Origin of the sequence: Kribbella sp. NPDC048915 (assembly GCF_040649595.1) — a bacterium.
Taxonomy (GTDB): Bacteria; Actinomycetota; Actinomycetes; order Propionibacteriales; family Kribbellaceae; genus Kribbella.
The window spans coordinates 1-54,686 of sequence record NZ_JBEZFT010000011.1 but is presented as its reverse complement, the minus strand read 5'-3'; the positions used below and the strand labels follow the sequence as shown (position 1 = coordinate 54,686).

Annotated in this window: 59 protein-coding genes, 1 tRNA gene and 1 pseudogene (1 of these 61 running past the window's edge); 23 read left to right on the top strand and 38 right to left on the bottom strand. The window is 68.9% G+C overall.

From position 1 onward, the window contains the following. From AB0B82_RS08940 to AB0B82_RS08925, 4 genes are all read right to left on the bottom strand, one after another. On the bottom strand, positions 1–149 hold the 5' portion of the coding sequence (locus tag AB0B82_RS08940) for an ABC transporter substrate-binding protein (protein ID WP_360164264.1). The gene continues 820 nt to the left of window position 1, outside the view; only the first 149 of its 969 coding nucleotides appear in the window; its start codon is at positions 147–149; its stop codon lies off the left edge, out of view. Between the two features lie 32 nt (positions 150–181). Beyond that, positions 182–934, bottom strand: a complete 753-nt coding sequence (locus AB0B82_RS08935) for an amino acid ABC transporter ATP-binding protein (protein WP_360164262.1) — start codon at positions 932–934, stop codon at positions 182–184. Beyond that, positions 931–1,824, bottom strand: coding sequence for an amino acid ABC transporter permease (locus tag AB0B82_RS08930; protein WP_360164260.1), 894 nt, complete (start codon positions 1,822–1,824; stop codon positions 931–933). The genes AB0B82_RS08935 and AB0B82_RS08930 overlap by 4 nt, the downstream gene beginning before the upstream one ends. A gap of 160 nt (positions 1,825–1,984) precedes the next feature. Further along, entirely contained in the window at positions 1,985–2,059 is a 75-nt protein-coding gene (locus AB0B82_RS08925) for a putative leader peptide (protein ID WP_360164380.1), read from the bottom strand. Between the two features lie 408 nt (positions 2,060–2,467). Here AB0B82_RS08925 and AB0B82_RS08920 point away from each other — a divergent pair, with 408 nt between their 5' ends. After that, positions 2,468–3,352, top strand: a complete 885-nt coding sequence (locus tag AB0B82_RS08920) for a M23 family metallopeptidase (protein WP_360164258.1) — start codon at positions 2,468–2,470, stop codon at positions 3,350–3,352. Positions 3,353–3,451: 99 nt separating this feature from the next. Here AB0B82_RS08920 and AB0B82_RS08915 read toward each other — a convergent pair whose 3' ends face one another. Together AB0B82_RS08915 and AB0B82_RS08910 are read right to left on the bottom strand one after the other, a co-directional pair. Beyond that, positions 3,452–3,961 carry a GNAT family N-acetyltransferase gene (locus AB0B82_RS08915; RefSeq protein WP_360164256.1) on the bottom strand — a complete coding sequence of 170 codons (510 nt, stop codon included), beginning with the start codon at positions 3,959–3,961 and terminating at the stop codon, positions 3,452–3,454. A gap of 55 nt (positions 3,962–4,016) precedes the next feature. Beyond that, positions 4,017–4,538, bottom strand: a complete 522-nt coding sequence (locus AB0B82_RS08910) for an N-acetyltransferase family protein (protein ID WP_360164254.1) — start codon at positions 4,536–4,538, stop codon at positions 4,017–4,019. A 39-nt stretch (positions 4,539–4,577) separates the two neighbouring features. Between AB0B82_RS08910 and AB0B82_RS08905 the strand changes: the two genes are divergently transcribed. After that, the gene (locus tag AB0B82_RS08905) at positions 4,578–5,141 is read left to right on the top strand and encodes an XRE family transcriptional regulator (protein WP_360164252.1); all 564 of its coding nucleotides are present in this window, start codon (positions 4,578–4,580) and stop codon (positions 5,139–5,141) included. Here the strand turns inward: AB0B82_RS08905 and AB0B82_RS08900 are convergent. Together AB0B82_RS08900 and AB0B82_RS08895 are read right to left on the bottom strand one after the other, a co-directional pair. Beyond that, on the bottom strand, positions 5,108–6,691 hold the full coding sequence (locus AB0B82_RS08900; RefSeq protein WP_360164250.1) for an FAD-dependent monooxygenase: 1,584 nt from the start codon (positions 6,689–6,691) through the stop codon (positions 5,108–5,110). The genes AB0B82_RS08905 and AB0B82_RS08900 overlap by 34 nt on opposite strands. Before the next feature lie 151 nt (positions 6,692–6,842). Then, positions 6,843–7,466, bottom strand: a complete 624-nt coding sequence (locus tag AB0B82_RS08895) for a TetR/AcrR family transcriptional regulator (RefSeq protein WP_360164249.1) — start codon at positions 7,464–7,466, stop codon at positions 6,843–6,845. A 102-nt stretch (positions 7,467–7,568) separates the two neighbouring features. Between AB0B82_RS08895 and AB0B82_RS08890 the strand changes: the two genes are divergently transcribed. Beyond that, positions 7,569–8,777 carry a TerC family protein gene (locus AB0B82_RS08890; RefSeq protein ID WP_360164247.1) on the top strand — a complete coding sequence of 403 codons (1,209 nt, stop codon included), beginning with the start codon at positions 7,569–7,571 and terminating at the stop codon, positions 8,775–8,777. Between the two features lie 5 nt (positions 8,778–8,782). Here the strand turns inward: AB0B82_RS08890 and AB0B82_RS08885 are convergent, their stop codons facing one another. From AB0B82_RS08885 to AB0B82_RS08870, 4 genes are read right to left on the bottom strand one after another with little or no spacing between them, the layout of a single operon-like run. Further along, complete coding sequence (locus AB0B82_RS08885; RefSeq protein ID WP_360164245.1) at positions 8,783–9,613, bottom strand: carbohydrate ABC transporter permease; 831 nt, start codon at positions 9,611–9,613, stop codon at positions 8,783–8,785. Between the two features lie 2 nt (positions 9,614–9,615). Next, positions 9,616–10,566 (bottom strand): sugar ABC transporter permease, encoded by a 951-nt coding sequence (locus AB0B82_RS08880; protein ID WP_360164243.1) that lies wholly within the window; start codon positions 10,564–10,566, stop codon positions 9,616–9,618. Further along, positions 10,563–11,834 carry an extracellular solute-binding protein gene (locus AB0B82_RS08875; RefSeq protein ID WP_360164241.1) on the bottom strand — a complete coding sequence of 424 codons (1,272 nt, stop codon included), beginning with the start codon at positions 11,832–11,834 and terminating at the stop codon, positions 10,563–10,565. The genes AB0B82_RS08880 and AB0B82_RS08875 overlap by 4 nt, the downstream gene beginning before the upstream one ends. Positions 11,835–11,886: 52 nt before the next feature. Beyond that, a complete protein-coding gene (locus AB0B82_RS08870; RefSeq protein ID WP_360164239.1) occupies positions 11,887–13,743 on the bottom strand; it encodes a beta-L-arabinofuranosidase domain-containing protein in 1,857 nt (618 codons plus the stop codon). A 158-nt stretch (positions 13,744–13,901) separates the two neighbouring features. Here AB0B82_RS08870 and AB0B82_RS08865 point away from each other — a divergent pair, with 158 nt between their 5' ends. Then, entirely contained in the window at positions 13,902–14,900 is a 999-nt protein-coding gene (locus AB0B82_RS08865) for a LacI family DNA-binding transcriptional regulator (protein WP_360164237.1), read from the top strand. Positions 14,901–15,161: 261 nt separating this feature from the next. Then, complete coding sequence (locus tag AB0B82_RS08860; protein ID WP_360164235.1) at positions 15,162–15,824, top strand: TrmH family RNA methyltransferase; 663 nt, start codon at positions 15,162–15,164, stop codon at positions 15,822–15,824. Between the two features lie 24 nt (positions 15,825–15,848). Here AB0B82_RS08860 and AB0B82_RS08855 read toward each other — a convergent pair whose 3' ends face one another. Continuing rightward, positions 15,849–16,643: a methyltransferase domain-containing protein gene (locus AB0B82_RS08855; RefSeq protein ID WP_360164233.1), complete on the bottom strand. Its 795-nt coding sequence runs from the start codon at positions 16,641–16,643 to the stop codon at positions 15,849–15,851. A 168-nt stretch (positions 16,644–16,811) separates the two neighbouring features. Between AB0B82_RS08855 and AB0B82_RS08850 the strand changes: the two genes are divergently transcribed. The 3 genes from AB0B82_RS08850 to AB0B82_RS08840 are packed head-to-tail and all read left to right on the top strand — an operon-like array spanning position 16,812 to position 18,853. Continuing rightward, positions 16,812–17,348, top strand: a complete 537-nt coding sequence (locus AB0B82_RS08850) for an AAA family ATPase (RefSeq protein ID WP_360164232.1) — start codon at positions 16,812–16,814, stop codon at positions 17,346–17,348. 21 nt (positions 17,349–17,369) lie between these two features. After that, positions 17,370–18,053 (top strand): RraA family protein, encoded by a 684-nt coding sequence (locus AB0B82_RS08845; protein WP_360164230.1) that lies wholly within the window; start codon positions 17,370–17,372, stop codon positions 18,051–18,053. Then, positions 18,050–18,853, top strand: coding sequence for an aldo/keto reductase (locus AB0B82_RS08840; RefSeq protein WP_360164228.1), 804 nt, complete (start codon positions 18,050–18,052; stop codon positions 18,851–18,853). The genes AB0B82_RS08845 and AB0B82_RS08840 overlap by 4 nt, the downstream gene beginning before the upstream one ends. Here the strand turns inward: AB0B82_RS08840 and AB0B82_RS08835 are convergent. Next, complete coding sequence (locus AB0B82_RS08835) at positions 18,846–19,730, bottom strand: LLM class flavin-dependent oxidoreductase (RefSeq protein WP_360164226.1); 885 nt, start codon at positions 19,728–19,730, stop codon at positions 18,846–18,848. The genes AB0B82_RS08840 and AB0B82_RS08835 overlap by 8 nt on opposite strands. A gap of 92 nt (positions 19,731–19,822) precedes the next feature. Here AB0B82_RS08835 and AB0B82_RS08830 point away from each other — a divergent pair, with 92 nt between their 5' ends. Continuing rightward, a complete protein-coding gene (locus tag AB0B82_RS08830) occupies positions 19,823–20,248 on the top strand; it encodes a MarR family transcriptional regulator (RefSeq protein ID WP_360164224.1) in 426 nt (141 codons plus the stop codon). Continuing rightward, entirely contained in the window at positions 20,245–20,922 is a 678-nt protein-coding gene (locus AB0B82_RS08825; RefSeq protein WP_360164222.1) for a hypothetical protein, read from the top strand. The genes AB0B82_RS08830 and AB0B82_RS08825 overlap by 4 nt, the downstream gene beginning before the upstream one ends. Before the next feature lie 79 nt (positions 20,923–21,001). Here AB0B82_RS08825 and AB0B82_RS08820 read toward each other — a convergent pair whose 3' ends face one another. The 5 genes from AB0B82_RS08820 to AB0B82_RS08800 all read right to left on the bottom strand — a co-directional run bounded on the left by AB0B82_RS08820 (position 21,002) and on the right by AB0B82_RS08800 (position 25,605). Next, a complete protein-coding gene (locus AB0B82_RS08820) occupies positions 21,002–21,520 on the bottom strand; it encodes a YciI family protein (RefSeq protein ID WP_360164220.1) in 519 nt (172 codons plus the stop codon). A gap of 98 nt (positions 21,521–21,618) precedes the next feature. Beyond that, positions 21,619–22,710: a hypothetical protein gene (locus AB0B82_RS08815; protein WP_360164218.1), complete on the bottom strand. Its 1,092-nt coding sequence runs from the start codon at positions 22,708–22,710 to the stop codon at positions 21,619–21,621. A 74-nt stretch (positions 22,711–22,784) separates the two neighbouring features. Then, entirely contained in the window at positions 22,785–24,986 is a 2,202-nt protein-coding gene (locus AB0B82_RS08810) for a PQQ-binding-like beta-propeller repeat protein (protein ID WP_360164216.1), read from the bottom strand. A gap of 87 nt (positions 24,987–25,073) precedes the next feature. Next, positions 25,074–25,367: a DUF1330 domain-containing protein gene (locus AB0B82_RS08805; RefSeq protein WP_360164214.1), complete on the bottom strand. Its 294-nt coding sequence runs from the start codon at positions 25,365–25,367 to the stop codon at positions 25,074–25,076. 155 nt (positions 25,368–25,522) lie between these two features. Then, a tRNA-Tyr gene (locus AB0B82_RS08800) sits at positions 25,523–25,605 on the bottom strand. 82 nt (positions 25,606–25,687) lie between these two features. Between AB0B82_RS08800 and AB0B82_RS08795 the strand changes: the two genes are divergently transcribed. Then, the gene (locus AB0B82_RS08795; protein WP_360164212.1) at positions 25,688–26,179 is read left to right on the top strand and encodes a YajQ family cyclic di-GMP-binding protein; all 492 of its coding nucleotides are present in this window, start codon (positions 25,688–25,690) and stop codon (positions 26,177–26,179) included. Positions 26,180–26,332: 153 nt separating this feature from the next. Then, positions 26,333–27,256: an aminoglycoside phosphotransferase family protein gene (locus AB0B82_RS08790; RefSeq protein WP_360164210.1), complete on the top strand. Its 924-nt coding sequence runs from the start codon at positions 26,333–26,335 to the stop codon at positions 27,254–27,256. A gap of 62 nt (positions 27,257–27,318) precedes the next feature. Here AB0B82_RS08790 and AB0B82_RS08785 read toward each other — a convergent pair whose 3' ends face one another. Together AB0B82_RS08785 and AB0B82_RS08780 are read right to left on the bottom strand one after the other, a co-directional pair. Then, positions 27,319–28,062: a GNAT family N-acetyltransferase gene (locus tag AB0B82_RS08785; protein ID WP_360164208.1), complete on the bottom strand. Its 744-nt coding sequence runs from the start codon at positions 28,060–28,062 to the stop codon at positions 27,319–27,321. A 121-nt stretch (positions 28,063–28,183) separates the two neighbouring features. After that, positions 28,184–28,945, bottom strand: coding sequence for a helix-turn-helix domain-containing protein (locus tag AB0B82_RS08780; protein WP_360164206.1), 762 nt, complete (start codon positions 28,943–28,945; stop codon positions 28,184–28,186). Between the two features lie 102 nt (positions 28,946–29,047). Here AB0B82_RS08780 and AB0B82_RS08775 point away from each other — a divergent pair, with 102 nt between their 5' ends. Further along, on the top strand, positions 29,048–29,923 hold the full coding sequence (locus AB0B82_RS08775; RefSeq protein ID WP_360164204.1) for a phytanoyl-CoA dioxygenase family protein: 876 nt from the start codon (positions 29,048–29,050) through the stop codon (positions 29,921–29,923). Next, positions 29,920–30,234 (top strand): hypothetical protein, encoded by a 315-nt coding sequence (locus AB0B82_RS08770; RefSeq protein ID WP_360164202.1) that lies wholly within the window; start codon positions 29,920–29,922, stop codon positions 30,232–30,234. The genes AB0B82_RS08775 and AB0B82_RS08770 overlap by 4 nt, the downstream gene beginning before the upstream one ends. A gap of 1 nt (position 30,235) precedes the next feature. Here AB0B82_RS08770 and AB0B82_RS08765 read toward each other — a convergent pair whose 3' ends face one another. Then, positions 30,236–31,732 carry an HD domain-containing phosphohydrolase gene (locus AB0B82_RS08765; RefSeq protein ID WP_360164200.1) on the bottom strand — a complete coding sequence of 499 codons (1,497 nt, stop codon included), beginning with the start codon at positions 31,730–31,732 and terminating at the stop codon, positions 30,236–30,238. Between the two features lie 69 nt (positions 31,733–31,801). Here AB0B82_RS08765 and AB0B82_RS08760 point away from each other — a divergent pair, with 69 nt between their 5' ends. Then, a complete protein-coding gene (locus AB0B82_RS08760) occupies positions 31,802–32,998 on the top strand; it encodes an MFS transporter (RefSeq protein WP_360164198.1) in 1,197 nt (398 codons plus the stop codon). Positions 32,999–33,054: 56 nt separating this feature from the next. Here the strand turns inward: AB0B82_RS08760 and AB0B82_RS08755 are convergent, their stop codons facing one another. Then, positions 33,055–34,071, bottom strand: a complete 1,017-nt coding sequence (locus AB0B82_RS08755; protein ID WP_360164196.1) for a lactonase family protein — start codon at positions 34,069–34,071, stop codon at positions 33,055–33,057. A 139-nt stretch (positions 34,072–34,210) separates the two neighbouring features. Between AB0B82_RS08755 and AB0B82_RS08750 the strand changes: the two genes are divergently transcribed. Further along, positions 34,211–35,065 carry an arylamine N-acetyltransferase gene (locus AB0B82_RS08750; RefSeq protein WP_360164194.1) on the top strand — a complete coding sequence of 285 codons (855 nt, stop codon included), beginning with the start codon at positions 34,211–34,213 and terminating at the stop codon, positions 35,063–35,065. On the opposite strand, the gene AB0B82_RS08745 is transcribed toward AB0B82_RS08750, so the two are convergent. The 10 genes and pseudogenes from AB0B82_RS08745 to AB0B82_RS08700 form a co-directional block, all read right to left on the bottom strand. Beyond that, positions 35,049–35,462, bottom strand: a complete 414-nt coding sequence (locus tag AB0B82_RS08745; RefSeq protein WP_360164192.1) for a hypothetical protein — start codon at positions 35,460–35,462, stop codon at positions 35,049–35,051. The two genes, AB0B82_RS08750 and AB0B82_RS08745, sit on opposite strands and share 17 nt — an antisense overlap. A 54-nt stretch (positions 35,463–35,516) precedes the next feature. Further along, on the bottom strand, positions 35,517–36,968 hold the full coding sequence (locus AB0B82_RS08740) for an NADH-quinone oxidoreductase subunit N (RefSeq protein ID WP_360164190.1): 1,452 nt from the start codon (positions 36,966–36,968) through the stop codon (positions 35,517–35,519). Beyond that, positions 36,965–38,494, bottom strand: coding sequence for an NADH-quinone oxidoreductase subunit M (locus AB0B82_RS08735; RefSeq protein WP_360164188.1), 1,530 nt, complete (start codon positions 38,492–38,494; stop codon positions 36,965–36,967). Before AB0B82_RS08735 ends, AB0B82_RS08740 begins: the two co-directional genes overlap by 4 nt. Then, positions 38,491–40,269: an NADH-quinone oxidoreductase subunit L gene (locus AB0B82_RS08730; protein ID WP_360164186.1), complete on the bottom strand. Its 1,779-nt coding sequence runs from the start codon at positions 40,267–40,269 to the stop codon at positions 38,491–38,493. Before AB0B82_RS08730 ends, AB0B82_RS08735 begins: the two co-directional genes overlap by 4 nt. Next, positions 40,266–40,574, bottom strand: coding sequence for an NADH-quinone oxidoreductase subunit NuoK (gene nuoK, locus AB0B82_RS08725; RefSeq protein WP_360164184.1), 309 nt, complete (start codon positions 40,572–40,574; stop codon positions 40,266–40,268). The genes AB0B82_RS08730 and nuoK overlap by 4 nt, the downstream gene beginning before the upstream one ends. A gap of 1 nt (position 40,575) precedes the next feature. Continuing rightward, positions 40,576–41,106 carry an NADH-quinone oxidoreductase subunit J gene (locus AB0B82_RS08720; protein WP_360164182.1) on the bottom strand — a complete coding sequence of 177 codons (531 nt, stop codon included), beginning with the start codon at positions 41,104–41,106 and terminating at the stop codon, positions 40,576–40,578. A gap of 158 nt (positions 41,107–41,264) precedes the next feature. Then, positions 41,265–41,486: pseudogene (locus tag AB0B82_RS08715) on the bottom strand (4Fe-4S binding protein); the annotation flags it as partial. 208 nt (positions 41,487–41,694) lie between these two features. Then, on the bottom strand, positions 41,695–42,891 hold the full coding sequence (locus AB0B82_RS08710) for an RNA polymerase sigma factor (RefSeq protein WP_360164180.1): 1,197 nt from the start codon (positions 42,889–42,891) through the stop codon (positions 41,695–41,697). Next, positions 42,888–43,232: a YciI family protein gene (locus tag AB0B82_RS08705; RefSeq protein WP_360164178.1), complete on the bottom strand. Its 345-nt coding sequence runs from the start codon at positions 43,230–43,232 to the stop codon at positions 42,888–42,890. The genes AB0B82_RS08710 and AB0B82_RS08705 overlap by 4 nt, the downstream gene beginning before the upstream one ends. 53 nt (positions 43,233–43,285) lie before the next feature. Beyond that, complete coding sequence (locus AB0B82_RS08700; RefSeq protein WP_360164176.1) at positions 43,286–44,233, bottom strand: complex I subunit 1 family protein; 948 nt, start codon at positions 44,231–44,233, stop codon at positions 43,286–43,288. Positions 44,234–44,296: 63 nt separating this feature from the next. On the opposite strand from AB0B82_RS08700, the gene AB0B82_RS08695 reads away from it, so the two are divergent. Next, entirely contained in the window at positions 44,297–45,130 is an 834-nt protein-coding gene (locus AB0B82_RS08695; protein WP_360164174.1) for an NAD(P)H-binding protein, read from the top strand. Here the strand turns inward: AB0B82_RS08695 and AB0B82_RS08690 are convergent. Genes AB0B82_RS08690 through AB0B82_RS08670 form a run of 5 tightly spaced genes read right to left on the bottom strand, consistent with a single transcriptional unit; the run spans position 45,115 to position 47,874 of the window. Beyond that, positions 45,115–45,402 (bottom strand): GNAT family N-acetyltransferase, encoded by a 288-nt coding sequence (locus tag AB0B82_RS08690; protein WP_360164172.1) that lies wholly within the window; start codon positions 45,400–45,402, stop codon positions 45,115–45,117. The two genes, AB0B82_RS08695 and AB0B82_RS08690, sit on opposite strands and share 16 nt — an antisense overlap. 21 nt (positions 45,403–45,423) lie before the next feature. Further along, positions 45,424–45,651 (bottom strand): hypothetical protein, encoded by a 228-nt coding sequence (locus AB0B82_RS08685; protein ID WP_360164170.1) that lies wholly within the window; start codon positions 45,649–45,651, stop codon positions 45,424–45,426. Continuing rightward, positions 45,648–46,448, bottom strand: a complete 801-nt coding sequence (locus AB0B82_RS08680) for an NADH-quinone oxidoreductase subunit C (RefSeq protein WP_360164168.1) — start codon at positions 46,446–46,448, stop codon at positions 45,648–45,650. The genes AB0B82_RS08685 and AB0B82_RS08680 overlap by 4 nt, the downstream gene beginning before the upstream one ends. After that, positions 46,445–47,002, bottom strand: coding sequence for an NADH-quinone oxidoreductase subunit B family protein (locus tag AB0B82_RS08675; RefSeq protein ID WP_360164166.1), 558 nt, complete (start codon positions 47,000–47,002; stop codon positions 46,445–46,447). Before AB0B82_RS08675 ends, AB0B82_RS08680 begins: the two co-directional genes overlap by 4 nt. 29 nt (positions 47,003–47,031) lie before the next feature. Further along, positions 47,032–47,874, bottom strand: coding sequence for an alpha/beta hydrolase (locus tag AB0B82_RS08670; protein ID WP_360164164.1), 843 nt, complete (start codon positions 47,872–47,874; stop codon positions 47,032–47,034). An 87-nt stretch (positions 47,875–47,961) separates the two neighbouring features. On the opposite strand from AB0B82_RS08670, the gene AB0B82_RS08665 reads away from it, so the two are divergent. The 6 genes from AB0B82_RS08665 (at position 47,962) to AB0B82_RS08640 (ending at position 54,560) form a co-directional block, all read left to right on the top strand. After that, entirely contained in the window at positions 47,962–49,416 is a 1,455-nt protein-coding gene (locus AB0B82_RS08665; RefSeq protein ID WP_360164162.1) for a cytosine permease, read from the top strand. After that, positions 49,416–49,949 (top strand): cysteine hydrolase, encoded by a 534-nt coding sequence (locus AB0B82_RS08660; RefSeq protein WP_360164160.1) that lies wholly within the window; start codon positions 49,416–49,418, stop codon positions 49,947–49,949. Before AB0B82_RS08665 ends, AB0B82_RS08660 begins: the two co-directional genes overlap by 1 nt. Before the next feature lie 8 nt (positions 49,950–49,957). Then, positions 49,958–50,665: a GntR family transcriptional regulator gene (locus AB0B82_RS08655; protein WP_360164158.1), complete on the top strand. Its 708-nt coding sequence runs from the start codon at positions 49,958–49,960 to the stop codon at positions 50,663–50,665. A gap of 194 nt (positions 50,666–50,859) precedes the next feature. Continuing rightward, positions 50,860–51,015, top strand: coding sequence for a hypothetical protein (locus tag AB0B82_RS08650; protein ID WP_360164156.1), 156 nt, complete (start codon positions 50,860–50,862; stop codon positions 51,013–51,015). A 217-nt stretch (positions 51,016–51,232) separates the two neighbouring features. Then, positions 51,233–51,361, top strand: coding sequence for a hypothetical protein (locus AB0B82_RS08645; protein ID WP_360164154.1), 129 nt, complete (start codon positions 51,233–51,235; stop codon positions 51,359–51,361). Positions 51,362–51,650: 289 nt separating this feature from the next. Further along, positions 51,651–54,560, top strand: a complete 2,910-nt coding sequence (locus AB0B82_RS08640) for an AAA family ATPase (protein ID WP_360164152.1) — start codon at positions 51,651–51,653, stop codon at positions 54,558–54,560. Positions 54,561–54,686 lie beyond the last annotated feature (126 nt).

Sequence of the window (54,686 nt, the reverse complement as noted above, 5' to 3'; positions counted from 1 at the left end):
CGCTTCTGATCGGCCGAGGTGTCGAACGCGACCACCGAGGCGGCACCGCCGTCCGGCCCCGATCCACCGGCCGGTTCGGTGGCCGGGTCCGCGCAGCCGGCCGCGGCCAGCAGGACCACCCCGAACAATGCCGTCACACGTTTTCTCATCAGTTGTCCTCCGAACTGAACCAGGGGTCGCATCACAGAACCCTGGAGACAAAGGCGCGAGTGCGCTCGTGAGCGGGGTTGTCGAGCACCTCACGCGGTGGACCCGACTCGAGAATCCGGCCGCCGTCCATGAAGACCACCGTGTCGGCGACCTCCCGCGCGAATCCGATCTCGTGGGTGACGACGACCATCGTGGCGCCGTCACGGGCGAGTTCCTTGATCACGTCGAGGACCTCGCCGACGAGCTCCGGATCCAGCGCGCTGGTCGGCTCGTCGAACAACAGAACCTTCGGCCGCAGCGCCAGCGCCCGGGCGATCGCCACCCGTTGCTGCTGACCACCGGACAACTGCCGCGGGTACGCGTCGGCCTTGTCGCCGACGCCGACCCGATCCAGCAGGTCCCGCGCGAACGGCTCCACCTCGCGGCGTTTGCGCCGCTGCGCGGACACCGGCGCCTCGACGACGTTCTCCAGCACGGTCAGGTGCCCGAACAGGTTGAAGTTCTGGAACACGAACCCCACCTGCGACCGCTGCCGCAGTACGTCGCGCTCCCGCAGTTCGTGCAGTTTGTTGCCGCGCCGGTGATAGCCGATCAGCTCACCGTCGATCCGGATCAACCCGCGGTCCACCTTCTCCAGGTGGTTGATCGAGCGCAGCAGCGTCGACTTCCCCGATCCCGAGGGTCCGAGGATCACCGTGACGGTACCGGCCGCCACCTCCAGGTCGATTCCCTTCAGTACTTCGAGATCTCCGAAGCTCTTGTGCACACCCTTGACGTCGATCATCGCGTCGTACCTCGGGCGAACCGGCGTTCCACGTAGTACTGCACGATCGACAGCAGCGTGGTCAGCACGATGTACCAGACCGTCGCGACCATCAGCAGCGGGACGACCCGGCTGTTGCGGCCGTAGATCACCTGGACCTGGTAGAAGAGCTCCGGGATCGCCATCACCGAGACGATCGACGTGCCTTTGAACAGGCTGATCACCTCGTTCGCGCCGTTCGGCAGGATCGAGCGCATCGCCTGCGGCAGCACGATCCGGAAGAACTGCCGCAGCTTCGGGATGCCGAGCGCGGCGGCCGCCTCGAGCTGGCCGGCGTCCACGGAAATGATGCCGCCACGGATGATTTCCGCGGCGTACGCGGCCTGGTGCAGCGCGAGCCCGAGCACCGCGGCGCCGAGCGGGCCGAACAGGTTGTTCGTACTGAAGTGCACGAACTCCGGACCGAACGGGATCCCGAGGCTCAGCTCCTGGTACAGGTACGCGATGTTGAACCAGAACAGCAGCTGCACAATCAACGGGATCGAACGGAACGCCCAGATGTAGCCCCAGGCAACGACTTGCAGGAACGGACTGCTGGACAGCCGCATGGTGGCGAGGACGGCACCGAGCGCGAACCCGAGCACCGTGCCGTAGATCGTCAACTGCACGGTCACCCAGAGCGCCGAGAACACTGTCCGGGTGGCGAAGTACCGGAAGAACGTCGGCCAGTCCCACCCCGGGTTCGTGACCAGGCCGTGCACGAACATCGCGAGCAGGACGAGCACGACCGCGACACCGACCCAGCGCCACGGATGACGGCGGGGTACGACGGTCAACTCGGCTTCGAGCGGTACGGCGGTCGCCGGCGGACCGGTGGCACCGGACGCGGACGTGACTGAAGTGGTGGACACGATGACACTCCCTGGCGGTGGGCAGGCTTCGCGGCACCCTGCGACGGCGGAGGGCGGCAGCGGGCAGCAGGCACCCGGGCGGGCGCCTTGACGTGAAGTGAGGCCGGGTCAGCTCACCGTGCACAGGCCCGTTCGACGACGGGGCCGGCGTGAGCTCGGGTCAGCGCCGACAGAGTGCGCTGGAGACCCGGAGGAGGTCGATGTGGAGGCGGTAGTACGGCGGCTTGCGCGTCATGTCCGTCTCCTCTCGTCGGTCGTGTCATCTCAGTATGAGGCGGCCGCGAAAGATAAGTAAGTCAGTCGACAAAACTCTCAATATATGGACGCTCTATACCGCCCCGGAGGGCCTGTTCCTCGCCAATTTGCGCGTGATCCGCGTCACGGCATTGCGAGGGCTTCGACCCGGGTGGTTCACGCGGGGACGTGCACCAGGCGGCAGGAGACCCTCACCGACGGTGTTCGAAATCGTTGAACTTCTCGCAATCCGTGTTTGGGCGCACCGTGACCCGCTCGTTATCGTCGCTGGAGCCGCCGTTCCCCTCACGGCGGTTTCCCCTCCCCTGGAAGGTTTTCCGTGCCCACTCACCACGACGCGCCGCAAACAGATCGGCAGGCGTCCAGCCGTGCGACTGATTCGCGTTCGATGGCGAAGCACCGCTTTTCCCGCCGAAGCGCGAACCGCCGTACCCAACTCATCGGCCTGACCGCCGCCCTCGCGGCCGCGGCCGGCACCACGACCGTCGGACTGGCCTCGTCCAGCAGCGGTCCCGCCAACGCGTCCGGGAGCACCGGCCTGAACCCCTCACAGGCCGAAGCCCTCACCGCCGCGCGGATCGACCGCCGCGAGCTCGGATCCCGGGACGCGTCCCGGATCGACCTGTCGCTCGCGTCGACCCGGAAGGCGGCGGCCGACGCCGCCGCGAAGCAGCGGGCCGCCAAGCTCGCCGCCAACGCGTCACTCGCCCAGCGCCGCGCACTGGCCCTGGCTGCCGCCAAGGCCGCCGCCGCCCGCAAGGCCGCGGCACAGGCCAAGGCGCTCGCCGAGGCCAAGGCCGAAGCCAAGGCGAAGGCCGAGGCGATTCGCCGGGCCAACGCCGCGAAGGCCGCCAAGGAGAAGGCGGAGGCCGCCCCGAGGGTCGTCCTCCCGACCACCGGGTACCACCTGACCGCGCGGTTCGGCCAGGGCGGCAGCCGCTGGGCCCGCGACCACACCGGTTTGGACTTCGCGGCCCCGCAGGGTACGCCGGTCCGCTCGGTGATGGCCGGCAAGGTCATCCAGGCCGCGTTCGCCGGCGCCTACGGCCGCCAGGTCAAGGTCCGCCACACCGACGGCACCGTCACGTCGTACAGCCACATGTCCGAGTTCGACGTCTCCGTCGGCGACACGGTCAAGGCCGGCACGATGGTCGGCCGCATCGGCATGACCGGCAACACCACCGGCCCGCACGTGCACTTCGAGGTCCTCCCCGGCGGCGGCTCGCCGATCAACCCCGCCCCCTGGCTCCGCGAACACGGCGTCACCCCCTGAGCAACGCCAGGATTCACTGTTGAAGCTCTAAAAGCTCTTGCCGGCCGCCGCCCTCACGGCGGCCGGTTTGCTTCACTCGGCTGTTCTGCTGATCCTGCGCTACAGCATGAGGGCCATGTCGAAGGCGGCGATGTAGTCGCCCTCGATAAGGAACTCGTTGGGGTGGATGCCTTCGACGACGTAGCCGTGGCGTTCGTAGAGGCGGCGGGCAGCCTCGTTGGTGCTGTGAACGTGCAGGCTGATCTTGCGGGCGCCGCGCCGGCGCCCTTCGGCGGCCGCGGCCTCGAGCAAGGCTGACCCGACGCCGAGGCGGCGCGCCGATTCGGTGACCGCGAGACCGTTGATCGTGAGCACGCCCGCGCCCTCAGGAAACTGGTACTTGTCCTGCAGGCGCAGGTACCCAACGATGGCCCCGTCGTGCTCCGCGACCAGATGCGCCTCCGGTCCACTCCTGCCGAAGAACGTTTCCCCGAGCGTTTCCTGGTACGACGGAAATCCCGACGACGCGTCCCAGGCACTCCGCTCGATCGCGAGCAGCGCGGCGTCGTCCGCTTCGACGGCACGGCGTACGATCACCTGATGTTCGACGGGTCGGCGGTCCTCACTCACCGCACCATCCTCACCCGCCGACCGGGCCAACGGCTCGTCGAGGCTCCACGCAGGTTCAGTGCGGTTCCTGCGGCGGATCGGGGAGTACGGCGAGCGCGCGCTGGGACCAGGCGACGTCGTGCCAGGAATCGAGTTTCCAGCCGATGTTCCGGTAGCGGCCGATCGGCTCGAAACCCAGTGACTTGTGCAGCGCCTCGCTGGCGGGATTCGGCAGCGTGATGCCGGCGACGGCAGTCCGGAAACCGCGTTCGGAAAGTCGCTCGAACAACGCGCTGTAGAGTTTCCGCCCCGCGCCGGTGCCGTGATGGCCGGGCGCCACGTACACGCTGACCTCGCACGACCAGCGGTACGCCGGACGCGGCTTCATCGGGCCGCCGTACGCGTAGCCGACGACAGCACCCTCGTCCTCCAGCACCAGCCACGCGTGGGTCGCTTGAGCGTTGGCAATCCGCTCGGCCATCTCTTCGACCGTCGGCGGCTCGAGTTCGAACGTGATCGCGGTCCCCTGGACGTACGGCGCGTAAATGGCCGCGCAGGCGGCGGCATCGGCGGCCGTCGCTTCCCTCACCTGAGCCATGTCACGATAGTAGCCACATCTGCCGCTATAGTGGCAAGCGTGATCGACGATCTGTCTCGCTCTTTGGCCACGACCGTGCAGCAGGCGCGCATCGCCCAGGACCTGTCGGTGAACGCGCTGGCCGAGCGCTCCGGAGTGTCGCGCGCGATGATCGGCAAGATCGAGCGGGGCGAGGCGCAGCCCACCGCCGTACTGCTCGGAAAGCTCTCGGGCGCGCTCGGCATGACGCTGTCCGAACTGGTCGCCCGCGCGGAGAACACCGGCGACCTGCTCCGGAAAGCGCAGGATCAACCGGTTTGGACCGACCCGGTCACCGGGTACCGCCGCCGTGCGCTGTCCCCGGTGACGGACGGCCCGCTGGAGCTGGTGGAGGTCGAACTGCCACCTGGCGCCTCGGTGTCATATCCGGCGGACGCCTACATCTTCAAGAACCAGCAGCTGTGGATCCTCGATGGGAAACTCCGTTTCCACGAAGGTTCCCAGGTGCGCGAGCTCGAGCGTGGCGACTGCCTGCAACTCGGCCCACCGTCGCCGACCACGTTCCACAACCCCGGTACGGCGGTGTGCCGCTACCTGGTCGCACTGGTCAAAGGCCGCGGCTGAAACCACCGCGCAACAGCCTCCCGCAACTCCTCCCGTTCCGTGGCACTGTTCTGCGACGTGGCACTGTTCTGCGACGTGGCACTGTTCTGCGAAGTGGCCCCTTGTTGCTCCGTGGCGCCGAACTGCCCGGCAGCCCAGGCGACGTAGCCGTCAGGCCTGATCAGTAAGGCGATGGGGGTCTCGTGGCATCCGGTGACGACCTGCACCGACTCGGGTACGAGGTCGGTGAACGAGGCGCCCGGAGTGAGGTCGATCAGCAGCGGGCGCGCGGACCGCGTCAACTCCGCGAGACGCCGTTCGCCGACCGTAAGATCCGGCGCCCACCGACCGACGAGCGGATGCGTACCCTTGGCGTACTGGATGTCGGCGCCGGACATCAGGTCGGCCACCCGCTGAACGTTGCGCGGATCGGTCAGGAACTCGGCGAACAGTTCCCGCAGCGCCGTCACCTCTGAGCCCGGCGCGATCAGCGCGGACTGCGCCTGCGTCTGCATCACGACGCGCTCCCCCACGGGCCGGCGCTCGGCCGCGTAGGTGTCGAGCAGTCCCGGAGGGGCCCAGCCCTGGACCTCGGCCGCCAGCTTCCAGCCGAGGTTGACCGCATCCTGCAGGCCGAGGTTCAGTCCAGGGCCGCCGATCGCTGAGTGCACATGGGCGGCATCGCCGACCAGCAGGACCCGGCCGGTGCGGAAACTCGAGGCCAACCGACTGTTTCCGCCGACCACCCGGCGCAACTGCCGCACCCCGTCACCTGTTGGCGGCGCCAACGGCAGATGAACTCCAAGCACCCGGTCCGCACTCTCCTGCAGCTCCTCGAACGTCATCTCACCGTCCGGCGGCGGGTCCCATTCACCGGTACTGATCGCAGGCAGCCGTCCCGGAAACGGCACCCAGACGAACATTCCGCGTTCCGTCCGCTGGTGCACGAACGGGGGCACCACGCCGTACCCCGGGATCTTCAGTACGCCGTCCTCGACATACTCGGCCGGCGCCTCGGCACTCCCGGTCCGCGACACCATGGTGTCGTTGGTGACGCCCGGAAAGTCGATTCCGGCGAGTTTCCGCGTCCGGCTGTGGCCACCGTCGGCCCCGACCAGGTAGCCGGTGCGCAGCACGTACTCGCCGTCCGGGCCGGAGACCGACACTGCGACACCGTCTTCGTCCTGCGTGAATCCGAGCAGCTCGTGTCCGCGCCGGAGGTCCGTGCCGAGCTCCAGAGCCCGCTCCTCGAGCACCTCCTCGATGCGTACCTGCGGAACCTGCAAGGCATAGACCGGATTGTCCCCGAGCTCGGCGAGGTGCAACGGCAGCGCGCCGAACACGAAACCGGGCACCGGCCGTGGCGGACCCGGCGTACCGCTCAGGCGTTCGTACAGACCTCGACGGTCGAGCATCCGCACCACCTGGCCGACGAGCCCATTGGCCCGCGGAATCGTGCTGCGTTCCGAGAGTTTCTCCAGCACAATCGGCCGGACTCCGACCAGCCCGAGTTCGGCGGCGAGCATCAGACCGTTCGGCCCACCTCCGGCAATGACGACGTCGGCATCCATGATTCCTCCACACAGGCATGACTGACCACCCCGGCAACCAGCCGAGGCCGAGCAGTGCAACGGTTTCTTGACCGGCGGGGTGTTCGGGCGCCGGGTTGTTCCGGGGGTCGGCCGGGGACGGGTTATTCGGGGACTGGTTACTCGGGAAGGGTCACTCGCGGACGGGCTGGTCGGGGACGGGCAGGCCGGCTTCGACCTGGTCAAGGGCGGACGACAGCAACTCGGCGATCGAGCGTGGTGGGTCACCCCGCAGCCACTCCGCGATCACCACAGCACGGGTCGCGCCGATGACCTCCGCGACCAACCGCGGATACAACCCCGAGGTCCCGGTCCGGTCGGCGATCGCCGCCGCCAGATCCTCCGCGGCCTTGGCGTGCGCTTTCAGCACCGCGCCTTGCAGGGCCGGTTCACTCATCATCAGGCGGATTCCGGCGAGCCACTTCTCGTCCGGAGCGGTACGACCGCCATGCCCTTCCTCGCCGAGCGCGAAGTGCTTCTCGATCGCAACCCGGATCGCCGTCCACAACGGCTCGCCGGCAGGCCGGGCCCGAAGTTCCTCGGCGATCCGCAGCGTTCGATCCACCTCGCGCGCAGCGATCGCGTCCGCCTTGCTGTCGAAGTAGTTGCGGAACGTCCGCAGTGAGACCCCGGCCTCGGCGGCGATGTCCTCGATCCGCACGTTGCCGTACCCGCGCTCGACGGCCAGTCGGACCGCGGCCCAGCTCAGCGCGATCCGGGTTTCCTGCTTCTTCCGCTCCCGCAACCCTTCGGCCATGGTCACGACCGTAGCAGAATTTGCCTAACAGGCAAAGATGCCTTTCAGGCAAAATTATCGAATCGCGGCCGTCAACCTGTCCGCGCGTGGTTGGGTGAACTCATGACCGTGTCCCCTCTGGTCTGGGTGCTGACCCTGGCGGCGATCGTCGCCCTCCTGCTGTTCGACTACTTCTTCCACGTGCGGTCGGCGCACGTCCCGACGATCCGCGAGGCCGCGGTCTGGTCCGCGCTGTACGTCGGGATCGCCGTCCTGTTCGGTCTCGGCACACTCGTCCTCGGCGGCGTCGCCATGGGGTCGGAGTACTTCGCCGGGTACATCACCGAGAAAGCGCTGTCGCTCGACAACCTGTTCGTGTTCCTGATCATCATGACCGGCTTCCGGGTGCCCCGGGAGAACCAGCAGAAGGTGCTGCTGGTCGGCATCGTGGTCAGCCTGATCGCCCGGGCCGGCTTCATCTTCATCGGCTCCGCATTGCTGAACACGTTTTCCTGGGTGTTCTACCTGTTCGGGATCGCCCTGCTGCTGACCGCCGGAAACATGCTCAAGCCGGAGACGGAGGAGTCGCACCAGGCGCAGAACCTGGTCGTCCGGCTCAGCCGCCGGCTGTTCCGGACCTCGGAGGACTACGACGGCGACCGGCTGACCACTGTGGTCGACGGGCGCCGGATGCTGACGCCGATGCTGCTGGTGATGGTCGCGATCGGCGCCACCGATCTGATGTTCGCGCTGGACTCGATCCCGGCGATCTTCGGCCTCACCCAGAACGTGTTCGTCGTGTTCACCGCGACCGCCTTCAGCCTGCTCGGCCTGCGGCAACTGTTCTTCCTGCTCGATGGCCTGCTGGACCGGCTGATCTACCTGTCCTTCGGACTGGCCGCGATCCTCGCGTTCATCGGCGGGAAGCTGATCCTGCACGCGCTGCACGAGAACAACCTGCCGTTCGTGAACGGCGGCGAGCACGTCGAGGTGGTGGAGGTCGGCACCGAGTTGTCGCTGGTGGTGATTCTGGCGGTGCTGCTGATCACGATCTTCGCGTCGCTGTTCAGCACCCGAGGGCGGACGCAGACCGCGATGGCCCACATCCGCCGCGACGCGACGGCGTACCTCGACCCGGACTACACCGACGATCCGGCGGAGCGGGAACGCGTGTTCCAGCGGTTGCTGCGGGCCCGCGACCACATCACCGAACTCGGGCCCAAGGCCAAGCAGCAGGTCCGGAACGAGGAGGACCTGATGGAGCTGTGCCGCCAGGTCAGCGCGGCGCACGCCGTCGCCCACGCCGACCACGACATCCGGCCCAGCCTCTGAGCCGGTTACCCCTTGACCGCACCGGACGCGAGACCGCTCACGTAGAACCGTTGCAGCCCCACGTAAAGCACCACGCACGGAATCATCGCGATCACCGATCCCGCCACCAGCGACCCGAAGTTGACCTCGCCGTACGCGCCCGCCTGGACGTTCACCAGAGCGACGGGCAGCGTGTACAGCTCGTCCTTGGTCAGGAACGTCAACGCCCCGAGGAACTCGGTCCAGGCCGCGAGGAACGCGTACAGCGCGACCGTCGCGGCGCCCGGCGTGATGAGCGGACGCAGTACGGAACTGATCATCCGGAACGTTCCGCAGCCGTCGACATGGGCCGAGTCCTCCAGCGCGGCCGGCACCGAGGCGAACGAGTTCCGCATCACGAACACCCCGAACGGCAGGTTCACCGTGGTGTAGAACAGCACCAGCCCGAGCAGGCTGTCGGTCAGCCGCAGTACGTTCAGCTCGAGGTACAGCGGGGTGAGGATCGCCTGGAACGGGATCATCATCGACACCACCACGAGCGCGAACAGCACCGGCCCGCTCCGGAACCGGAACCGCGCGAACCCGTACCCGGCGAGGGTGGCGAGCAGCGCGGTCAGGACGGCCGTGCTGAGCGCGACGATCAGGCTGTTCGCGACCGAGCGGACCAGGTTGCCCGGCCCCTCGATCAGCGTCCGGAAATTGTCCCAGGTCAGCTGGAAGAACGTTTTCCCATCCGGCGCCGCGACGATCACGTCGTTCGGCTGGACCGACCGGAACAGGGCCCACAGCAACGGTACGGCGAAGACCAGCAGCGCGCCGCCCCCGCCGATCACGTACAACGTGTTCTTGAGTCGCATGGTCAGTCCTTCTCCCGGAGCAGGCGGAACTGGGCCGCGGTGACCAGGCCGACCACGACCACCAGCACGATCGACAACGCGGTCGCGGCACCGAGCTGCAGCTGGACGAACGCCCGGTTGTAGATGTACTGGACGACCGTCGTGGTGTCGGTGCCCGGACCGCCGCGGGTGAGGATGTAGAACTGCGTGAACGCCAGCAGCGAGCCGATCACCGAGATGATCACCGCCATCGCGATCGTCCGGCGCAGGATCGGGATCGTGATCTCGCGTTCCTGCTTCCACCAGCCGGCGCCGTCCAGCTCGGCGGATTCGTAGTACTCCCGCGGGATCGCCTGCATCCCGGCCATCAGCAGCATCATGGTCAGCCCGCTGACCGCCCACACCACCAGCACGCAGATCAGTCCGGTCGCGAGCGGCCCGCTCACCAGCCAGGCCGTCGTACCGTCGGTGATGCCGAGTTCGCGCAGCACGATGTTGATCGCACCGCTGTCCGGCTGCGCCTCCAGGACGGTCACGAAGCTGAGCGTCGACAGTCCGACCACGAAGGGCAGGAAGAAGACGGTCCGCAACAGCGTGGATCCGCGGCGTTTCCGCCGGACCAGCACCGCGAGCGCGTAGCCGAGCACCAGGATCGGCCCGGTCACGATGACCGTGTAGAGCAAGGTGTAGAGCACCGACTTGGCGAACGCCGCGTCGGACACGATCGCGGTGTAGTTCTTCAGTCCGGCGAACTTCACCGTGCCGATCAACGGCCAGTTGGTCAGCGAGATCACCAGGGCGAACGCGAGCGGGACCAGCACGAAGACGGCCACGAACACGACCGCCGGTGTGACCAGCAGCAGCCCGGTCCGGGACGGATGGGTGAGCGAGCCCTGGCCGACGCGCCGGCCGGCCGAGGCCGCCTTGCGGGCGCCGGAATCGAGCCGGCGGGCACCTCTGACGGCGGTACTCATGCTTGCCCCTGGCGCAGGATGCGGTCCCAGTTCTGCTGGGCTTCGGACATGGCGGCCTCCAGTTCGCCGTCGAACACGGCGCGGCGGAACATCTGCAGCCACGGCCCGTCCGGCTGGTTGTAGAGGAGGTTGTAGGACAGCGTGGTCGGCGCGTAGCCCTCTTCGATGCGTTCCAGCGGCAACGTCGCGAGCGGGTACTTCTGCGCGAACTCGGCGGTCCGCGCATCCGACCGCACCGGCGTGTACCCGCCGGCCGGCAGATCGATCTGCTGCGGCAGGTCCAGTGCGAAACGCACGAACTCCCAGGCTCCGGACGCGTTCTTGGCGCCGCGCGGGATGCACATGTTGTCGCCGCCGTCGAAGAACGCCGCACCACCGTGCGGACCGGACAGCAGCCGCGGCGTGACCTTCTGATGAAAGGCGTCGTCCGATGCCGACACGACCACGCTGTAGTTCGACGGGAAGATGCCGATCTTGCCGGCCCGGAAATCGCTCCCCCACCGGGACGCGTCGTCGGAGAAGTTCGCCCGCGGCACCAGGCCATCGACCCACAGCTGACGGTGCAGCTCGAGCATTTGGCGGATCGCGTCGTTGCCGACGATGTTTCCGGACTGGTCGGGGATCGTGCCGCGGATGAAATCGGTGTCCGCGGCCCACACCATCGGCTGGACCACGAACCCGAGGGCGCCCGGGCTGTTGGCCGGGAAACTCCACGCATAAATGTCCTCGCCGAGTTTCCGGAATTTCCGTGCCGCATCGAGCAGATTGTCGAACGAGCGGATCGCCTCGTCCGGGTCGACGCCGGCCCGGTCGGACAGCTCGGTGTTGAACCAGAACATCGAGTTGTCGGCCAGGTACGGGACGCCGTACACGCGCTCGTCCTTGGTCGCCAGCCGCAGATGGCCGGGGCTGAGCGTGTCCCGGAAGTCCAGCGCGGCGAGCGGCTCGGTCAGGTCGGTGAACGCGTCGCGGTAGATGAACAGCATCGAGTTGATGTCGTCGATGTCGACCAGGTCCGGCACACTGCGGCCGCGGATCGCGGTAGCCAGCTTGGTGACGTACTGGGCGTCGAGGACCGGCGTGAGCTCGACGGTGAGCCGGTCCTGCGACGCGTTGAACTTCTTCACCAGGTCGGTCAGGCCGCTCTGCGTCGCCGCCCGGCACCAGACCTGAACGGTGCCGGTGGCGTCCTGCCCGAAGCCCGCCGCCGTGGTGTCGGGTTCGGGCAGGACCGAGCTGCAGCTCGACGTCAGACCTGCCCCCGTCATGCCGGCCGCCGCAGCGGCCGACAGTCCGAGGAATCTCCGCCGGGTGACCATGTCAGGCCCTGGGCAGCCAGACGCGCATGGCACCGATTTCGCGGTTCGCCCACGCGTAGTACGGAATCGCGGTCACGTCGACCTCGTCACCGGTCGAGTCGGCCGCGTCGCCGGTGAAGGGCCAGCCGTCGCGATGACCGGTCCCCGCCCGGCCGCGGGCAGTCAGGACGGTCACCCCGCCCAACAGGTCGGAGGCCTGCTCGACAGGTGCCTCCGGCAACAGATGCAGGTCGTCGACGTCGGCTCGGTTGTCGGCCTGTTCGACGGCGTAGACCAGCGGGCCACGCTCGATCGCGACGCAGCCGCGGACGGCGTCGATCCGCGGGTCCGCCCCGACCACGCGTGGCGTGAGCGGCAACTGCAGGTCGATCTCGGCGGCCTCGACCCGGACGTAGCCGCCGGTGTCCACGCGCTCGCCGTTCACCGTCGCGCCGTCCGCCCAGCCCGGGATCCGCAGCTCGACCGCCGTCGGCGTCGTACTGCTGATCCGGACCGCGCCGTCCCACGGGTAGTTCGTCTCGACGGTCAGCTCGACGTCGCCGGCCTTGATCACGCCCGCGGCGTACTGATGGATCTGGACCGCGCCGTCGCCGGTCGTTGCGAGGTAGCCGTCGAGGCTCGACAGCGTGCGCATGATGTTCGGCGGGCAGCACGCGCAGTCGAACCAGCCGCGCCGGCCGTGCGCGGGGCTCCGGCCGGTGTCGGGGTACGCCGCGCCGCGCAGCTGCAACGGGTTGACGTAGAAGTACTCCGTCCCGGACAACGACACGCCGGCGAGGAAACCGTTGTACAGCATCCGCTCGATCGCGTCGGCGTACTTCGCCTCGCCGGTCGCGAGCAGCATCCGCCAGGCCCACTGGATTCCGCCGATCGCGGCACACGTTTCCGCGTAGGCGCGGTCGGGCGGCAGTTCGTACTCGTCGCCGAACGCCTCGCCCTCCCAGCGCGCGCCCAGGCCGCCGGTGATGTAGGTCTTGGTGGACCACATGTGGTCGAACTGCCGCTTCAGCGCATCGAGCAGGTCGGTGTCGCCGGTCTCGAGCGCGACGTCGGCGGCGCCGGCGGCCAGGTAGACCGCGCGGACCGAGTGCCCCTCGACCGAGGTGGCCTCGCGCACCGGAACACGGTCGGAGAAATACGCCGGCGAGTGCCCGTGCCGCTCGATGATTCCGTGGCCGCGCGCGTCGACGAACCACTGGGCGAGCTCCAGGTACGCCGTCGTACCGGTCTCTCGATACAACTCGACGAGCGCCATCTCGATGACCGGGTGGCCGTCGACGTCCACGGTCTTGCCGTCGCCGAACGTCGCGACGAGGTGATCGGCGAGCTTGATCGCCACGTCGAGGAGGGCTCGGTCGCCGGTGCAGCGGACCTGGGCCACGGCGGCCTGGATCAAGTGGCCGGCGCAGTAGTGCTCGTGGCTCCAGACCAGCTGCTGGTAGCGGCCCTCGTCGCCGTACCGGAGCTGGACAACCGAGTCGAGGTAGCCGTCCTCGCGCTGTGCCGCGGCGACCACCTCGGTCAGCTCGCGGATTCGGCGGAGCAGGTCCTCGTCGGGATTGCGGCCGTACTCCCAGGCCGCGGCCTCGAGCCACTTGTAGACGTCGGAGTCGGCGAAGACCGGGCCGATCGCCTCGCCCTCGCCGATCCCGGCCGCGAGCCGGAGGTTCTGCAGATTGCCGGCCTTCTCGAGCTGGTCCTGGCCGCTCGGGATCGCGTCCGCACCGTTGCGGGTCTGCCGCGGCGCCCAGAAGCCGCCGGTGATCGCGACCTGGCCGAGTCCGAGGGGATGCCGGCGGCCCTTCGCGGTGGCCGCTGGGCTGCGGGAGCTGATGACAGTTTCCGGGGAAGCGCTCATCGGGCGTTGACTCCTGAGTTAGGAAAATCCGGAACACGTTTTCCTGGACGAAGGTAGAGAGCTGGCCGCGCCAGGTCAACCCCTACCTGTGGATAACTTCCGGCCGCTCGGCGATTCGTGCGGTACTGTGCCGGAAACCTCAGGAAAGGAGTTGCCGGATGCCGTCAGGGACCACTCGCCGGCCCGGGATCAAGGACGTGGCCGCGCTGGCCGGCGTCTCGGCGAGCACCGCGTCGAAGGCGCTGAACGACACCGGGCACCTCCGCGCGGAAACCCGCGAACGGGTGCGCAGGGCCGCGGAGCAGCTCGGGTTCACACCGGACAGCCGGGGCCGTGCGCTCGCGTCCGGGCGCAGTTTCACGGTCGGCCTGATCACCACGGACAGTTCCGGGCGGTTCAGCATCCCGATCATGCTCGGCGCCGAGGACGCGCTCAGCGCCGGCGAGATGGCGCTCGTCCTCTGTGACACCCGCGACGACCCGCTCCGCGAGCAGCACTACCTGAAGTCACTGGTCTCCCGCCGCGTCGACGGCATCATCGTGACCGGCCGCCGGACCGAAGCCCGCGAGCCGATCGACGTCCCGATCCCGGTGGTCTACGCGTTCAGCCCGTCGACCAATCCCGAAGACACCTCGGTCATCGTCGACGACCACAGCGGCGCCGCCTCCGCAGTACGGCACCTGCAGTCGCTGGGGCGCGAGCGAATCGCGCACGTCACCGGGCCCGAGTCCCATCTGAGTGCGCAGATCCGCGCGGCGTCGACGATGGGCGCGGCGCGGTCCGGGTTCGTCGGGCAGCCGCTGTACGGCGAGTGGAGCGAACGCTGGGGTCGCCACGCGGTCGACGTCCTGCTCCGCACCGACCCGGAGGTGGAAGCGATCACCTGCGGCAGCGACCAGATCGCCCGCGGCGTCTGCGACCGCCTCCGCGAACTCGGCCGCTCGGTCCCCGACGACATCGCGGTCACCGGCTTCGACAACTGGTCGGTCATGGCCCTCGCCAGCCGCCCACCCCTCACCACCGTCGACATGGAGCTCGAAGAACTGGGCCGCCGCACCGCCAACCTCCTCCTCGACGCCATCGCCGGCTCCCCCCACCCCGGCGAACTGATCCTCCCCACCCGCCTGGTCCCCCGAGAATCCACCCTCGGCACGTAACTCCTCGTCCTCCAACCCCGGCACCCCACCAGCACCCCGAGGACGCCAGCTGCCGCACCACGCTGTGAGGTCGGTGGGACGTTCGGCCGGGGCTGAGGTTGAGGTCGTAGAGTGAGGCGGATGCAGAGGATTTCGTCGCGGAATGCCCGGTTTCAGGTGTGGCAGGCTTCGTTGACGAACCGGACCAAACGTCAACGGTCCGGGGAGTTCCTGGTCCAGGGCGTTCGTCCGATTTCGGTTGCCGTGGACAACGGTTGGCCGGTGCGTACGGTCATTACCGACGCATCCCGCCCGCTGTCGAAGTGGGCCTCGGATCTGCTGCACCGGCTCCCGGACGCCGAGCGCGTCGCAATGTCCCCCGAGCTGATCGCGGAACTCGGCGAGAAGGACGACCCAGAACTCATCGCCGTCCTCGAACTGCCTGCCGATGACCTCGACCGTATTCCGATCAGCCCGAGTTTCCTCGGCGTCGTGTTCGACCGCCCGACCGGTCCGGGCAACATCGGTTCCATCGTCCGGTCCGCCGACGCGTTCGGTGCGGACGGTGTAATCGTGACCGGTCATGCGGCCGACGTCTACGACCCGAAGGCGGTCCGCGCGACGACGGGTTCGCTGTTCGCGGTTCCCGCCGTCCGGGTGCCTTCGCATCGCGAGGTCCTCGAGTGGGTACGGCGGTCCGCGCAACCGGTCGTCGTGGTCGGTACCGATGAGCACGGGTCGACCGACGTGTACGACTTCGACTTCACTCAGCCGGTTCTACTGCTGATCGGCAACGAAACCGCCGGCTTGAGCGCGGCCTGGAAGGAAGCGGCCGATCACCTGGTCCGCATCCCGATCACCGGCTCGGCCAGCTCCCTCAACGCTGCCAACGCCGCAACCGCTGTCCTGTACGAGATCTCGCGCCAGCGCGCCCGCCGTACCTGACTGCGCCGCGCGATCGGAGCAGGTTCACGCTGTGCAGAGCAGTTCGCCGGAAAGTATGGAAATGCACGCGTCCGGAGTTTCCGTCCACCGGCGCCAGGCTTCGGAAATCGCGGCCAGCCGCTCCTCGGGCACGCCGGCGGCACGGGCCTGATCCGCGAGCGCTGACTTGAGGATGCGGTCGGCCCACATGCCGCCCCAGAACTCGCGGTCCGCCGGATTGGCGTACGCCCAGGTCGACGTGGTCGCCTCGACGTTCTCGAACCCGGCCTCGAGCGCCCAGGAGAGAAGGCGTCGACCGGCGTCCGGTTCGCCGCCGTTCGCGCGGGCCAGTCGCTGGTAGAGCGCCATCCACTCGTCGAGTTCGGGAAATTCCGGATACCAGACGAAACCGTGGTAGTCGGAATCGCGCACCGCCACGATTCCGCCCGGCTTGCACACGCGGCGCATTTCCCGCAGCGCCTGCACGGGGTCAGCCACATGTTGCAGGACCTGGTGCGCGTGGACGACGTCGTAGGTGTCGTCCGGCAGGTCCAGCGCGTGCACATCGCCGACCACGAACTCCACGTCCAGCTCGAGTTTCGCGAAGGTCGCCTTGGTGATGTCGAGCGCGGCCGGGGTCGCCTCGAGCGCCGTCGTCCGCCCGGGCTGGACCAACCGCGCGAGATCCGCGGTGATCGTGCCCGGCCCGGCGCCGACGTCGAGCAAGGACATGCCCGGTCGCAGCTGCGGAATCAGATAAGCAGCCGAGTTTTCCGCGGTACGCCAACTGTGCGACCGCAATACCGACTCGTGATGCCCATGCGTGTACACGTTGCTCATCGCAGGCTCCTTGCCTCCATCGATGAATCCAAGCTAACGCAAGATCTTGCTGACTGAGACACATCATCTCGAAAAGTGGACAGCGGGATGGTGATGGATCCGCGCCCGGCGCGGTTTCTGACACGCGCTTTACACCCGGTGACGGCCGGGGCGGCTAAGGTACGGCGGGTGCAGTCGAAACCGATGCTGGTCGTGGTCAGTGGTCCGCCTGGGACGGGGAAGACGACGCTGGCGCACCGGATCGCGGGTGCGCTCGGCTGTCCGGCGATCTGCCGCGACGAGATCAAGGAAGGCATGGTCCACGCCACGCCGGGGTTCGTGCCGGGGCCGGGCGATCCGCTGACGATGCGCACACTGTCGACGTTCTTCGACGTGATCGGGCTGCTGATCGGCCGCGGTACGACGGTGGTCGCCGAAGCCGCGTTCCAGGACCGGCTGTGGACACCCGGCCTCAGCCCGCTGCTCAGCCGCGCCGACCTCCGGATCGTGCACTGCACGGTGCCGGCCGAGGTCGCGCTGGAACGGATCACCACCCGCACCGCGAGCGACCCTCGCCGAGCCGCACACGAGGACGCACAGATCAGCGCGGACGCGCGCCTGCGGACCCACAATGCCTTTCAGCCCGTCGATCTGCCGGTACCACAACTGACGGTCGACACCACTACCGAACCGCCGTTGGGCAACATTCTCAAGTTCTTGTCCTAGGCCGCAGAAGAAGAGGTTGGGATGCTGGAACGATTCGACGGGTTGACGACGGCACACCTGGCGGACGCGTGCGTACGCGCCGGCGTGCCGGTGCGCACGGTGTCGCTGACGGCCGTTTCCGGACACCGAGTCGCGGGCCGGGTACTCCCGGCGCAGCACGTCGGAAGTGTCGACGTTTTCCTGGAGGCATTCGAGTCCGCCACGGCGGGCGACGTACTGGTCGTCGACAACGGCGGCCGCCGCGACGAGGCGTGCGTCGGCGACCTGGCCGCGCTCGAGGCCGCGGCCGCCGGCGTCGCGGGCATCGTGATCTGGGGGCTGCATCGAGACACCGCCGACATCAAGGCGATCGGGCTGCCGGTGTTCAGCCTCGGCGCGTTGCCGACCGGTCCACTGCGGCTCGACCCGCAGCCCGACGATGCGTTGTCCACGGCAACGATCGGCGAGTGGACGGTGACCCGTGACGACGTCGTACTCGCGGACGAGGACGGCGTGGTCTTCGTACCGGCGGATCGGCTGGACGAACTGCTCGGCCTCGCGCAGTCCATCCGCGACACCGAACGACGGCAGGCCGACGAGATCCGTGCGGGGCGGACACTGCGTGAGCAAGTGAGTTTCGCGCTGTACCTCGAACGGCGCGCCGCCGACCCGACACTGACCTTCCGGCAGCACCTGCGCGCCATGCGGGCAGCGATCGAGGAATGAGTGCCTGGAAACTGGGCGAGGTCACCGTCGATCGGCTCGGCTTCGGCGCGATGCGGATCACCGCGAACCCGGATCGCTCCGTCGCCCACGCAGTACTGCGGCGCGCGGTCGAGCTCGGTGTGAACCATATCGACACCGCGGCGTTCTACGGATCCGGAAAACGTTTCGCCAACGACCTGATCCGCGCGGCGCTGGCGCCGTACCCCGACGAGTTGGTCATCGCGACGAAGGTCGGTCCGGGGACCGACCCGGAGCGCGGCTTCTACAACGCGACCACCGCCGCCGAACTACGCGAGCAGGTCGAGACCAATCTGCGTCAGCTCGACGTCGATTGCCTGGACGTCGTCAACCTGCGGATCCCCGGTGCCGGATCAGTCACCGAGCGGTTCGAGTGGCTTGTCGCACTCCGGGACGAAGGGTTGATCAAGCAGCTCGGCGTCTCGAACGTGCGCATCGAGCAGCTCCGTGAGGCGCTGGCGATCGCGCCGGTCGTCTGCGTCCAGAACAGCTACGCCATCGACCGTCGCGGCTCCGAGGACGAGATCATCAGGTACTGCGCGGAACGCGGAATCGCCTATGTTCCGTTCGGCTCCATTGCCGACGGCACCGAATCGGCCGCGGTCGAAGCGATCGCCGCGGCGCACGACGCCACCCCGCAGCAGGTCCGGATCGCATGGACGCTGCACCGCTCGCCCAACATCCTCGCGATCCCGGGCACCGGCAGCGTTCGTCACCTCGAGGAAAACGTCGCAGCCGGAGCGCTTTCGCTGTCCGCCGACGAACTCGCCACACTCAACTGATCGCGGCGCGAACCGCCGGTACGACCTCCTGCGACCAGCGCGAAAGCTGCACCTCGAAGGCGTCGTTTCCGCGCGGAAACAGCGTGAAGCCGGCGGCGCCGTGGTTCAGTACGGCGTCGGTCAGCTCCTCGACCCACTGCTCCGGCGATCCGCCGATCCAGCGATCGTCCTCGTCCCGCGTGCGACGCACCGGGGTCGCCGTGATCGCGCCGGGGAAGTTGTAGATCGTCGCGACGTCCGACGCTTTCCGGCCGACGGCGAGCGCCGCCTCGTCGATGATCGGGCGCGACCAGCGGTACCGGTCGCTGAGCCAGTCGGCGGCGTGCCCGGGGATCCAGCCGTCCGCGTTTCGTCCGGTGACGGAAAGCGATTTCGGTCCGTTCGACCCGGTCCAGATCGGCGGCGCGGGCACGGTGGCCGGACGCAACGTTCCGATCGGGTAGTGCTTGGTCGACTGCGGGGTACCACCGTCGGCCATCGCATGGACGAGCTGCATCGCCTCTTCAAACGCTTCAACCGCCTCGGCCGGGCGCAACCGCGGCACGCCCATCGTCGCGATCCGGTCCCAGGCACCGCCGGCGCCGAGCCCGAGGATGAACCGACCGCCGGACAGCGCCGACAGCGAGGTCGCGGTCCGGGCGAGCACCGGGGCGGGCCGCAGCGGCAGGTTGGTCACGTTCACGAACGCGGACAACCGCTCGGTGCTACCGAGGATGTACGAGATCGCGGCGTACCCGTCGAGCATGTCCGCGACGTACGGGTGGTCGGCGAGGCTGACGTGGTCGAGTCCGTCCCGGTCGGCGCGCTGCGCGAGGCGCACGATCGCCGGGGCCTCGCGCACCGCGTCCGGCGACCCGTACCCGAAGCGGACGTTCATGACGACTCCCTGAGATAGTTTGCTGTTCTAACTAGTTGTAGCACAAATACTTAGAACAGCAAACTATTAGAGTCGCGGACTATCATCGAGGTATGGCGACGACGACGGCGGCCCGCGACACCGATCTGGCGAGCGTGCTGGTGCAGACGATGCACCGGCTCCAGGACGTGCACGCGGAAACGAGCCGTCCGCTCGGCCTCACCCCGCAGCAGGCGCATCTGCTCTGCGTCCTGCTCGGCGGCCCGCTCGGGATGACCGAGCTCAGCCGCATCCTGAGCATCGAGCGGTCGAGCCTGACCAGCATGGTCGACCGCCTCGAGCGCCGTACCTTGGTCGCCCGCGTCCCGAACCCGACCGACCGCCGCGCCTGCCAGATCGAGCTGACCCCGGACGGACTGGCCCTCGCTCACGAAGCGCACGACGCCGTGGTGAAGCGCATCAATGCGATGACCGCCGACCTTCCTGTCGCCACCCGCCGAGCCATCGCGACCGCCCTGCAGTCCGTCCTCGCCGGATGACCTACCGGTCAGTCGAACTCGCCGGCGCCCGCATCGCCTACCGCGTGGGCGGCGCCGGACCCGCGCTTGTCCTGATGAGGAACAACCGCCGCCCGCTCGACTGCCCGGTGGCTGACGAACTCGGTCGACGGTTCCAGGTCTTTCAGATCCATGCGGTGGGGTTCGGCGCCAGCGAGCGGCCGGACGAGTACGACTTCGGCAGTATCGGGGATCAGGTCGTCGCGGTGCTCGATCAGGAGGGCGCCAACCGGTTCGCGGTCTGGGGATTCTCACAGACTGCCTGCATGGCCGCGATCGTTGCCCGGTCGACCGATCGCGCCGCCGCGCTCGTGATCGGCGGGGTCACTCCGATCGGCTTCCCCACGGACGCGACGATGCGCCGGTTCGAACGCGAGCCTCGATTGCCCCGTCCGGCACTGGAGTTCTGGCGCGCCTACCGCTCGTACGACTGGCACCGCGAGTTCAGGTCGTACGGCGGGCTCAAGGTGGCCTACCTGGGGACGGCCGACCCCGCGATCCGGCGCTTCCGCCGCCAGCGGCCGGTGCTGGAAGGGGTCGGGTTCGAGTGTCTCGAGTTCGAAGGCCTGAACCACCGCTCCGGGGGCCTCGACGACGACACGTTCGACGGGCGCCGAGTCGCCCAGACGATCGCGGGCCGCCTGCCGACAAGCTGACCCTGCTGCAGACCACCTACCGCCGCACGCACGCGGCAGACCTAACGGCCGCCCGACGACCCGTACACCCACCGCCTCCCTAGCGGCGGCCGCCGAACTCCCACGGGTGCACTTCGGCGTGGTCGGCTTCGATCAGTGCCGCAGCGTCGGTCGGCGACGGCGCCTCCACCAGCGCCGCCCGCCCGATCTGAACCTCACCGTCGAGCAGATCGCCGTACATGATCAGGTGCGGCGACGTGAGCCGGCGTGACTCGTCCCTGGTGAGGACGAGGTAGCGACTGCGATCAGGCGCGCTGCCGGTGAAGTCCCACATCGTGCGACCCGGGAAGCGATTGTTGAAGCGCTTGATTTCGACGGTTTCGAAGGCGCCGGCGCGGTAGTACGGCTCGTCGTACGCGAAAGACCGCACCGCGTCCTCGTCCGGCAGGTCGACGATGTGCAGGCTGCCCGTGGTCCGTTCGCGATCCTCGGTCAGCGTCGGGCCACGGGCGATCAACTGGTCGGCGTAGCCGTCCATGAACGTCCAGTGCTCCTCGTTCAACGCCACCTTGAGCTCGAACCCACGCGCCGCGTCCCGCCCGTACACGAAGTACTCCATGACTGTGGACCTTAACCTTAAGCGCTTCAAACGGGCCGCCGAGCGAGCACCGGCGCAGGGAGTGCGTACGACGTGCCGTACGCACTCCCTGCGTGGTGTCAGGCGGTGGCTGCGAGGTGCAGGCGGAGGATCGTGTCGTAGTCGATGACCTCGACACCGGCGGCCGGAACGACCGTTTCCTGGCTCGAGACGATCACGACGCGGCGCGGGTCGGCGAGGTCGACGTCGTACTTCGACTTCACCTCGGAGCGGTGCTCCGCGTCCGCCAGGTACTCCGCGTACTTCGCGAGCTCGGCGGCGCTCTCCTCGACCGGCGTACGGAAACCGCGGCGACGCTTCTTTCCGTTGATCGTGTCGACGACCGGCAGCTCGAGCCGGCCGACGACGTGGCTGCCGTCCGCGCGCTCGAGGACGAAGTCCGGCTGCAGGTCGCCGAGCGCCGGCCGCCGGATCAGCTTGGTCGCGTCGAACACCGACAGCAGGATGCTCTCGTGCGCGTCGAGGAACTCGTCGACGGTCGCGTTCTGCACCCCGTGCGCGAGGTAGGTGCTCTCGAAGGCGTCGGCCTTCAGTACGTCCGGATCGAGCGGCAGGCTGAGCGTGCCGACCGGGTCCAGGTGCGGGCGCGAGTTGATGTAGTTGTTCAGGAATTCGAGGTACTTGTCGGCCGGTTCGGACCGGTGGATCGCCAGCGCGAAGAACACCCAGTGCGCCCGCAGCGAGTCGCCGGAGGTCTGCACGAGCAGGGTCCGGTCGAACGTCGAGTAGTTGCCGGGCGCGAACCGCAGCAGCTCGTCCGCCGGGCCGACGACCTCCTCGCCGAGCATGTTGGCCGCGTTCGGAAACTGCTCGACCAGCGTTTTCCGGCCGGCTTCGGTCGCCAGCGTCGCGTCCTTGAACCAGTTCTGGCCCTGGAGGTTCGCGACCACGGTGCGGCCGTCGCCGAGTCCGAAGTACTCCTCGATGCTGCCGACCTTCTGACGCCGCACCTCGGGGGTCCGGTACTCGCGGCTCAGCCCGACGAGCTCGAGAATGTTCCAGTCCGGCGTCTCGGTCAGCACCATCATCCGCGGGAACAGCATCGGCCCCGGCAACTCGCTCCGGTGACTCACGGGCAGATGCCCGGCCACCCCCTTGAGGTGCTCCCCCCAGAACTGCCCGTTGACCTTCACGAACTCGGTCGGTTTCATCGCTCTCCTTGATCGAACACCCAGCCACTCCGGCTTCAGGCTTCAACTCCCGCCCGATCAGACCCTATTCCCGGCTACCGCAGCGCGACGAGGCCGTCCCTGCCGGTGGCCAGGATCAATTCACCGGCCGCAAAGATCTGCCGACAGGAAACCGATCGGTGCAGCGGCTGCTCGACAGCGCCGCCACCCTCGGTCACCTGCACGAGCCGGCAGCCACTTTTGCCGGGCCCGACGAGAAACACCCGGCCGCTCGGCGTCACGGCGTACCGCTGCCCGGCGGCCACGTTCGTTCGAGTCGTCGAGACCACCCGGCCGTCGGCGACGTCGACGAAGCGGACGATCGTTTTCCGCGAGCCGTCCGCGTCGCGCACGCAACTGAGCAGTACGACGCGGTTCGCAGCGGGCACCATCCGGAGCGAACAGGTCAACTCGCGTGGAACGTCGGAGTGCCAGCGCACCGCACCGGAGCCCGGATCGATCGCCGTGAGCCGCTGCTGCGCCTGGCCCTTGTCCTCTTCGCCGCCCTCGATACCGACCACGACGTCGCCCGCCGCGGTCAGGTTGCGGACCCCGGTATCGCGTCCCCAACGTTTCTTGCCGGTCTCCAGGTCGAGGCCGACCAACTGGTCGGGCTGCCCTCCACAGCTGTGTCCGAGGTCGGCGACCACCATGCCGCCGGCCGCCTGAGCGGAGATGCTCGTGCAGCGGCCCGGTTCGTAGGTCCAGCGGTTGGAGCCGTCGAGGTTTGTTCCGTACAGCTTGTCGGATCCCTTGCTCACCGACTTTCCCGTGACCAACGGATCGCTGCCCTCGACGGTGTAGTCCCGGGTTCGCTCAGGCCAAGCCGTCACACGTTTTCCGGTGTCGGCGTCGAGCACGAAGAAGCCCAGGTCGGGGTACTCCACGAGCAGTTTCCGGCCACCGTCGAGGACCTCCAGGTTCGGGTCGTCGTCGGTGTCCGCGCGGATGTAGCGCCACCGCGAGTTCCCAGACGCGGGGTCGAGCATCTCGACGGTGCCGCGGCCGCGGGAAACGGCGATTCCGTGCGCGGTCGCCACCGTGTCGAGGGAGGACGAACCACCTCTGCTGGTCCAGCGCAGTTCCTGGCCCGTCTCGGTCGAGACTGCCTCGCGACCCACCGGCCGCCGGTCGCCGTCGACATGTTCGTTCACACTCAGCAGGTAGCTGCGCTGCAGCGGGACGAGGACGAAGATCACCATCAGGATCACCACGGCGCACGCGGTGAGACCGGCCAGGGTCCGACCGCGGTTCGAGCCGCTCCCGGCGGTGAATCGGGTCGCCGCGAACGCGGCAAGTCCGGCCAGGACGAGCAGCGCGGACGTGATCAGGAGGAGCGGCACGCGTGCACCCACGCCCGAGGCGCCGGTCGCCTGCGGGACGTTGAGCACGACGATCACCAGGCAGCCGAGGCCGCCCGCGGCCGTTGCCGCGGTCATCATCCGGGCTCGGCGGTCGGCGCCCTTCCCGGCCGACCACAGCGCCGGGACCGTCGCCGCCGCGATCACGGCCATCACGATCGCTTGCCACTTCGGTTCGTCCCGGAACTCCGGCAGCCGCCACGGTTGCCCGATCGCTAGCAGCGCCGCGAGGGTTGCCGCGATCGCGCTCGTCACCGCGAGGACGGAAAGCCCTGCCCGCTGCCAACCGCGCCACGGCGAGGGGTCCAACTGGTCGAGGAGCTCGAGCTCGACCTCCAGGTTGGCCCGCGCCGCCGCGTCGTACCGCTCGTGCGCGAGCTGGATCCGGAAAATCCTCTCGGACGCAAGCATTTCCTGGATTTCCTGGCGGCGTTCCTTCAGGTCGAAGTGGGCGTCCCGGCGCAGATCGGACGCGTGGTTCGAGTACTGCGGATCCGCCAGCACGGAGTCCACCGCGTCGAGCAGTACGACACCGTTCGGCCCCGGGTCGTCCGCCGCGCCACCCGTGAGCCGTACCAACCGAGCAACCTCGGCCACGCGCACAGCACTCACGCCGTACGCCGGCAATTTCTCCTCAGCCAGCCGCGCCGACGCCTCGGCGTCCGCACGCGCCGAGTTCCCCCGGACGTGCTCCGCCCGATGGAACCACGCCGCCAACCGCACAGCCACCGGATCCGTACACAACTGTTCGAGCGACCCCAGCGCCGTGAGCACCCGCCGCAGGTACCGCTCCCGGTAAGCCCCACGCCGCCGCCCGGTGTACCGCCCCTCCAACTCCCCGGCAAGCTCCCCCGCACCAGGCACCCCGTCGCCCCAAAGCTCGCGAAGCCCGCTCATCCCCCGATCCTGCCACCCACCAGGTCCCGTCCCGGTCATTTCCCCTGGGCCATCCGCCGGAATGGGGTCAGCGGGCGGGCTGGGAGGTCAGTCGGCGCCTTCGACGATGCGGAAGTCGCGCTCGACGCCGTCTGCGAGGACGCCCAGCGCTACCTGGTAGGCCTCGCTCTCACGTGCTGCGACGGCTTGTTCGAAGCTGTCGAACTCGACCAGCACGGTGCGTTCGGCGATTCCGGCGTCGCGGGCGACGACCCGATCACCGCGGGACAGGAGCCGCCCACCAAAGGCCCGCACGGCCGGACCGGCCAGCTTGTCGTAGGCAGCCAGCTTCTCCCGGTCGGAGATGCTGTTGTAGACGCTGACCCAGTACCCCTTGGGCATGGAACCTCCTGTGACGAACAGGCCGGACGCACCACTCGGACCGATCATGCCCGACGCCGGCTCGCCGTACTGCGACGGACGCAGAAGACACAACCCCAGCTACGAAAGTGGCCCGCACTCTGCGTTTCCGCAGATTACGGGCCGTACTCTCACGGTGGCGGGTGCAGGGTTCGAACCTGCGTAGGCATACGCCGACAGATTTACAGTCTGCTCCCTTTGGCCGCTCGGGCAACCCGCCAGGGTGCTGCCGGTTCGTGAACCGGCGTGGGAGACGATACAACAGGTAGTGGCCCTCACAGCAAATCGGAAAGGAAGTGCCCATGGCTTCGGAGTCCTCCTTCGACATCGTGAACAAGGTGGACCGTCAGGAGGTGGACAATGCCGTGAACCAGGCGGCGAAGGAGATCAGCCAGCGGTTCGACTTCAAGAACGTGGATGCCGCGATCAAGTGGTCCGGCGAGTCGATCGACATGCAGGCGAACACCGAGGAGCGGGTGAACGCGGTCCTGGACGTGTTCAAGGACAAGCTGGTGAAGCGGCAGATCTCGCTGAAGGGGCTGCAGGCGGACGACCCCAAGCTGTCCGGGAAGGTCTACAAGATCAACGCCACGATCGACGCCGGCATCACGCAGGAGAACGCGAAGAAGATCTCCAAGCTGATCCGCGACGAGGGGCCGAAGGGTGTCAAGGCGCAGATCCAGGGCGACGAACTGCGGGTGTCGAGCAAGAGCCGCGACGATCTGCAGGCTGTTCAGAAGCTGGTCCGCGAGCAGGACTACGACTTCGCCGTCCAGTTCGTGAACTACCGCTGACGTACGACGCTGACGTACGGCGCTGACGTACGGCGGGCTGACGTACGGCGGGCTGGCGTACGGCGGGCTGGCGTACGACGGGCTGCATAGCCGACTGAGACGTGCCCGGTAATCGGCTCGCTGGGGCGGCCGGTTGCCGGGCATGCTGGTGCCGTGGGCGAGACGTTGATGCGGAAGTGGCTGCTGGCGGACTTCGGGCTCGACGTGGTGGAGCTCACAGCGGTGCATCACGGTGCGGACGTCGCGGCGCAGGTGTGGAAGGCGTCGACAGCGACCAACACGTACGCGGTGAAGTGGAGCGGGGCGGGGACGAAGACGGGCCATCAGGTCGCGGCGTACCTGGCCGATTGTGGAATCGCCGGGGTGCCGGAGATGGTGCGGACCATTGAAGGTGGTTTGTGGAGCGTCCACGCGAAGAAGCGGTTGACGGTGACGCCGTGGATCGACGGACAACGGGCGGCGGAGACCGGGCTGACCGACGAGCAGTGGTCGGAGTACGGCGTACTGCTCCGCCGCGTGCACGACGCCGAGCCGCCGATGAGGTTGCGGGATGCTCTGCCGCGGCACAGTCATATCGATGCGCGGATGTCGGCGCTCGCGGAGGAAGTTCGCGCGGGGTTGAAGACGCCTGAAGGCGCGGATTTGGCGGCGGTGTGGGAGCAGTACGAGGACGTCATCGCGGACCTGTTCGGCAACAGGCCGGAAAAGCCGACCGGGCCGCGGGTGGTGTGTCATGGCGATCCGCATCTCGGCAACGTGCTGGTCGGTGACGGGTTGCGGCTGATCGACTGGGACGACGTGATCTACGCGCCGCGGGAACAGGATCTGATGTTCATGCTCGGTGGGATGGGCGAGTTCGGGCCCGTCACGGAAAATCAGCGAAACGCTTTCCTGGACGGGTACGGCGCGCATGCGATCGACGAGGACGCGGTCCGGTACTACCGGCACGTCAGGGCGTACGAGGACGTTGTCGGCTGGTCCCACCAGGCCCTCGAAGGCCCGGAGAACGCTTTCGCCCTCGGAGTCCTGAAGGGCGTCCTCAGCGAAGGCCTCGCCGCCCTCGCCACGCCAAACTGACCCCGCGCCGCCCAGCGTGAACGCTGGCCAAGGTGACCACGGCGCGCGGTCCGCAGTGGGATTCAGGCGTGCCGGAGCCAGATGTTGGGTTCGGTGTAGGTGCCGGTGTTTGCTTCGCGGTCTATGTGCAGGACAGTGAGGCCGTCCGGGATCGTGTAGGTGCCGGTGGACGGGAACTGCATTCTGGTCCAGTTTTCCCAGTCGGTGACGGAGCCGGTCATCGTCTGGGAGGCCGGGGCGGGGGCCAGGAGCGTGGCGCCGAGGCGGACGTGCGTGCGCAGCCAAGGGTCGAGCGGCAGGCCGTCGTCGCGGGTCCAGGTCATGAAGATCTCGATCGGCGTCAGCGGATACCGGGACTTCGAGGTCGGTCGAACCGGCGCGATCATCTTTTCGAGGCCGTTCGCCGCCGCGTGATCACGGAGTGCGGCGATCACCCGGCCCGCGTGTCCCTGTCCTTGTTCGTCGGAACGTACGGCGGCCGCCATCAGCACGCAGGTGTTCGGTACAACGTTTTCCTCGTGTTCCGTCACCGAGCGCGCCAACGAGTCGGTGAACCCACCGGGCAGATCCTCGACCGTGCCGTCCCACGCCAGCGGCACGGCCCAGCACCCCGCGATCAGCCGCCGGCCGTCATCAGTCGCGTCGACGAAGTAGAACTCCCAGTCGGCGAAGTACTCCCGGCGCCGATCGCGGTAGGGCGGCACGCCCTCGTCGTGGAAGATGAACTCCGGCCAGTCCTCCGCGAACCGCTGCTCTGCCTCGTCGTCCAGCTCGGGCGCGTCGGCCGCGAGAATCAGCTCATACACGTCCCGAACGTTAGCCCCAACCCTGTCGGAGCGTCACCGCCAATAACGCTGACCGGCCGTCGCCCCCGGCACCCGACCGAACCCTTACCGCCATATGATCCCGGCGCCGGCCGTCGCGCCGTCAGCCGCGTACGGCGCGCGGGGACCGCCCCAGTTCGCGGCGGCAGGTTTTGTTGAAGGCTTGCAGGTCGGGGATCCCGACCGACGCGGCGATCGCGGGGATCGACAGCGTCGACGACACCAGCAAGTGCCGGGCACGGGCCATCCGCCGGCGGCGGATGTAGGCGATCACCGTCGACCCGGTCTCGGCCTGGAACAGCCGCGTGAGGTGGTTGTGCGAGACCCCCGCCAGACGGGCCAGCTCCGGCACCGTCAACGGCTGTGCGAGGTTCGCCTCGATATGCGCGATCGCGGTCGCGACCGACGGGTGCCGCGTCTCGGTGCTGGCCGGCGTGAGATTCGCGATCCGCCACAACGCGCTCCACACGTCAGCGGTCGTCCGCGACGAGCCCGACGGCGAGGACTCGATCGCCGACCGCAGCAATGCCGACAACATCGGCGCACTCTCGCCGGCGTCCTGAACGACCGGCAGCGCCACCGGTTCACCGGCGACGACCGGCCGGAAGTGCGCGTACAGGTGCTCGGAACGCCCGCGGTAGTCGAACTGCACCTGAGTCCCGGCCGGCGTCAGCGACACGTATCCGGGCGCGACGGAAAACGTTGTACCCAACAGCGTCAGCTCGGCCGCGTAGCTGTACAGGTGCAGTTGCCACAAGTCCGGCAATCGGAAAACGTCGCGCAGACCGCGGACGCCGTGCACGCCGGCGCCGACGTTCAGCACCTCCGGCGGTTCCGCGAGATGCAGCGCGAGCAGATCAGGCATGGTGAGAAATTACCACCAGTGGTGAACACAGCCCACGCGAGAAAGCGCTCGCCGTACCTAGCCTGGTGGAGTAGCAACCACCACCCCACCATGGGAGTCTCCATGCCCCATCCGCATCGCAAGCAGCTGCTCACCTCGGTCCAGATGGCGCATTTCGTGGCCACCGGGTCGCTCCGGATGGACGCCGTCGTGCCGGACGAGATGAACCGGCAGGCGATCGAGGTTCTGCAGGCCGGAATCCCGGGCGTTCCGTACGGTACACCGCTGTCCGAGGCGTTCGTGGACAGCGAGTTCGTCCAGCGGCTCGTGCAGTTGCCCGAGGTGGCCGGCGCGATCCACAGCCTGGTCGGGCCGGAGCCGACCGTCGACCACCACGCGGTCCACATCCGCAAGGCCCACGAGGGCGAGGCGCAGAACCTGCACGGTGACGCGATCATCGACGTCCGCACCGACGCCTTCGACGTCCAGCTCATGTACTACCCGCAGGACGTGACGCTCGAGATGGGCGGCACGCTCAGCGTTCCCGGCAGCCACCTGCGCCGGACCAACGAGTCCGACACCGGCCGCTACCAGAACCTGCTCGGCCAGACCCGCCTGGTCTGCCCGGCCGGCACGGTCCAATTCCTGCACCACGGCATCTGGCACGGCGGCCGCAAGAACGACAGCGACATCGACCGCTACATGTTCAAGATCCGCTTCAACCCGACCGTCCGCCAGGTGCGGTTGTGGAACACCGACGACCTGTACGACGAGCAGGTCGCGGCCGAGCTGGAGCAGGGCTTCCCGTGGTACGAGAACGCCACCGGCCGACTGGAGCGCTTCAACCGCATCAAGCTGTGGCAGGCCCTCACCGGCGACGACACCTACGACCCGAACTACTGGGTCACCCGCGTCGAGAACCGCCCGCAGCGCGTCGTCACCCAACGCGTCGACAACCCGCACGCCAGCGGCCGGGCGAACAAGAAGGAGATGGTATGACCGCCACCGTCGAAACCCCGCAAACCACAGGGCAGCAGGCGAACATCCGCCAGCAGGTCCTCGTCCTCTACCTGGCCTCTTCCGCGCTGGACGCCCGCGTGGTCGGCTGGTCGACGTACGACGGCACCGGCGCCACGCATCCCACCACGGGCGACAGCGACGTACCGCCGTACGCGACCGGACTGGACGCGTTGAAGGACGGCTGGCGACTCTTCCAGGCGTCGCAGCTGAACCCGCCGTACCCGGGCCACGAGTACGACGTGTCGTTCCTCAAGCACGAGTTCTTCTTCGAAAAGCTCGTCACGGTCTGAGTCACACCGTGAACATCCCGTGCTGCATCGCGAACAGCGCGGCCGCGGCGCGAGTCGACACTCCGATCTTGCCGTAGATGTGCTGCACGTGATGTTCCGCGGTACGACGTGACACCACCAGCTCGTGCGCGATCTCGGCGTTCGACGCCCCGCGCGCGACCAGGCGCAGTACCTCGACCTCCCGCTCGGTGAGACCGGCCGGTCGAGGCAGGCGGTGGCCGGGAACCTGTTGCCCGGCCACTGCCAGCACTGCCTGCACGCAGTCCACGTCCAACCGCCCCGCCGTCGCCTGCCCCAGCAGCAGCTCGGCAGCACCCGACGGCGAATGCGCCGACCGATGCGGACGGTCCTCCGTCATCGCCTGGTAGCAGTCTGCCGCCGCCAGCAACCGCGCCGCGATCGACAGCTCACTCCCCTTCACCTGCCGCGTGTACCCAGACCCGTCGAGCCGCTCGTGGTGGTCAGCAGCCAGCGACGCGATCGGCTGCAGTACGACGGAACGCCCGAGGATCCGCCCCGACTGGTAAGGGTGCAACCGCACCTGCTCCCACTCGGACCGCCGCAACGGACCCTGCCGCTCCCACACCGACGCGGGCACGCTCACCCGCCCTATGTCGTGCAGCAGGGCCGCCCGACGCAGCGTGGCCTGCTCATGCTCTGGCAACCCCACTAAACCGGCAGCCCGGTCAGCCAGCGCGGCGACGCCGGTGGAGTGCCCGAGCAGGTACGGCGACGTGAGGTCCACGAAGTACGCGAATGTCCGCGCCAACTCGTCCAGATCGGTCGCCCGGCACCACGGCTGCGGTTCGGCGTCGACGGCCGCTTCCCAGACGTCGATGTCGTCCAGGTCCGCCAGCAGCGACTCGTCGTACGCGGCAACCACCTCAGGATCCAGCCACCCGCCTTGCCGCTCCCGCAAGGTGGCGGCCGAGCGATGGATCACCGCCTGCGTGGCCACCTCTGCGATCCGCGTAGCGATCGCGATCTCCGATCCGGCGAGCCGGCGGGGCCGTCCCTTGCCGTCGAAGCGTTCGAGATTCTGGTAGATCGCCTCGCTCACCGCGGGCCCCAGCGGAAGCCGGGAGGCGAGCATGCTCCCCACCTCGCACACCGCCCGAAGGATGTCGTCGTCACCCGCTCGCACCGTGCGCGCGACGTACTGCAGCCGGCGTACTCCCGTACCACGCCCCACCTGGCTCAGCAGGGCCAGCGACTCGCGACGGCTGGCGGTATCCGTCTGCTCCGCTTGCGGCCGCAGTTCGCGAGCCCGCGGCCCCATGAGGTGCGCTTCCTCGTGCGCGGTCGCCGTACAGCCGAGGTGGCGCAGCAACGTCGTGTAGTAGACCGTGCGCCGGTCGGGTACGCCGAGCCGCTCGGCCAGCCGGACAGCTACCAGGCAGCTGCGCATCGACTTCTCCGGGCGCTGCTCCATCGCCAGGTCGAGGGCCACCGACAGCGCGCAGAGCAGCTCCGCGAGCCGCGGATCCTGCTGTCCCATCGCATCCCTCCTCGGGATGGGCAGAACTACCGATGACCGGCTGGTCCCCGTAGGGCCATTGTGAGCCTCATGAGCACAACAGCAACGACTCGAACGCGTCTGGTCACGCCACAGTTCGTGCTGCTGGGGGGCGCTGCTCTGGCCTACTTCCTCGCCGACGGCCTGCTGGTACCGACGGTGCCACGGCACGTCGCCGGTGCGCTGGCTGGTGGAAACCTCGCCGTCGGTCTGGTGGTCGCGGCCTTCAGTCTGTCCGCCCTGGTCCTCCGGCCGTGGGCGGGTCGGCTCGTCGACCGGCGCGGGCGGGCGGTCGCGATGGCGGGCGGCGGGATCGCGTTCGCGGCCTCGGTCGCGGCGTACGGGTGGGCCGACTCGGTCGAGATGCTCGCGGCACTGCGGCTGCTCACCGGTGTGGGCGACGCCTTCTTCTTCGTCGGTGCGCTGACCGCGATGACCGACCTCGCGCCGGCCGAGCGCCGCGGCGAGGCGATCAGCTTGTTCTCGCTCTCCCTGTACGTCGGCCTCGCGGTCGGCCCACCGCTCGGCGAACTCCTGTTCGCGACGGCCGGCGCCACCGTGGTGTGGCTGGTCGCTGCCGGGTCGGCCGGGATCGCCGTACTGCTGGCGCTCGGAGTCGGTGAGACACGGCCGGACACAACCGTGACCGATGCAAGGCACGCGCGGCTCGTGCCGCGGGCGGCCGTCGTACCTGCGCTGCTGCTGCTCGCGCTGGTGTGGGGTATGGCGGGGTTCCTGGCCTTCGTACCGCTGTACGCGCTCGATCTGGGGCTGTCCGGCGCCGGTCTGCTGCTGTTCGGGTTCGCCGGGATCGTCGTGGTGATCCGCAGCGCCGGGGCTCGCATTCCCGACCGGCTGGGCGCGGCACGCAGTGTGCGGATCGCGTTGCTGTGTTCGACGATCGCACTGGTTGTCATCGGCGGATGGCGGTCGACGGCGGGCCTCGTGGCCGGTACCGCTCTCCTCGGCATCGGCGTGGCGCTCGGAACGCCCGCGATCATGATGCTGGCGCTCGAACGGGCGCCGGCCAACGAGCGCGGCGCGGTGATGGGCACCGTCAGCATGAGCATCGACCTGGCCAACGGGCTCGGCCCGGCGTGCTTCGGCCTGGTCGCCGCGGCCACGGATCGTGGCTTCGGCTTCCTCGCCGCGGCCTTGGTGGCCGCGGGCGGGCTCGTGTTGGCGGCGCGAGGCGGACGTGCAGCACTCACCAACCGCGCCGAATCGGCCCGAACCGCCGCCGGCTGAGCGTGCGGCGGCCCGGCGAGGCGAGGTTGGTGAGTGGTGGGCGTCCGCCGAGCAGGTCAGACCGGGAGGATACAGACCGGTTTCGGCCAGGCGACCGGCTCGCCGGCCTGCGTCAGCTGCCCGTCCGCGCCGATGCTGAACAGCGCGATCTGGTCCGACCGCTCGTTCGCCGCGTACAGCTGGGTCCCGTCGTTGCTGAAGGCAAGATGCCGCGGCCAGTCCCCACCCGACCCGATGGTCTGGACCAGTTCGACACTCAGCCCGTCGGCAGCGGTCGCGAACACGGCGATCGTGTTGTCGCCCCGGTTCGACCCGTACACGAACCGCCCGTCGGCCGAGATCAGCAGCTCGGCCGGGAAGTTCTCACCGGGCGAGTCGGCCGGCCGGGTCGAGACAGTCTGCGCGACCTGCAGTTTCCCGTCGCTGTAGCTGCACACGGTCAGCGTCGAGTCGAGCTCGTTGATCACGTACGCCGCGCTCGCCGTCGGGTGGAACACCAGGTGCCGAGGGCCCGCGCCCGGGTGGATCTGCAGCCGGCTGACCTCCTGCAGTTCACCGGCGCCGGTGAGCGTCGACGAGTAGACCGTGTCGGACCCGAGATCGACGTCGAACACATAGGTGCCGGACGGATCGAAGGCGATCTGGTGCGCGTGCGGACCCTCCTGGCGCTCAGCGTTCGGCCCGGTCCCCGAGCGCTGCACGAAGAACACCCGCTCGCCGAGCGAACCGTCGTCCTGCAGCGCATGGACGGCGACGGACCCCGACGTGTAGTTCGCCGACAGCAGGTACCGGCCGGACGGGTCGATGTCCAGGTGGCACGGGTGCATGCCGCCGGTGGACTGCTGGTTCAGCAGCTCGAGCCCGCCGTCCGCACCGATCGCGAACGCCGAGACCTTGCCGTCGTCCTGCTCGTTCGTGGTGTACAGGAACCGCCCGTCCGCGGACCTGACCAGGAACGACGGGTCGGCGATCGTCGCCACGGCCGCGATCGCGTCCACCGGCCCGAACCCGATCCCGTCGCCGCCACCGGGCTGACTCGTGTAGCTCCCTACATAGATCCGCTCAGAGGTCATACCGCATACCCTGCCAGGCGCTCGGCGCCACAGCACCGCCAGGTCCGCAGCTCGGAAAGCCGACCGCCGTGATCCGCATCGATCCGGACCGCTGTTGACCTCGTTGGGGTCTGTCGGTGGTCTGACATATGGTCTGGCCGTGGACACGGCAGCGATGTTGGAACGGATCGGGCTCGGCACGTACGGCGGTCCGCCGCGGCTCGAGGGGTTGCGGGAACTGCATGCGGCGTTCGTGGATCAGGTGCCGTACGAGACCGTGCAGTACCAACTGATGCCGGGTGGTGCGTTCGAGCCGGAGGACGTCGCGAAGCGGATCGTGGCGCGCGAGACCGGCGGGTACTGCTTCCAGCTGAACGGGACGTTCGCGCTGCTGCTGACCGAGCTCGGGTACCGGGTCCGGATGCACCGCGGCGGTGTCCAGACCGCGACCCATCCCGGCGACGTCGACGGCAGCCACCTGGTGCTCACCGTGAGCGGGCTCGTCGAGGATCCGGAGCGCGAGTGGCTCGTCGACGCGGGCCTCGGCGACGGGCTGCGGTACCCGATGCCGCTGGAGACCGGCGAGTCCGAGCAGGACCCGTTCACGCTGCGGCTGCGTCCGTCGGAGAAGGTCGACGGCTGGCGGCTCGACAATGATCCGCGCGCGAGCCTGATCGGCATGGACTTCGAGTCCGCGCCGGTGACCTTCGACGCGTTCGCGGCCAAGCACGCCGAGCTTTCCGCCGATCCGTCGTCGCCGTTCGTCAAACTCGCGTCCGCGTTCCGCCGGACGCCGGAATCGATTGTCGTACTGCGTTCCATCGGCCTGAGCGAAACGTTTTCCGACCGCGTCGACAGCACGCTGCTGGACCGGCCGGCCGACTACTTCGCGGCGCTCGCGGACGTGTTCCGGTTGCCGCTGCCGCACTACTCCGCAGCCGATCGCGACACGTTGTGGCGGCGCGTCTGGGCGCAGTACGAGGATTTCCTGGCGCGCACTAACTCCGCGTCGTGAGGACGACCACGGCGGTGTCGCCCTCGGCGTACTTGAGGGAAACGGTGTGCAGCGGCCCGTCGGACGATCCCCAACTGGTGGAACCACCGCCGCCGACGCTCGCGTACCCGGTGCCGTGGACCAGCTTGACCGTGCCGTCCGTCACGGTGACCGTGTTCTTCTGACCGTTCAAGGTGAGCACCGCCTGACCGCGGATCAGGACTTCGCAGGTCCCGTCGTTACACGCCGCGTAGTTCTGGCCGTCCGCGGCCTCGGGTACCGGCTCGCTCGACGGCTGGTTGGACTGGGCACTCGATGATGACGTCGTACTCGGCGACGGTTCCGCATTGTTGTCCGAGCCGCTGCAGGCGACCAGCGTCAGCAGCAACACCAGCCCGGCCATTCCTCGTGCGAACATGCCTCCCACGCTAATAGCGGACGTCCGCACGCCTGTCGTGATGGCCGGAAGGTGTCAGGTGGCGAGCGCGAACATGATGCTGGGCAGTACGGACAGCACGACGCCGACCGCAGTACACAGGGAGATCATCGTGACCGCCGGCGTCTCGATGTCGACCGAGAACGGGTCCTCGGCAGGCAGCCGGAACAGTTCGGTGATCCAGCGCAGGTACACGGCCAAACCGATCATGACGTTGACCGCCATCACGATCGCCAGCCACCCCAGATGCGCGTCGATGACCGCCTGGAACGCCGCGAACTTCGTGAACAGCCCGGCCAGCCCCGGCGGTAGCCCGGCCAGCACCACGAGGAAGAAGATCAGCGAGGCAGCCAGCCCCGGCTCGGACCGGACCATGCCGCGATAGTCAGTCAGCAATCCGCCGGGACGATGCCGCTGGACGACCGCGACCGCCCCGAAGGCGCCGAGCGTGACCACGACGTACGCCGCCAAGTAGCCGACGACTGCCTGCGCATCCGCGGCCGCCAACGGTGCGAGCAGGAACCCGACCTGGCCGATTGACGACCATGCGAGTAGTCGCACCGCCTCGACCTGACGCAGCGCCGCCAAGTTCCCGACGGTCATCGTGACGGCGGCGAGGATCGCGATCGCGGTCCGCAGCTGCGATCCGGTCGGCGCGATCCCGGCCGTCACCACGACGAGCAGCCCCGCGACACCGGCCGACTTCGACACGACCGCGAGGAACGTCGTCACCTCGATCGGCGCACCGACGTACGTGTCCGGCAGCCAGGCGTGGAACGGTACCGCCGCGATCTTGAACGCGAACCCGACGACGACGAACAGCCCGGCCGCGAACGCCACCCGGGCGAGGTCCGGGTCCAGGCCGGTCAGCTGGTTCGCGATCGTGGACAGGTACAGCGAGCCGGTCACGCCGTACAGATAGGAGATGCCGAACAGCATCACGGCCGTCGACAGCACCGACACCAGGAACGCCTTCAGCGCGCCTTCGGAACCGCGCCGGTCGCGCCGCAACCCGACCATCGCGAAGCTCGGCAGCGACACCACCTCGAGCGCGATCACCAGCGTGGCCAGGTCCCGCGCGCCGGCCAGCACCGTCGCGCCGGTCAGCGCGCTGAGCAGCAGGAAGTGGTACTCCCCGATCGGCACCTCCGCCGCCAGCAACCGGTACGCCGACAGGCCGACGACGCCGAGGCCACCGATCAGGAGCACCGCCCACAACCCGGCCGTCAACGGTTCCAGGACCAGGCTGCACTCCGCCGGACCCTCGAGCGCCGGCCGGCAGAAGGCGGGTTTGAAGTCGTCGCGGTGCGCCCACACGAAGACAAGGCCGAACAGGATCACCGCGCTGGTCAGTGCCGTGACGATCCAATGCCGGAACTCGGCCGAAGCGCTCTTCCAGAAGCTGTCGATGAGCAGCACGGCGACGGCGCCGACCGCCAGCACCAGCGGTACGGCGACCGCCTGCCAATCGGTCCACGTGAGCGTCATAGGACACTCCATTGCTGCAGGAGAAGGCCGGGCCAGAGCCCGAGCAGCACGGTCAGCACGATCAGCGGCGCCCAGGTGATCAGCTCGATCCGGCTCAGGTCGACCGCGAAGGCGGCGGGCGGATGTTCGGCCGGGTCGCCCTGGCAGAGGTTGCGCACCAGTCGCAGGAAGTACGCCGCGGTCAGCACCGTGCCGAGACCGGCGATCACCATGAAGATCAGGAAGGTTGTCCGCGGCAACCACTCGGCCGGTTCGTAGGCGCCGAGCAGAACCAGCATCTCGCCCCAGAACCCGGCCAGCCCGGGCAGCCCGAGCGACGCCAGCGAAGCGAAGGTGAGCAGGGCGGCGATCCGCGGCAGCCTCGCGTACAGGGCCCGGCCGATCGCGCGCAGGTCGCTGGTGTCGTGGCGGTCCTTGATCGCGCCGGCCAGGAAGAACAGCAGCCCGGTGATCAGGCCGTGCGCGATGTTCGCGAACAGCGCGCCGCGCAGGCCGGCCGGTGACATGGTCGCGATGCCGAGCCCGATGAAGCCCATGTGCCCGACACTCGAGTACGCGATCAGCCGCTTCACGTCGGTCTGCGCGAGACACGCGAGCGAACCGGCGACGATCGCCACGGTCGAGAAGGCGCCTAGGTACGGCGCGATGGTGGCGGTCGCGTCCGGCAGCACCGGGACCAGGATGCGGATCAGGCCGTACGTCCCGAGTTTCAGCAGGACGCCGGCCAGCAGCACGGAACCGACCGTCGGCGCCTTCGCGTGCGCATCCGGGAGCCAGATGTGCAGCGGCCAGAGCGGCACCTTCACCGCCAACCCGACCGCGATGAGGACGGCGGCGGCCAGCGGAACCCCGTGCCCGCCGGCGACCGGCGAGCGGGTCAACTCGACGATGTCCAACGTCCCGGCGACCCGCTGCACCAGCAGGAAACCGAGCAGCATCAGTGCGGAACCGAACACGGTCATCAGCACGAACGTGGTCGCGGCGCGTTTCCGCCCGGCGGCGTCGTGGTGATCGCCCCAGATGTCGATGACCAGCCACATCGGGATCAGCACGATCTCGAAGCAGACGAAGAACAGCACCAGATCCATCGCCGAGAACGTCCCGATCACGCCGGCCTCGATCACCAGCAGCAGCGCGATCAGCGACCGCGTCCGGCCGATCCGCGGTGTGGTCTTCAGCGAGTAGATGCAGCACAGGAACGTCAGCAGCGCGGTGAGCACGATCAGCGGCACCGAGATCGAGTCGACGCCGAGGTGGAAGCGGACGCCCAGCGACGGGATCCACGGCAGGTCCACGACCGCGTGCAGCGGGCGGACGTCGTCACCGAGCAGCTGCCCCTCGGTCTCGGTGTACGCGAACCAGCCATCCGTCCGCGGCCAGAGCAGCAGCGAGCCGACCAGGACCAGCCCGGAGATCACCGAGCCGTACGCCGCCGCGAGCCGGTCGCCGATCGCCGCCGGGATCGACCACAGCGCGGCCGCCGCGAGCAACGGCAGGAAGAGAATCGCCAGCAGGATCGCGTTCACGAGCTGATCACCCCCGCGAGGACAGCCAGTGCCACCACGCCGATGACCGCTGCGGTCAGGTACGTCTGCACGTTGCCGGTCTGCAAGCGGCGGAATCCCTGCGACGCGAGCATCCCGGTCCGCCCGATCGCTCGCACGTAGGCGCCGATGACGTCCCGGTCCCCCGCGACCGTCAGCTTCGCCAGCCACCGGACCGGCACCACGACCAGCGCGTGGTACGCCGGGTCCACGCCGAACTCACGCTCGAACACGACCGGGCGCGGGTCCGCCCCGCGGCGCCACAGCGAGTACGCCGGGAGCGCACCGAGCAGAACGAGCGCGGTCGAGATCAGGCCGATGACCCAGTTGAGGTGCAGACCGTCGGCGTACCCGAGCGCGATCGAGGCGATGGCGAGGAGCACGAGCGGCGCGAGCATGATCCACGGCGCGTCGCGCAGCTTGGAGGTGTCGGGCTCGTCGAGGTCGGCCGCCGCGTCGCCGTCCTCGAACGCACCGATGCCGCCGGCCAGCGCGGGTGTGCGGAAGAACGTCCACAGCCAGAGCCGTAGGCAGTAGAACGCGGTGAGGACGGCTGTCAGGCAGATCGAGATCAGCACCAGCCAGCCGACCGCCGAACCGTCGCCGGCCTTCTCCCAGGCAGCCTCGATGGCCGCGTCCTTGGAGAAGAAGCCCGCGAAACCGGGGACACCGGCGAGCGCCGCAAGACCGGCCGTCATGGTCAGGAACGTGACCTGCAGCGTTTTCCTCAGTTTCCCGCGGCGGGTGTACCGGCGCAGGACGACGAGCGCCGCGCTGCCGACCTGATGCAGCAGCACGCCGGCGCAGAGGAACAGCAGGCCCTTGAAGGCGGCGTGCGTCACCAGGTGGAACAGCGCGGCATGCCGGCCGTCCTCGGTGCCCAGGGACAACGCCGCGAACATGATCGCGAGCTGGCTGACCGTCGACCAGGCGAGAACACGTTTTACTTCGACGGCAGCGCTCGCACACAGGGCCGCGAACAGCATCGTCACGCAGGCGACGATCGCGAGCACGGTCAGCGTGGTGGCCGACGCGCTGAACACGTCGTACATCCGGGCGATCAGGAACACGCCGGCCGCGACCATTGTGGCCGCGTGGATCAGCGCGCTGACCGGGCTCGGGCCGGGCATCGCGTCCGGGAGCCAGGTCTGCAGCGGGACCTGCGCGGACTTGCCGACGACGCCGACCAGGAGCAGCAGCGTGCCGGTGGTCAGCGCGGCGCCGGACATCCGCGCCGGATCGATCTCCGAAATCCGGAACGTTTCCGCGGCCACGCCGAGCACAAAGATTCCGAACAGGAACCCGACGTCGGCGAACCGGGTGATCAGGAACGCTTTGACCGCGCCCGACCGGGCGTCGCGACGCTCCCAGTAGTGGCCGATCAGCAGGTACGAACAGGCACCCATCACTTCCCAGCCGATCAGCAGGAAGAACAGGCTGTCCGACACCACGACCGTCACCATCGCCGCGGTGAACAAGGTGACGAGCGCGTGATACGACGCCGGGCGCTGATGGAGGTATCCGAGCGAATACACCTGCACGCAGGTCGCGATGACGCCGACGACCGCCAGCATCAGCACCGTCAGGTCGTCGGTGCGGACCGCGAAGCCGATCGTGAGGTCGCCGACCTGGGAGTTCAGGAATCCGACCTGGTCCGGGGTGGCGCCGTACAGCAGCGCGGCGAACAGCAGGACGAGCAAGGAGAACGCGACACCGGTGACGCGCCAGACGGTGGCCACCATGACGGCTGGGTTCATGACCGCTCCACCAGATCGCGGGCCGCGTCGGCGTCGACGTGACCGTGGCCGCGGAACAGCAGCAGCACGATCGCCAGGCCGAGACCGATCTCGGCCGCCGCCAGCGTGATCACGAAGATCGCGAGGGTCTGGCCGGTCGCCTCGTTCACCCGCCAGGCGTCGAAGGCGACCAGGTTGAGGTTGACCGCGTTCAGCATCAGCTCGAACGACATCAGCATCGTGATCACGTTGCGGCGCGCGAGGACGCCGTACACGCCGATGCAGAACAGGACGACCGCCAGCAACAGCGGGAGGACCAACGGCATGTCAGCCCTCCTTCTCTCGCCGGCTCGCGGCCCTGCGCTGAGTGGCGCCGCTGCGTTGGGACAGCGCGATCGCGCCGATCAGTGCGGCCAGCAGCAGGACCGAGAGGACCTCGAACGGCAGCACCCAGTGCTTGAAGACCTGCGTCCCGACGGCCTCGGCGGATCCGTCCGTCACCGGCTCGATCTTCTCGTTGCCGAAGGCAAGAATCACGCCGCTGCCGAGCAGCACCGCAAGGACCGCCGCGGCCACAGCGGCGAACGGGCTGCGGCCGGTGGTGAGCTCGGGCAACGGGTTGGTCGGTGCCTTGGTGAGCATCAACGCGAACAGGACCAGTACGACGATCGCGCCGACGTACACCAGGATCTGGACCAGCGCGACGAACTCCGCCTGCAGCGCACCGAAGCAGCCGGCGACGGCGCCCAGCGCGAGCACCAGCCAGAGCGCGGCGTGCACGATCCGGCGGGACACCACAACCATGACGGCCGCCACCACCGCCACCACGCCGGCGACGGCGAACAGAACAGTGGTCACGCTTCGTCCTCGGTGGCCTGCCCGGCATCGGTGGGCGGCTCCGGAGCGGTGACCGGGCCGGGGTCGATGGGCTGCGGCGCCGGGACGGTCCACATCCAGTCGCGGAGCCGGTCCTTCTCGTGGGTCAGGTTCCGGATGTCGGTCTCGGCGTACTCGAACTCCGGTGACCAGAACAACGCGTCGAACGGACACGCCTCGATGCAGATCCCGCAGTACATGCAGAGGCTGAAGTCGATCGCGAACCGGTCGAGCACGTTCCGGCTGCGCTCGCGGGCCTGCTCACCGACCGACGGCGCGGTCTCGGTGTGCGAGTCGATATAGATGCACCAGCTCGGGCACTCGCGGGCGCACAGCATGCAGGAGGTGCAGTTCTCCTCCATCAGCGCGATCACACCCCGGCTGCGCGGCGGCAGCTCCGGGAGAACGTCCGGGTACTGCTCGGTGACGGACCGACGGGCCAGGGTCCGCGCCGTGACCTTCAGCCCCTCGACCAGCCCCTTACCAGGCAGTCCCACACTCCACCTCCCGTCTCTTAGCAGGACATTAGCCGAAACCTCTGCCCGACAGCGCGCCTCCGAGCCGGGCGCGTTACCTCGAGCGGGAGCGGAGGAAGGCTTGTTCGGCCGGATTGGTGGTGCGGGTGCGGGCGGCCTGGTAGGCGGATCGGGCTTCGGGGTGGCGGTGGAGGCGGGTGAGGAGGTCGGCGCGGATGGCGTGGAAGAGGTAGTAGGAGTCGAGCTGCAACGCGTCGACGACGGCCAGGGCGGGTTCGGGGCCTTCGACCTCGGCGACGGCGACGGCTCGGTTCAACGCGACGATCGGGGTCGGCTCCACGGCGAGCAGGTGATCGTAGAGCTGGAGGATCTGGCGCCAGTCGGTGTCCTCCGCGCTCGCGGCGTCGGCGTGGACGGCGTTGATGGCGGCCTGGAGCTGATACGGCCCGGGCTGGTTGCGGCGGAGACAGACACGGACCAGCTCCTGACCTTCGTCGATCAATGCGCGGTCCCACAGCGAACGGTCCTGGTCACGCAGCAGGACGAGGCTGCCGTCCGCAGCGACCCGCGCGGGACGACGAGCATGCTGCTGCAGCATCAACGCGAGTAGGCCGACGGCCTCAGGTTCGTCCGGCATCAGGTCGACGATCAGCCGCCCGAGCCGGATCGCTTCGACGGCCAGGTCGTCCCGTACCAGCGCATCGCCCGACGAAGCGGCGTACCCCTCGTTGAAAATCAGGTATACGACAGCGAGTACGCCGCGGACGCGCGCGGGCAGATCGGCTTCGTACGGCACGCGGTACGGGATGCCCGCGGCACGGATCTTCGCCTTCGCCCGGACGAGCCGTTGCGCCATCGTCGGCTCCGCTACCAGGAACGCCCGGGCGATCTCAGCTGTCGTGAGCCCGCCGAGCATCCGCAGGGTGAGCGCGACGCGGACGTTCAGCGCGAGCGCTGGGTGGCAGCAGGTGAAGATCAGGCGCAACCGGTCGTCGTGCACGGCACCCTCCTCCACTGGCTCGCTCTCGGCGTGCAGCAGCGCCGCCTCGGCCTGCTTGCTCGCCCGCGCGGCCTCGCGGCGCAGGCGATCGACCGCACGGTTGCGCGCGGTCGTGATGATCCATCCGGCCGGACTCGGTGGTACGCCGGTCTCCGGCCACTTCTCCACCGCCGCCGCGAACGCATCCTGCACGGCGTCCTCCGCGATCTCCAGGTCACCGAACACCCGCGTCAGAACAGCGACCGCCCGCCCGTGCTCGGCCCGGAAGATCACCGCGAGATCAGGGGTCACGACTGGAACGGCCGGACCTCGATCGACAGGTTGCGCAGGACCTTGGCCAGCCGCCGCGCCCAGTAGAGGGCGGCGTCCAGGTCCTCCACCTGGATGACGGTGAACCCACCGAGATGCTCCTTGCCCTCGGTGAACGGTCCGTCGGTGACGAGGAGGTCGTCACCGCTCGCCTTCAGCACGGTCGCGGTCTCCGGCGGGTGCAGGCCGGCCGCGAACACCCAGACGCCGGCCTTCTGCATCTCCTCGTTGAGCTGATTCAGCTCCTGCATGATCGGGTCGAGCACCTCGGGCTCCGGCGCGGGACCGTCGGGCTGGTAGATGCTGAGCAGGTACTGGTTCATCGTCGCCTCCTTCTCGCCCTCTACACGAACGGCGTCGGCCCGGATCGACAGACTCAGAAAAGTACGACGCCGACGCCGGTGAGGGCGAGCTGCAGCAGCGCGACCGGAACCAGTCCCTGCCAGGCGAGTTTCTGCAACTGGTCGGCGCGCATCCGCGGGAATGAGACCCGTACCCAGATCACCACGAGCGACACGAGCGCGATCTTCAGCAGCGCCCAGATCCACCCGATCGACTCCGGTCCCGGACCACTCCAGCCGCCGAGGAACAGTACGGTCGTGAGCGCCGCGAGGACGACGATGCCGGCGTACTCGGCGAGCAGAAACATCGCGAACCGCAGCCCGGTGTACTCCGTGTACGGGCCGAAGATCACCTCGGAGTCCGCGACCGGCATGTCGAACGGCGGCCGCTGCAGCTCCGCGAGCCCCGCGATGAAGAACACGACCAGACCGGGCAGCTGCCACAGCAACCACCACGGGTTCCAGGCGTGGCCGATCGCGGTCAGGCTCAGCGAACCGGCGGCGACCGCGACGCTCGCCGCGGACAGCACGAACGGCAGCTCGTAGCTCATCAGCTGCGCCGCGACCCGCAGACCGCCGAGCAGGCTGTACTTGTTCCCGCTGCCCCACCCGGCCATCAGCGATCCGAGCACGCCGATGCTCATCACCGCGAGCACGAAGAACAGACTGGCGTCCAGGTCCGCACCGACCAGACCGGGCGCGAGCGGGATCGCGGCCAGCGCGGCGAGGTACGGCAGGATCGCGACCAGCGGGGCCCACTCGAACACCCGGCGGTCAGCAGCAGCCGGGACCACGCTCTCCTTCTGGACGAACTTCACGCCGTCCGCGACCAATTGCGCCCAGCCGTGGAAGCCACCCGCATACATCGGGCCGAGCCGCGACTGCATGTGCGCCATCACCTTGTGCTCGGCCTGCCCGACCAGCAAGGGCGCCACCAGGAAGGCGACCAGGACGCCCACCACCCGCACCACGAACTCCAGCATGTTGCTCAGCCTAGTAGGTTCGGCTTGACCTCAACCCGCGTTGAGGTCTCAGGGTGGTGGGCCATGACCACGATTCTTGTCACCGGAGCCACCGGCCACGTCGGCCGGCATGTCGTCGAAGGACTGCGCGCCGCGGGCGTGTCGGTGCGGGCTCTCGTCCGTACGCCGGCCGGCGCCGAACTGCCGCCCGACGTCGAATTGGCGCCGGGTGATCTTTTCGATCCGGCGTCCGTACGGCGCGCCGCAGCCGGCGTGGATGCCGCGTTTCTGTTGTGGCCGGCGTACGACGCGTCCGGGGCTGCGGCCGTGGTCGACGAGTTGCCGCGGCGGGTCGTGTACCTGTCCTCGCTGAACGCGCCGTCGGGTGGGGTGTGGGGCGATGTCGAGCAACTGCTGCGAAACGCCGGGAAGGCGTGGACGTTCGTCCGCCCGGGTGGTTTCGCGACCAACACGCTGACCTGGGCCGACCAGATCCGCACCAGCGACGTCGTACGCATCCCGTCCCCCGAGGCGGGACGCTCACTCATCCACGAGCGCGACATCGCCGCGGTCGCCGTACTGTCCCTTCTCGACGGCCATCACATCGGCCGGTGCTACGACCTCACCGGCCCCGAAGTCCGCACCCAAGCCGAACAGATCCAGATCATCGCGCAGGCAATCGGCAAGGACATCCGGGTCGAAGCCCTCTCCGACGCGGAAGCCCGCAGGCAACTCCTGGACCAAGGCGCCGACCCAGCCTTCGTCGACAGCGCCCTCGCGTACTGGACCTCCTTGATCCACAACCCCGAGCCGGTCAGCACCACAGTCCCCCACCTCACCGGCCGCCCCGCCCTCCCCTTCACCACCTGGGCCCAACACCACGCCCCCGCCTTCCGCCCAGGTCAGAGGGGTAGTTGAAGCCAGCCGCCGATGTCGTGGCGGCCGGCGGTGAGGGCTGCGGTGCGGGCCGCGGTATTGGTGGCGTGAATGGTGCCGATCAAGATGCGGGTCGGGTCGGGGAGGGACTGGGCCAGCAAGGTGCTGAGGTAGCGGCCGTAGCCGTGGCCGCGGTGTTCGGGGGTGAGGACGAGTTCGCGGACGACATACGCGGGGAGGCCGAGGGCGTCGTCGGGCTTGATCACCGCGGCGACGTAGCCGGCCCACTCGTCGTCGACCGTGACATCGAACAACAGCCCCTCGTCCGCCGCCTCCTAGCGCGAGGCCGGGCGGTACGTCGTACGCGCGCAGCTCGCGGATCGGTGCCGCGAGGAACCGGCGATCCGGGAGCGTGCCGTCGACGCCGGACGCTGCACTCCACAGGCGGACGTACCGGGGGTGGTGGATGCCGTACCACTCGCGCGCGACCGCTGCCAGCGCCGGGTGATCGGATGCTGCCGCTCGAGGGTGTACCGCGCCAGCTCCTCGGCCGACGGAATCACGACGACTGATCCGACCCTTCGCTCGTAGCGTCACCCGACGCCCCACCGGCACCTTGGTCCGTCGCAGCCGGCGCACCACCGGCGCCCTGGTCCGTTGCAGCCGGCGCACCACCGGCGCTCTGGTCGGTCTGCCGGCGTGTACGGCGTTCACCCGGAGCCCGTCGCGGACGTGCCGGAGCCGACGCGGCTTGCGCGGGCGCCAACGGGTCGGGATCGGGCGACCCAGGCGGTCGCGGCCCCCAGCTCTCGGGGTCGGGCACCCCAGGCGGCAACGTCCGCCGCCGACTCGGCGCTCCAGCCGGCGCGTGATCGGACTCGCCCGGCTCCTTCGCCCCCGGCCACGGCTTCGCGACCCGCGACGCGAGCACGAACTCCTTGCGCAGCGGATGCCCTTCGAACTCGTCCGGCAGCAGCAGCGGGGTCAGATTCGGGTGCCCGAGGAACGAGATCCCGAACATCTCGTACGTCTCCCGCTCGTGCCAGTTCGCCCCGGCGTACACGTCCGACAGCGACGGCAGTACGGCGTTGTCGCGCGGCACCAGCGTCCGGACCAGGACGTGGTCGACCTGCGATCCGCCCCAGAAGTCCGCGAGATGCGACACCACCCGGAACCCGTCCTTGAGCTCGTCGGAGGCACTCAGGAAGTCGAAGAACGTCAGCCCGACGGTGTCCCGCAGGATCTCGTGCGCGACGTCCCACGCCTCCGGCGGTACGTCGACCGCGGCCGGGCCGAAGCTGTCGGCCGACGTCGCGGCGATCCCGGCGCTGGTCAGCGCCTCGAGTGCGTCGGCGCTCACGGCTGCACCAGCCCCCGCGTCAACGCCGCGGCCGACGGCTCGTCGTACCGCGAGGTCACGTTCTCGCCGGCGATCTTCTCCTGCAGCTTGAGGATGCCCTGCAGCAGCGCCTCCGGCCGCGGCGGGCAGCCGGGTACGTACACGTCGACCGGGATGATCTGGTCGACGCCCTTGGTCACGCAGTACGAGTCCCAGTACGGGCCGCCGGAGTTCGAGCAGGAGCCGAACGAGATCACGTACTTCGGCTCGGGCATCTGGTCGTACAGCCGCTTGATCGCGGGCGCCATCTTGTCGGTGACGGTGCCCGACACCACCATCAAGTCGGCCTGCCGCGGCCCGGGCGCGAACGGGATCACGCCGAGCCGGATGAAGTCGTGCCGGCCCATCGATGCCGCGATGAATTCGATCGCGCAGCACGCGAGCCCGAAGTTGAACACCCACAGCGAGTACTTCCGGCCCCAGTTCAGCAGGTACCGGACGGGCTGCGGTGCGAGCTTCGCCAGCGCCCCGACCGCCGGCCGCACCACCGGCATCCCGAGATCCGTCTCCGCCATGTGGTCAGCCTAGGCCATGCCCGACGGCGCTACAGTCCGACGATCTCCTCGGCGAGGATCTCCGGGTACTCGAGCGGCGCGTAGTGCCCGACGCCGTCGACCGGGCGCAGCCGTACGTCGCTGAAGAAGTCGTCGAGCCGGTCGGACCACTGCCGCGGGAACAACGGGTCGAACTCGGGCCACAGCACCACGGTCGGTACGGCGATCCGGTCGTACGACGGCGGCGCGGTTTCGGCCGCGGACACGGCAACTGCCCCTGCGCCGGCCCGGTACCAGTTCAGCGCGGCCGTGAACGCACCCGGCGCCGAGTACACCTCGACCAGATGGTCCAGCTCCGGCTGGAAACCCGGCCCGGACCAGTGCGTCCAGAAATGCGTCAGATACGCCCGCACCGCGTCCTCGCGACCGTCGATCAACTCCTCGATCACGGGCAGCCGATGGAACGCCTGGTACCAGAACTCCGCCTGCGCGTGCTCCGCGAAGATCCGCTTGCCGATCCCCGGCAGCGGCGGCGCAACCACCAGCCCTTCGACCAGGTCGGGCCGGCTCCTCGCGATGCCTTGCGCGACCCGGCTGCCGACGTCGTACCCGGCGAGCACGGGCCGGTCCAGCCCGAGCTCCGCCATCAGCGCCACGATGCTCCGGCTCTGCCCGTCGACGCCGTACTGCGTCGGATCGGCGGACCGCCCTTTCGAGGCGCCGAATCCGCGCAGATCCGGGACCACCACGTCGAGGCCGCGCTCGACCAGCAGCGGCACCAGCAGCCGGTAGTCCGTCCGGTCGCCCGGCCAGCCGTGCAGGAGGACGACCGCGGGACCTTCGCCGTGCCGGTCGTACGCCAGCCTGAACCCGTCCACCGCTTCGCTCAGCATGCGTCTCATTGTCGCTTGACCGCGGCGAAGGCGGGTCCTACCGTCGTTTTGAACAGGACTGAACAGGTCCTCCCCCAAGGAGCCGGTATGACCGACCAGGTCGAGGTGCAGCAGCAGACCCGGGCGCTCTCGGTGGAGAGCAACGGGCTGAACGTGATCGCGGACGCGGACCGGAAGGGCCGACCGAGCCAGCTGTTCTGGCCGTGGTTCGGCGCGAACGTGTCCGTGCTCGGCCTGAGCTACGGCGCCTTCGCGCTCGGGTTCGGGATCTCGTTCTGGCAGGCGGTGATCGCGGGGCTGATCGGGGTGGTGTTCTCGTTCCTGCTCTGCGGCCTGATCGCGCTGGCCGGCAAACGCGGGTCGGCGCCGACGATGGTGCTCGGCCGGGCCGCCTTCGGGGTCCGCGGCAACAAACTGCCGTCGCTGGTCTCGTGGCTGCTGACGGTCGGCTGGGAGACCGTGCTGACGATCCTCGCGACGCTGGCGACGGCCACCGTGTTCGAGCGCCTCGGCTGGGGCGGCGGGACGCTGACGAAGGTGATCGCGCTGCTCGTTGTCGGGCTGCTGACCGTCGCGTGCGGCGTGCTCGGGTTCGACCTGATCATGCGCGCGCAGACCGTGATCACGGTCGTGACCGGCGTACTGACGGTCGTCTACATCATCCTGGTCGCCGACCAGATCCACTGGAGCACGGTGTCCGCGCTGCCGAGTGGATCCACCCAGGACGTGGTCGGCGCGCTGGTCTTCCTGATGACGGGCTTCGGCCTCGGCTGGGTGAACGCGGCAGCCGACTACTCGCGCTACCTCCCGCGCGAATCGTCGAGTCGCGGCGTGGTCGGCTGGACGACGTTCGGCGGCGCGCTGGCACCCGTCGTACTGCTCGTCTTCGGTCTGCTGCTCGCCGGGTCCTCCGCGGACCTGTCGAACGCGATCGCCGCGGACCCGATCGGCGCCCTCGCCGAGGCGTTGCCGACCTGGTTCCTGGTGCCGTTCGTGCTGGTCGCGGTCCTCGGGCTGGTCGGCGGCGCGGTGCTCGACATCTACTCGTCCGGACTCGCGCTGCTGTCGCTCGGTCTGCCGGTCAAGCGGTACGTCGCGGCGCTGATCGACGGCGTCGTGATGATCGCCGGGACGATCTATGTGGTGTTCTACGGCGGCGAATTCCTCGGCGAGTTCCAGGGCTTCCTGATCACGCTCGGCGTACCGATCGCGGCGTGGTGCGGGATCATGCTCGCCGACATCGCGTCCCGGCGCCGCGACTACGACGAGGACGACCTCTACCGGCCCAGCGGGCGGTACGGCGACATCCGGTGGCTGCCCGTGCTGACGATGCTCGTTGCCACCGGCATCGGATGGGGCCTGGTCACGAATTCGCTGGCCTCGTGGCTGACCTGGCAGGGCTACCTGCTCGGCGCCTTCGGCCTCGGCGGCAAGGACGGCACCTGGGCGTTCGCGAATCTCGGCGTACTGGTCGCGCTGGTGCTCGGATTCGTCGTGCAGTGGTTCGGCGGGCGGCCCGCCGTACGACGTCAGGAGGCGTGATGACGCTGGCGATCATCGACCTGCAGAACATCTTCGCGGACCCGGAATCCGGCTGGGCCACCCCGGACTTCGACCGGGTCGTGGAGCCGACGAAGCAGTTGCTCGAACTCTTCTCACCGGACGCCGTGTTCACCCGGTTCGTCGCGCCGCCGATGCCGGAGGGCTCGTGGGCGACGTACTACCAGCACTACCCGTTCGCGCTGCAGCCGCCGCAGTCGCAGGCGTACCAACTGGTCGACGAGTTCAAGGGCGCCGAGACGCTCGACAAGACCACGTTCGGCGCGTGGGGACCTGAGCTCGCGCGCCGCGTCGGGACCGGCGGCCATCTCGTCGTCTGCGGTGTGACGACGGACTGCTGTGTCATCACGACGGCGCTCGCGGCCGTGGACGCGGGCGTCTATGTCCAGGTCGTCGAGGACGCCTGCGCCGGGTCCGACGAGGAGACCCATCGGAAGGCGATCGACATCATGCGGCTGTACTCGCCGATGCTGGAAATCGTCACGGTCGACCAGTTGCGCGCGCTGAACCAGTGAGTCCCCTGATGCGGAACGTCGCGCTGAAACACGAACGGATCGCCCGGATCCTGGCGCGGGAGATCAAGTCCGGCGTCGTCCACCGCGGAGCGCAACTGCCCGGTGAGAACGAGCTGGCGAAGCGCTTCGCGGTCAGCCGCAACACGGTCCGCGCGGCGCTCGCCGTACTCGCCGAGGACAACCTGATCACGACGCGGATCGGCAAGGGATCGTACGTACTGTTCGATGGGCGCCCACTGGACGGGCGGCTCGGCTGGACGCACGCGCTGTCTGAGCAGGGTGTCGAGACCCGTCTGCGGGTTGTCCGGATCGAGCTCGCCGAGGATGTGGAGCTCGCCGAGCGGCTCGCTCTGGATTCGCCCGCGATGGTCGTGATCGAGCGCGTCCGGCAACTCACCGACGGCACGGCGATCTCACTCGAGCGAAGCCGGATCCCGGCACTCGAAGCGCTCCGCGACCTGCCCGAGCGCGGCCTGGACGACGGCTCGATCAGCGTGACCCTGAACCACGCCGGCCTCTACCTCGACCACTGCGAGCAGCACCTCCGCGGCCGCCCGCTGACACCCGTCGAGGCCGACCACCTTGACCGCCCAGCCGGGACATGGTTCCTGCACACCACGCGGACCAGTTGGACCGCCACGGATCAGTTCGCCGAGTACGCCGACGAACTGCTCGACCCGGCGCATTACGAGCTGCACCTCACCTATCCCCGGTGATCCGGTACCTCCAGGTATGCAGAAGTGCCTCCGGAGGCCCTTTTGAGGCCCGTTTCACCGGGTTCTGCAGTGCCCTACGTCCGCCGGCCCGCCCACCTAGGGATATGTGCTGATGTGGTCGCCCACCTCAGGCGCGCACTGTCTTGTCCAGGACAAAGCAGCCCTTGTCCAGGACGAAGCAGCCGGAGGACAGCATGTTCGTTTACTCGACCGACGTGGTCCGCGCGGAGATGCGGTACCGCCAGGATCGGATCCGCCGTGACTTCCAGCGCCCGTGGTGGTTCCGCAAGCCGGCACTGCAGCCGCCCCAGCCCTGCGCGCCCGAACTGCGGGCACGTCCGGCGATGTGACCGCACGAGCACCGCCCCTGACCCCCTTCCCACCCGCGCGGCCGGCTCCTGGAGCCGGCCGCGCTTTCTCGTCTCCAAGACCCTTCTAGGCCTCCCTAGGGACCCCTCAGGCGGGCGCCGCACCGGGGATAGGGAGGACTTCCGATGTGCCGCCCCTCCTCAGACGAGCAGATTGATCACTGTCGGCAGCACGCCGGCACCGACCCAGGAGGAACCGATGTACACGAACGCAGCAGTCAAGGCCGAGGTCGACTACCGCAGGGAGCGCCTCAGCCGTGACTTCCGGCAGACCCGGAGCACCCGGGGCCGCCGGCACCTGACCACCTTGTTCGGCCGGAAAGCCTGAAGGGAGGGAAAACCATGTTGACCACACTGGTGACCGCAGATTCGCTGCGGGCAGAGTCCGAGTACCGCCTGGAGCGCGCCAAGCGCGACTTCCGGGCCGCGAACCGCCGGCGTCGTTCGGAGCGGGGTTCGCAGCCCGAGCCGCGGCACGCCCTTCGGCCCCGTCCCGCCGCATGACCGCCGAAACCGCCGTCCCTGACCTCAAGATCGTGCTCGGGGACGGCGTTTCTGCTGCGGGGAGACCTGCTCGGACGGGATGCCGTCGATTTGTGTCGGCGCCAGGGGCGAAGATGGACACCGTGCCCTGGAACTCGACACCTCTCGTCGGCCGCTCGTCCGAGATGGCCGCCCTGCTCAGCGCCGTGGACGACGCCAAGACGCGTCGCGCCGGCGCTGTGGTGCTGTCCGGCGACGCCGGCGTCGGCAAGACCCGGCTGCTGGACGAGGTGGCCACCGGTGCGCACGAGCGCGGCTTCGGCGTTCTGGTCGGGCACTGCACCGACTTCGGCGACGCCGGTTTGCCGTACCAGCCGTTCTCGGAAATCTTCGGCCGCCTGGCCGGCGACCGCCCCGACCTGGTCGAGGGCGTCCTGCGGAACTTCCCGGCGATCGGCCGGCTGTTGCCCGCGCACCGCCTGCTGAGCGCCGCGCCGGTGCCGCAGGAGGGCCAGCTCGACCGGGCCGCACTGTTCGACGCGGTCCTCGGCGCGTTTACCGCGCTGTCCACAAGCGAGCCGCAGCTCGTCATCGTCGAAGACGCCCACTGGGCCGACGACTCCACCCGCGACCTGATCGGTTTCCTGATCACCCGGTTGACCTCGCAGCGCCTCGCGCTCGTCGTCTCGTACCGCAGCGACGACCTGCATCGGCGGCATCCGCTCCGCCGCCCGATCGCCGAGTGGTCGCGCCATCCACGGGTACGACGGGTGAATCTGCCGCCCCTCGACGCCGACGAGTCCCGCACCCTGCTGCACTCGCTGCTGCCGACGCCGCTGCCCGCGGAGGAGGAGCGCCGCATCCTGGAGCGGGCCGGCGGCAACGCGTTCTTCACCGAGGAGCTCGCCGCGGCCGCCTCGATGGGCGACGACGACGCCGTACCGCCGGACCTCGCCGACCTGTTGCTGGTCCGGCTCGACCCGCTGTCCGACGACGCCCGCCAGGTCGCGCGGGTGATCGCGGTCGCCGGCCGCCGGGTCCCGCACACACTGCTGACCGCGGTCGCAGGCCTTCCCGACCGCGAGCTCGACGAGGCGCTGCGCGAGCTGATCGACGCGCACATCATCGACCAGCCCACCAGTGACCGGTATTACTTCCGCCATGCGCTGCTCGCCGAGGCCGTGTACGACGACCTGCTGCCGGGTGAGCGGGTCCGCCTGCACGCGGCGTACGTGCAAGCTCTGAAGGAGCAGACCGTCACGGGTACGGCGGCCGAGCTTGCAGGGCATGCCACGCGCTCGCACAACCTGCCGGTGGCGTTCGACGCGCGGATCCGGGCCGGCGAGGAGGCGATTTCGGTCGCCGCACCGCAGGACGCGCTGAAGCACTACGAGCTGGCGCTGGAGTTGTTCCCGAACCGGGACCCCGATCACCCGATCGACAAGACGACGCTCATCGTTCAGACCGCGACCGCGGCGACCCTCTCGTCGCAGCACCTGCGTGCGGTGAAGCTGCTTCGCAAGGCGCTCGCCGACCTGCCGCCGGACGCGCCACGACTGGAGCGGGCGCAGCTGTTGCTGCCGTTGGCCGACATCGCGCTCGTGATCGATCAGGACCAAGAGGCGCACGAGGCAGTGACGCAGGCGTTGAAGCTGGTCCAGGACGAACCTTCGAGTGTGTTCAAGGCGCAGGTCGCGTCGTTGTACGCGCGGGTGTCCGACGCACTCGGCCGCCCGATGGAGGCGGAGCGCTGGGCACACAAGGCGCTCGAGATCGCCCAGGACGTCGGTCAGGAATCCGCGGCGAGCGACGCCGGGATCACGCTGGCCCAGCTACGTCGGCGAGCCGGAGACCCCGAGACCGCGGTGAAGCAGTTCGAAGAGGCCGCCGTCCGGGCGCAGCTGACCGGTGACCAGGCCGCCGAGGTGCGCAGCCGGTTCCTCGTCGGGTCGACCCACTACGAGCAGGGCGACCTGCTGAACGCGAAAGCCGCGCTGTCGTTCGCAACCAAGCGGGCTGCCGAGCTCGGGCGGCAATGGGCGGCGTACGGATTCGACGCACGCCGGATGCTGGCGCTGACGCAGTACATGCTCGGCGAATGGGACGAGGCGGCCGAAACGGCCCGGACCGATGCGATGACACCGGCGGCCGCCGCGGCCGGGCTGCGCTCGGTGGGGTACTCGGTGCGCAGCGGTCGCGGTGACACCGCGGTCGCGGAGGAGTTCGAGCTGTCCCGCAAGTGGTGGGATCTCGACATCATGGTGCCGATCCTCGGGCTGCAACCGGCCGTCGAGGCGTACCGCTTCCTCGACAATCCAGCGGCGGCCGAGAAGCTGATCGCGGATGTCACCGCGCTGTGCAGCGATGTGTTCCAGACCGAGTGGTTCCTCGGGCGGATCCGATTCTCCACGCTCGAGATGCAGGTGCTGTGTCACCGCGCGGTCGGCGAGCCTTCTGCTGCGGCCGATCTGGTTGCTCGGGGCGCGGAATTGCTGTCCCTCGGGCAGGCGACCGTCGAGAAGGGTCTGCCGCCCGGGCGCTTGATGGGCGTCGAGGGCCTCGCCTGGATCGCCCGTCTGGAGTCCGAATGGGACCGCCTACGCTGGCTGACCGGCATCGACCCGCCGACCCCCGAGGAACATGTCGCGTCCTGGCAACGGACAACCGAGGCCTTCGGGTACGGGTACATCTACGAGCAGGCCTGGTCACGCATCCGGTACGCCGACGCCCTCCGCGCCGCCGGCCGCGTCGCCGAGGCAAACGAGCAGACCGCACTGGCCGCCGAAACCGGACGCGAACTCGACTCCCGCCCCCTCCTCGATGACGCCGGCGCCGGCGACACCGGCGCGAGCGCGCTGACGACTCGCGAAACCGAAGTACTCCGCCTGCTCGCCCAAGGCCGCACGAACCGACAGTTGGCGCGAGAGCTGTACATCAGCGAGAAAACGGTCAGTGTCCACGTCTCCAACATCCTCGCCAAACTAGGCGTCCGCTCCCGCACCGAAGCCGCCGCCGTAGCCCACCGCCAAGGCATCCTCGACTGACCCCACCACCCGGTGAACGCCGGGCACCGCTGACGAGGTTACGGCCGGCTGATCCGCGGGACGGCGTGCGAGTGGATGACCGCGCGTGTTGGGGGTTCTTCGTCGGTATGAGAGCAGAGAACCCCT

Excerpts from the sequence above, each read along its gene's own strand:
- AB0B82_RS08935 (WP_360164262.1), bottom strand. The coding sequence starts at position 934 with ATGATCGACGTCAAGGGTGTGCACAAGAGCTTCGGAGATCTCGAAGTA.
- AB0B82_RS08920 (WP_360164258.1), top strand. The coding sequence starts at position 2,468 with ATGGCGAAGCACCGCTTTTCCCGCCGAAGCGCGAACCGCCGTACCCAA.
- AB0B82_RS08910 (WP_360164254.1), bottom strand. The coding sequence starts at position 4,538 with ATGGCTCAGGTGAGGGAAGCGACGGCCGCCGATGCCGCCGCCTGCGCG.
- AB0B82_RS08900 (WP_360164250.1), bottom strand. The coding sequence starts at position 6,691 with ATGGATGCCGACGTCGTCATTGCCGGAGGTGGGCCGAACGGTCTGATG.
- AB0B82_RS08895 (WP_360164249.1), bottom strand. The coding sequence starts at position 7,466 with ATGGCCGAAGGGTTGCGGGAGCGGAAGAAGCAGGAAACCCGGATCGCG.
- AB0B82_RS08890 (WP_360164247.1), top strand. The coding sequence starts at position 7,569 with ATGACCGTGTCCCCTCTGGTCTGGGTGCTGACCCTGGCGGCGATCGTC.
- AB0B82_RS08885 (WP_360164245.1), bottom strand. The coding sequence starts at position 9,613 with ATGCGACTCAAGAACACGTTGTACGTGATCGGCGGGGGCGGCGCGCTG.
- AB0B82_RS08880 (WP_360164243.1), bottom strand. The coding sequence starts at position 10,566 with ATGAGTACCGCCGTCAGAGGTGCCCGCCGGCTCGATTCCGGCGCCCGC.
- AB0B82_RS08875 (WP_360164241.1), bottom strand. The coding sequence starts at position 11,834 with ATGACGGGGGCAGGTCTGACGTCGAGCTGCAGCTCGGTCCTGCCCGAA.
- AB0B82_RS08870 (WP_360164239.1), bottom strand. The coding sequence starts at position 13,743 with ATGAGCGCTTCCCCGGAAACTGTCATCAGCTCCCGCAGCCCAGCGGCC.
- AB0B82_RS08865 (WP_360164237.1), top strand. The coding sequence starts at position 13,902 with ATGCCGTCAGGGACCACTCGCCGGCCCGGGATCAAGGACGTGGCCGCG.
- AB0B82_RS08855 (WP_360164233.1), bottom strand. The coding sequence starts at position 16,643 with ATGAGCAACGTGTACACGCATGGGCATCACGAGTCGGTATTGCGGTCG.
- AB0B82_RS08845 (WP_360164230.1), top strand. The coding sequence starts at position 17,370 with ATGCTGGAACGATTCGACGGGTTGACGACGGCACACCTGGCGGACGCG.
- AB0B82_RS08840 (WP_360164228.1), top strand. The coding sequence starts at position 18,050 with ATGAGTGCCTGGAAACTGGGCGAGGTCACCGTCGATCGGCTCGGCTTC.
- AB0B82_RS08835 (WP_360164226.1), bottom strand. The coding sequence starts at position 19,730 with ATGAACGTCCGCTTCGGGTACGGGTCGCCGGACGCGGTGCGCGAGGCC.
- AB0B82_RS08830 (WP_360164224.1), top strand. The coding sequence starts at position 19,823 with ATGGCGACGACGACGGCGGCCCGCGACACCGATCTGGCGAGCGTGCTG.
- AB0B82_RS08825 (WP_360164222.1), top strand. The coding sequence starts at position 20,245 with ATGACCTACCGGTCAGTCGAACTCGCCGGCGCCCGCATCGCCTACCGC.
- AB0B82_RS08820 (WP_360164220.1), bottom strand. The coding sequence starts at position 21,520 with ATGGAGTACTTCGTGTACGGGCGGGACGCGGCGCGTGGGTTCGAGCTC.
- AB0B82_RS08815 (WP_360164218.1), bottom strand. The coding sequence starts at position 22,710 with ATGAAACCGACCGAGTTCGTGAAGGTCAACGGGCAGTTCTGGGGGGAG.
- AB0B82_RS08810 (WP_360164216.1), bottom strand. The coding sequence starts at position 24,986 with ATGAGCGGGCTTCGCGAGCTTTGGGGCGACGGGGTGCCTGGTGCGGGG.
- AB0B82_RS08805 (WP_360164214.1), bottom strand. The coding sequence starts at position 25,367 with ATGCCCAAGGGGTACTGGGTCAGCGTCTACAACAGCATCTCCGACCGG.
- AB0B82_RS08795 (WP_360164212.1), top strand. The coding sequence starts at position 25,688 with ATGGCTTCGGAGTCCTCCTTCGACATCGTGAACAAGGTGGACCGTCAG.
- AB0B82_RS08780 (WP_360164206.1), bottom strand. The coding sequence starts at position 28,945 with ATGCCTGATCTGCTCGCGCTGCATCTCGCGGAACCGCCGGAGGTGCTG.
- AB0B82_RS08775 (WP_360164204.1), top strand. The coding sequence starts at position 29,048 with ATGCCCCATCCGCATCGCAAGCAGCTGCTCACCTCGGTCCAGATGGCG.
- AB0B82_RS08770 (WP_360164202.1), top strand. The coding sequence starts at position 29,920 with ATGACCGCCACCGTCGAAACCCCGCAAACCACAGGGCAGCAGGCGAAC.
- AB0B82_RS08765 (WP_360164200.1), bottom strand. The coding sequence starts at position 31,732 with ATGGGACAGCAGGATCCGCGGCTCGCGGAGCTGCTCTGCGCGCTGTCG.
- AB0B82_RS08760 (WP_360164198.1), top strand. The coding sequence starts at position 31,802 with ATGAGCACAACAGCAACGACTCGAACGCGTCTGGTCACGCCACAGTTC.
- AB0B82_RS08755 (WP_360164196.1), bottom strand. The coding sequence starts at position 34,071 with ATGACCTCTGAGCGGATCTATGTAGGGAGCTACACGAGTCAGCCCGGT.
- AB0B82_RS08745 (WP_360164192.1), bottom strand. The coding sequence starts at position 35,462 with ATGTTCGCACGAGGAATGGCCGGGCTGGTGTTGCTGCTGACGCTGGTC.
- AB0B82_RS08740 (WP_360164190.1), bottom strand. The coding sequence starts at position 36,968 with ATGACGCTCACGTGGACCGATTGGCAGGCGGTCGCCGTACCGCTGGTG.
- AB0B82_RS08730 (WP_360164186.1), bottom strand. The coding sequence starts at position 40,269 with ATGAACCCAGCCGTCATGGTGGCCACCGTCTGGCGCGTCACCGGTGTC.
- nuoK (WP_360164184.1), bottom strand. The coding sequence starts at position 40,574 with ATGCCGTTGGTCCTCCCGCTGTTGCTGGCGGTCGTCCTGTTCTGCATC.
- AB0B82_RS08705 (WP_360164178.1), bottom strand. The coding sequence starts at position 43,232 with ATGAACCAGTACCTGCTCAGCATCTACCAGCCCGACGGTCCCGCGCCG.
- AB0B82_RS08700 (WP_360164176.1), bottom strand. The coding sequence starts at position 44,233 with ATGCTGGAGTTCGTGGTGCGGGTGGTGGGCGTCCTGGTCGCCTTCCTG.
- AB0B82_RS08695 (WP_360164174.1), top strand. The coding sequence starts at position 44,297 with ATGACCACGATTCTTGTCACCGGAGCCACCGGCCACGTCGGCCGGCAT.
- AB0B82_RS08675 (WP_360164166.1), bottom strand. The coding sequence starts at position 47,002 with ATGGCGGAGACGGATCTCGGGATGCCGGTGGTGCGGCCGGCGGTCGGG.
- AB0B82_RS08670 (WP_360164164.1), bottom strand. The coding sequence starts at position 47,874 with ATGCTGAGCGAAGCGGTGGACGGGTTCAGGCTGGCGTACGACCGGCAC.
- AB0B82_RS08665 (WP_360164162.1), top strand. The coding sequence starts at position 47,962 with ATGACCGACCAGGTCGAGGTGCAGCAGCAGACCCGGGCGCTCTCGGTG.
- AB0B82_RS08660 (WP_360164160.1), top strand. The coding sequence starts at position 49,416 with ATGACGCTGGCGATCATCGACCTGCAGAACATCTTCGCGGACCCGGAA.
- AB0B82_RS08655 (WP_360164158.1), top strand. The coding sequence starts at position 49,958 with ATGCGGAACGTCGCGCTGAAACACGAACGGATCGCCCGGATCCTGGCG.
- AB0B82_RS08650 (WP_360164156.1), top strand. The coding sequence starts at position 50,860 with ATGTTCGTTTACTCGACCGACGTGGTCCGCGCGGAGATGCGGTACCGC.
- AB0B82_RS08645 (WP_360164154.1), top strand. The coding sequence starts at position 51,233 with ATGTACACGAACGCAGCAGTCAAGGCCGAGGTCGACTACCGCAGGGAG.
- AB0B82_RS08640 (WP_360164152.1), top strand. The coding sequence starts at position 51,651 with ATGGACACCGTGCCCTGGAACTCGACACCTCTCGTCGGCCGCTCGTCC.